General features: G+C 67.7%; 56 protein-coding genes, 2 tRNA genes and 1 riboswitch (1 of these 59 only partly in view). Of the genes, 36 read left to right on the plus strand and 22 right to left on the minus strand.

From position 1 onward, the window contains the following. Positions 1–319: 319 nt before the first annotated feature. The 3 genes from UAA55_RS18050 to purB all read left to right on the plus strand — a co-directional run bounded on the left by UAA55_RS18050 (position 320) and on the right by purB (position 2,493). Positions 320–742 carry a Fur family transcriptional regulator gene (locus tag UAA55_RS18050; RefSeq protein WP_004274465.1) on the plus strand — a complete coding sequence of 141 codons (423 nt, stop codon included), beginning with the start codon at positions 320–322 and terminating at the stop codon, positions 740–742. A 10-nt stretch (positions 743–752) separates the two neighbouring features. Continuing rightward, a complete protein-coding gene (locus UAA55_RS18055; protein ID WP_322954496.1) occupies positions 753–962 on the plus strand; it encodes a hypothetical protein in 210 nt (69 codons plus the stop codon). Positions 963–1,197: 235 nt separating this feature from the next. Further along, entirely contained in the window at positions 1,198–2,493 is a 1,296-nt protein-coding gene (purB, locus tag UAA55_RS18060; protein WP_322954497.1) for an adenylosuccinate lyase, read from the plus strand. Positions 2,494–2,692: 199 nt separating this feature from the next. On the opposite strand, the gene UAA55_RS18065 is transcribed toward purB, so the two are convergent. Beyond that, the gene (locus UAA55_RS18065; protein WP_322954498.1) at positions 2,693–3,013 is read right to left on the minus strand and encodes a DUF1476 domain-containing protein; all 321 of its coding nucleotides are present in this window, start codon (positions 3,011–3,013) and stop codon (positions 2,693–2,695) included. Positions 3,014–3,169: 156 nt separating this feature from the next. Here UAA55_RS18065 and UAA55_RS18070 point away from each other — a divergent pair, with 156 nt between their 5' ends. From UAA55_RS18070 to purS, 3 genes are all read left to right on the plus strand, one after another. Continuing rightward, positions 3,170–3,928 (plus strand): NRDE family protein, encoded by a 759-nt coding sequence (locus tag UAA55_RS18070; protein WP_322954500.1) that lies wholly within the window; start codon positions 3,170–3,172, stop codon positions 3,926–3,928. A gap of 169 nt (positions 3,929–4,097) precedes the next feature. Further along, the gene (gene purC / locus UAA55_RS18075) at positions 4,098–4,856 is read left to right on the plus strand and encodes a phosphoribosylaminoimidazolesuccinocarboxamide synthase (RefSeq protein WP_088872225.1); all 759 of its coding nucleotides are present in this window, start codon (positions 4,098–4,100) and stop codon (positions 4,854–4,856) included. 80 nt (positions 4,857–4,936) lie between these two features. Continuing rightward, on the plus strand, positions 4,937–5,176 hold the full coding sequence (gene purS, locus UAA55_RS18080) for a phosphoribosylformylglycinamidine synthase subunit PurS (protein WP_145611018.1): 240 nt from the start codon (positions 4,937–4,939) through the stop codon (positions 5,174–5,176). 39 nt (positions 5,177–5,215) lie between these two features. On the opposite strand, the gene UAA55_RS18085 is transcribed toward purS, so the two are convergent. Beyond that, positions 5,216–5,839 carry a TetR/AcrR family transcriptional regulator C-terminal domain-containing protein gene (locus UAA55_RS18085; RefSeq protein WP_322954502.1) on the minus strand — a complete coding sequence of 208 codons (624 nt, stop codon included), beginning with the start codon at positions 5,837–5,839 and terminating at the stop codon, positions 5,216–5,218. 85 nt (positions 5,840–5,924) lie between these two features. On the opposite strand from UAA55_RS18085, the gene UAA55_RS18090 reads away from it, so the two are divergent. Further along, entirely contained in the window at positions 5,925–7,139 is a 1,215-nt protein-coding gene (locus UAA55_RS18090; protein WP_322954503.1) for a TCR/Tet family MFS transporter, read from the plus strand. A gap of 21 nt (positions 7,140–7,160) precedes the next feature. Here UAA55_RS18090 and UAA55_RS18095 read toward each other — a convergent pair whose 3' ends face one another. Then, positions 7,161–7,304 (minus strand): hypothetical protein, encoded by a 144-nt coding sequence (locus UAA55_RS18095; RefSeq protein ID WP_322954504.1) that lies wholly within the window; start codon positions 7,302–7,304, stop codon positions 7,161–7,163. After that, positions 7,301–7,624: a MarR family winged helix-turn-helix transcriptional regulator gene (locus UAA55_RS18100; RefSeq protein ID WP_416235237.1), complete on the minus strand. Its 324-nt coding sequence runs from the start codon at positions 7,622–7,624 to the stop codon at positions 7,301–7,303. Before UAA55_RS18100 ends, UAA55_RS18095 begins: the two co-directional genes overlap by 4 nt. A gap of 217 nt (positions 7,625–7,841) precedes the next feature. On the opposite strand from UAA55_RS18100, the gene UAA55_RS18105 reads away from it, so the two are divergent. The 4 genes from UAA55_RS18105 (at position 7,842) to UAA55_RS18120 (ending at position 12,228) form a co-directional block, all read left to right on the plus strand. Next, a complete protein-coding gene (locus UAA55_RS18105) occupies positions 7,842–9,611 on the plus strand; it encodes a redoxin domain-containing protein (RefSeq protein WP_322954507.1) in 1,770 nt (589 codons plus the stop codon). Positions 9,612–10,040: 429 nt separating this feature from the next. Next, complete coding sequence (locus tag UAA55_RS18110) at positions 10,041–10,232, plus strand: hypothetical protein (protein ID WP_322954509.1); 192 nt, start codon at positions 10,041–10,043, stop codon at positions 10,230–10,232. A 2-nt stretch (positions 10,233–10,234) separates the two neighbouring features. Further along, positions 10,235–11,170, plus strand: a complete 936-nt coding sequence (locus UAA55_RS18115) for a DMT family transporter (RefSeq protein WP_322954511.1) — start codon at positions 10,235–10,237, stop codon at positions 11,168–11,170. Further along, positions 11,167–12,228 carry an alpha/beta hydrolase gene (locus UAA55_RS18120; protein WP_322954512.1) on the plus strand — a complete coding sequence of 354 codons (1,062 nt, stop codon included), beginning with the start codon at positions 11,167–11,169 and terminating at the stop codon, positions 12,226–12,228. Before UAA55_RS18115 ends, UAA55_RS18120 begins: the two co-directional genes overlap by 4 nt. Positions 12,229–12,271: 43 nt before the next feature. Here the strand turns inward: UAA55_RS18120 and radC are convergent, their stop codons facing one another. Further along, the gene (radC, locus tag UAA55_RS18125) at positions 12,272–13,015 is read right to left on the minus strand and encodes a RadC family protein (protein ID WP_322954513.1); all 744 of its coding nucleotides are present in this window, start codon (positions 13,013–13,015) and stop codon (positions 12,272–12,274) included. Positions 13,016–13,272: 257 nt separating this feature from the next. On the opposite strand from radC, the gene UAA55_RS18130 reads away from it, so the two are divergent. Next, positions 13,273–13,743, plus strand: coding sequence for a hypothetical protein (locus tag UAA55_RS18130; RefSeq protein WP_322954514.1), 471 nt, complete (start codon positions 13,273–13,275; stop codon positions 13,741–13,743). A gap of 73 nt (positions 13,744–13,816) precedes the next feature. Here the strand turns inward: UAA55_RS18130 and map are convergent, their stop codons facing one another. Continuing rightward, positions 13,817–14,662, minus strand: a complete 846-nt coding sequence (gene map / locus UAA55_RS18135) for a type I methionyl aminopeptidase (RefSeq protein WP_322954515.1) — start codon at positions 14,660–14,662, stop codon at positions 13,817–13,819. Positions 14,663–14,893: 231 nt separating this feature from the next. On the opposite strand from map, the gene UAA55_RS18140 reads away from it, so the two are divergent. Both UAA55_RS18140 and UAA55_RS18145 read left to right on the plus strand, forming a co-directional pair. Continuing rightward, complete coding sequence (locus UAA55_RS18140; RefSeq protein WP_322954516.1) at positions 14,894–15,652, plus strand: competence/damage-inducible protein A; 759 nt, start codon at positions 14,894–14,896, stop codon at positions 15,650–15,652. Positions 15,653–15,756: 104 nt separating this feature from the next. Next, positions 15,757–15,843 (plus strand) — tRNA-Leu (locus UAA55_RS18145). A 22-nt stretch (positions 15,844–15,865) separates the two neighbouring features. On the opposite strand, the gene UAA55_RS18150 is transcribed toward UAA55_RS18145, so the two are convergent. Next, on the minus strand, positions 15,866–16,126 hold the full coding sequence (locus tag UAA55_RS18150; RefSeq protein ID WP_145611027.1) for a hypothetical protein: 261 nt from the start codon (positions 16,124–16,126) through the stop codon (positions 15,866–15,868). A 170-nt stretch (positions 16,127–16,296) separates the two neighbouring features. Here UAA55_RS18150 and UAA55_RS18155 point away from each other — a divergent pair, with 170 nt between their 5' ends. After that, on the plus strand, positions 16,297–17,397 hold the full coding sequence (locus tag UAA55_RS18155) for a patatin-like phospholipase family protein (RefSeq protein WP_322954517.1): 1,101 nt from the start codon (positions 16,297–16,299) through the stop codon (positions 17,395–17,397). 162 nt (positions 17,398–17,559) lie between these two features. Here the strand turns inward: UAA55_RS18155 and UAA55_RS18160 are convergent, their stop codons facing one another. Further along, positions 17,560–17,982: a YccF domain-containing protein gene (locus UAA55_RS18160; RefSeq protein ID WP_322954518.1), complete on the minus strand. Its 423-nt coding sequence runs from the start codon at positions 17,980–17,982 to the stop codon at positions 17,560–17,562. Between the two features lie 233 nt (positions 17,983–18,215). Between UAA55_RS18160 and UAA55_RS18165 the strand changes: the two genes are divergently transcribed. Both UAA55_RS18165 and UAA55_RS18170 read left to right on the plus strand, forming a co-directional pair. Next, a complete protein-coding gene (locus UAA55_RS18165; RefSeq protein ID WP_322954519.1) occupies positions 18,216–19,493 on the plus strand; it encodes a PQQ-dependent sugar dehydrogenase in 1,278 nt (425 codons plus the stop codon). 146 nt (positions 19,494–19,639) lie between these two features. Beyond that, positions 19,640–19,927 carry a hypothetical protein gene (locus tag UAA55_RS18170; RefSeq protein WP_322954521.1) on the plus strand — a complete coding sequence of 96 codons (288 nt, stop codon included), beginning with the start codon at positions 19,640–19,642 and terminating at the stop codon, positions 19,925–19,927. A 213-nt stretch (positions 19,928–20,140) separates the two neighbouring features. Here the strand turns inward: UAA55_RS18170 and UAA55_RS18175 are convergent, their stop codons facing one another. Continuing rightward, entirely contained in the window at positions 20,141–20,740 is a 600-nt protein-coding gene (locus tag UAA55_RS18175) for a TetR/AcrR family transcriptional regulator (RefSeq protein ID WP_322954522.1), read from the minus strand. Positions 20,741–20,900: 160 nt separating this feature from the next. Between UAA55_RS18175 and UAA55_RS18180 the strand changes: the two genes are divergently transcribed. Then, on the plus strand, positions 20,901–21,299 hold the full coding sequence (locus UAA55_RS18180; RefSeq protein WP_322954523.1) for a RidA family protein: 399 nt from the start codon (positions 20,901–20,903) through the stop codon (positions 21,297–21,299). A gap of 316 nt (positions 21,300–21,615) precedes the next feature. Here UAA55_RS18180 and UAA55_RS18185 read toward each other — a convergent pair whose 3' ends face one another. After that, complete coding sequence (locus UAA55_RS18185) at positions 21,616–23,688, minus strand: methyl-accepting chemotaxis protein (RefSeq protein WP_322954525.1); 2,073 nt, start codon at positions 23,686–23,688, stop codon at positions 21,616–21,618. A gap of 814 nt (positions 23,689–24,502) precedes the next feature. On the opposite strand from UAA55_RS18185, the gene UAA55_RS18190 reads away from it, so the two are divergent. The 8 genes from UAA55_RS18190 to UAA55_RS18225 all read left to right on the plus strand — a co-directional run bounded on the left by UAA55_RS18190 (position 24,503) and on the right by UAA55_RS18225 (position 34,142). Continuing rightward, positions 24,503–27,217, plus strand: coding sequence for a M1 family metallopeptidase (locus UAA55_RS18190; RefSeq protein ID WP_322954526.1), 2,715 nt, complete (start codon positions 24,503–24,505; stop codon positions 27,215–27,217). Between the two features lie 108 nt (positions 27,218–27,325). Then, positions 27,326–27,649: a heavy metal-binding domain-containing protein gene (locus UAA55_RS18195; RefSeq protein WP_322954527.1), complete on the plus strand. Its 324-nt coding sequence runs from the start codon at positions 27,326–27,328 to the stop codon at positions 27,647–27,649. Between the two features lie 157 nt (positions 27,650–27,806). Further along, positions 27,807–28,172 carry a hypothetical protein gene (locus tag UAA55_RS18200; protein WP_322954528.1) on the plus strand — a complete coding sequence of 122 codons (366 nt, stop codon included), beginning with the start codon at positions 27,807–27,809 and terminating at the stop codon, positions 28,170–28,172. A 100-nt stretch (positions 28,173–28,272) separates the two neighbouring features. Then, positions 28,273–28,349, plus strand: a tRNA-Arg gene (locus UAA55_RS18205). 81 nt (positions 28,350–28,430) lie between these two features. Further along, positions 28,431–28,772, plus strand: coding sequence for a hypothetical protein (locus UAA55_RS18210; protein WP_322954529.1), 342 nt, complete (start codon positions 28,431–28,433; stop codon positions 28,770–28,772). Between the two features lie 6 nt (positions 28,773–28,778). Further along, entirely contained in the window at positions 28,779–30,551 is a 1,773-nt protein-coding gene (locus UAA55_RS18215) for a tetratricopeptide repeat protein (protein ID WP_322954530.1), read from the plus strand. A gap of 138 nt (positions 30,552–30,689) precedes the next feature. Further along, entirely contained in the window at positions 30,690–33,701 is a 3,012-nt protein-coding gene (gene polA, locus UAA55_RS18220; protein ID WP_322954531.1) for a DNA polymerase I, read from the plus strand. A gap of 99 nt (positions 33,702–33,800) precedes the next feature. Continuing rightward, entirely contained in the window at positions 33,801–34,142 is a 342-nt protein-coding gene (locus UAA55_RS18225) for a hypothetical protein (protein ID WP_322954532.1), read from the plus strand. Here the strand turns inward: UAA55_RS18225 and UAA55_RS18230 are convergent. The 4 genes from UAA55_RS18230 to thiO all read right to left on the minus strand — a co-directional run bounded on the left by UAA55_RS18230 (position 34,139) and on the right by thiO (position 36,888). Beyond that, on the minus strand, positions 34,139–34,726 hold the full coding sequence (locus UAA55_RS18230) for a thiamine phosphate synthase (RefSeq protein WP_322954533.1): 588 nt from the start codon (positions 34,724–34,726) through the stop codon (positions 34,139–34,141). The genes UAA55_RS18225 and UAA55_RS18230 overlap by 4 nt on opposite strands. Before the next feature lie 2 nt (positions 34,727–34,728). Next, the gene (thiG, locus tag UAA55_RS18235; protein WP_322954535.1) at positions 34,729–35,502 is read right to left on the minus strand and encodes a thiazole synthase; all 774 of its coding nucleotides are present in this window, start codon (positions 35,500–35,502) and stop codon (positions 34,729–34,731) included. Next, positions 35,495–35,698, minus strand: coding sequence for a sulfur carrier protein ThiS (thiS, locus tag UAA55_RS18240; RefSeq protein ID WP_322954536.1), 204 nt, complete (start codon positions 35,696–35,698; stop codon positions 35,495–35,497). Before thiS ends, thiG begins: the two co-directional genes overlap by 8 nt. Next, entirely contained in the window at positions 35,695–36,888 is a 1,194-nt protein-coding gene (gene thiO / locus UAA55_RS18245; protein WP_322954538.1) for a glycine oxidase ThiO, read from the minus strand. Before thiO ends, thiS begins: the two co-directional genes overlap by 4 nt. Next, positions 36,883–36,992: riboswitch (TPP riboswitch) on the minus strand. Its footprint overlaps the gene before it by 6 nt. A 187-nt stretch (positions 36,993–37,179) precedes the next feature. On the opposite strand from thiO, the gene motA reads away from it, so the two are divergent. Continuing rightward, positions 37,180–38,040: a flagellar motor stator protein MotA gene (motA, locus tag UAA55_RS18250; protein WP_322954540.1), complete on the plus strand. Its 861-nt coding sequence runs from the start codon at positions 37,180–37,182 to the stop codon at positions 38,038–38,040. Between the two features lie 484 nt (positions 38,041–38,524). Further along, positions 38,525–39,127, plus strand: coding sequence for a DJ-1/PfpI family protein (locus UAA55_RS18255; RefSeq protein ID WP_145611035.1), 603 nt, complete (start codon positions 38,525–38,527; stop codon positions 39,125–39,127). Positions 39,128–39,202: 75 nt separating this feature from the next. Here the strand turns inward: UAA55_RS18255 and UAA55_RS18260 are convergent, their stop codons facing one another. Further along, the gene (locus tag UAA55_RS18260) at positions 39,203–40,270 is read right to left on the minus strand and encodes a COX15/CtaA family protein (RefSeq protein WP_322954542.1); all 1,068 of its coding nucleotides are present in this window, start codon (positions 40,268–40,270) and stop codon (positions 39,203–39,205) included. Between the two features lie 109 nt (positions 40,271–40,379). Beyond that, positions 40,380–42,485, minus strand: a complete 2,106-nt coding sequence (locus UAA55_RS18265) for a S9 family peptidase (RefSeq protein ID WP_322954543.1) — start codon at positions 42,483–42,485, stop codon at positions 40,380–40,382. 259 nt (positions 42,486–42,744) lie between these two features. Here UAA55_RS18265 and UAA55_RS18270 point away from each other — a divergent pair, with 259 nt between their 5' ends. Then, complete coding sequence (locus tag UAA55_RS18270; protein WP_322954545.1) at positions 42,745–43,398, plus strand: HAD family hydrolase; 654 nt, start codon at positions 42,745–42,747, stop codon at positions 43,396–43,398. Between the two features lie 170 nt (positions 43,399–43,568). Then, positions 43,569–44,105 carry a transcription elongation factor GreB gene (gene greB / locus UAA55_RS18275; RefSeq protein WP_322954547.1) on the plus strand — a complete coding sequence of 179 codons (537 nt, stop codon included), beginning with the start codon at positions 43,569–43,571 and terminating at the stop codon, positions 44,103–44,105. Positions 44,106–44,139: 34 nt separating this feature from the next. Here greB and UAA55_RS18280 read toward each other — a convergent pair whose 3' ends face one another. Both UAA55_RS18280 and secA read right to left on the minus strand, forming a co-directional pair. After that, positions 44,140–44,400, minus strand: a complete 261-nt coding sequence (locus UAA55_RS18280) for a hypothetical protein (RefSeq protein ID WP_088872201.1) — start codon at positions 44,398–44,400, stop codon at positions 44,140–44,142. A gap of 49 nt (positions 44,401–44,449) precedes the next feature. Then, entirely contained in the window at positions 44,450–47,206 is a 2,757-nt protein-coding gene (secA, locus tag UAA55_RS18285; RefSeq protein ID WP_322954550.1) for a preprotein translocase subunit SecA, read from the minus strand. Between the two features lie 501 nt (positions 47,207–47,707). Here secA and UAA55_RS18290 point away from each other — a divergent pair. The 3 genes from UAA55_RS18290 to mutT all read left to right on the plus strand — a co-directional run bounded on the left by UAA55_RS18290 (position 47,708) and on the right by mutT (position 50,741). Next, complete coding sequence (locus UAA55_RS18290; protein WP_322954551.1) at positions 47,708–48,655, plus strand: peptidylprolyl isomerase; 948 nt, start codon at positions 47,708–47,710, stop codon at positions 48,653–48,655. 233 nt (positions 48,656–48,888) lie between these two features. Then, positions 48,889–50,121 (plus strand): bifunctional glutamate N-acetyltransferase/amino-acid acetyltransferase ArgJ, encoded by a 1,233-nt coding sequence (gene argJ, locus UAA55_RS18295; RefSeq protein ID WP_322954553.1) that lies wholly within the window; start codon positions 48,889–48,891, stop codon positions 50,119–50,121. A gap of 179 nt (positions 50,122–50,300) precedes the next feature. Then, complete coding sequence (gene mutT / locus UAA55_RS18300; protein ID WP_322954555.1) at positions 50,301–50,741, plus strand: 8-oxo-dGTP diphosphatase MutT; 441 nt, start codon at positions 50,301–50,303, stop codon at positions 50,739–50,741. Positions 50,742–50,805: 64 nt separating this feature from the next. Here mutT and UAA55_RS18305 read toward each other — a convergent pair whose 3' ends face one another. Continuing rightward, complete coding sequence (locus tag UAA55_RS18305; protein WP_322954556.1) at positions 50,806–51,723, minus strand: methyltransferase domain-containing protein; 918 nt, start codon at positions 51,721–51,723, stop codon at positions 50,806–50,808. Between the two features lie 101 nt (positions 51,724–51,824). Between UAA55_RS18305 and UAA55_RS18310 the strand changes: the two genes are divergently transcribed. The 3 genes from UAA55_RS18310 to UAA55_RS18320 all read left to right on the plus strand — a co-directional run bounded on the left by UAA55_RS18310 (position 51,825) and on the right by UAA55_RS18320 (position 53,811). Next, complete coding sequence (locus tag UAA55_RS18310) at positions 51,825–52,583, plus strand: ComF family protein (RefSeq protein WP_322954557.1); 759 nt, start codon at positions 51,825–51,827, stop codon at positions 52,581–52,583. A gap of 101 nt (positions 52,584–52,684) precedes the next feature. Continuing rightward, positions 52,685–52,966 carry a glutaredoxin 3 gene (gene grxC, locus UAA55_RS18315; protein ID WP_088872197.1) on the plus strand — a complete coding sequence of 94 codons (282 nt, stop codon included), beginning with the start codon at positions 52,685–52,687 and terminating at the stop codon, positions 52,964–52,966. A 2-nt stretch (positions 52,967–52,968) separates the two neighbouring features. Beyond that, positions 52,969–53,811, plus strand: a complete 843-nt coding sequence (locus tag UAA55_RS18320; protein WP_322954559.1) for a carbon-nitrogen hydrolase family protein — start codon at positions 52,969–52,971, stop codon at positions 53,809–53,811. 6 nt (positions 53,812–53,817) lie between these two features. On the opposite strand, the gene mazF is transcribed toward UAA55_RS18320, so the two are convergent. The 3 genes from mazF to hppD form a co-directional block, all read right to left on the minus strand. Next, on the minus strand, positions 53,818–54,150 hold the full coding sequence (gene mazF, locus UAA55_RS18325; protein WP_322954561.1) for an endoribonuclease MazF: 333 nt from the start codon (positions 54,148–54,150) through the stop codon (positions 53,818–53,820). Further along, positions 54,150–54,392 (minus strand): AbrB/MazE/SpoVT family DNA-binding domain-containing protein, encoded by a 243-nt coding sequence (locus UAA55_RS18330; protein WP_145619310.1) that lies wholly within the window; start codon positions 54,390–54,392, stop codon positions 54,150–54,152. The genes mazF and UAA55_RS18330 overlap by 1 nt, the downstream gene beginning before the upstream one ends. 152 nt (positions 54,393–54,544) lie before the next feature. Further along, positions 54,545–55,056, minus strand: partial view of a 4-hydroxyphenylpyruvate dioxygenase gene (gene hppD, locus UAA55_RS18335; protein WP_322954564.1) — the final stretch only. The gene runs 613 nt beyond the window's last position; the window shows 512 of its 1,125 coding nt (coding positions 614–1,125); the start codon falls outside the window, past its right edge; its stop codon occupies positions 54,545–54,547.

The following is a 55,056-nucleotide window of genomic DNA, read 5'->3' on the forward strand; positions in this document are numbered from 1 at the left end:
GGAGCGCCTGGCGCAGATGTCGGACCCCCGGGTGGTGGTGGACACCAGCGGCCTGCACCCCAAGGCCACCCTGGCCGCCAACCGCCTGTCCGAGCGTATCGGCAAGATGGATGAGGCGACGCTGGACCGGCTGCTGCAGCTGATCGGCCCCGCCTGACCGGATGCCCTCTTTGCGGCCGCGTCGTTTCATGCGACGAAGCGGCGGCAGGCTTGCGGACGATTCCGCTCGAACCGGGCGGGCCGCTCGGTTTAGAATGTTTATAGTTTCCCGTCCTTACCGGCGGCAGGTCCACCATTTCCGTCTTTTGGGAGCGTCCCCATGCCATCGCGTCTTGAACAGCTTTGCATCCAGAAGGGCCTCAAGATGACCGAGCAGCGGCGGGTGATCAGCCGTGTGCTGTCGGAAGCCATGGACCACCCGGATGTGGAGCAGGTGTACCGCCGCGCCGTGGAGATCGATCCCAACATCTCCATCGCCACGGTCTACCGCACCATGCGGCTGTTCGAGGAAGCCAACGTCATCGAGCGGCTGGACTTCGGCGACGGCCGCGCCCGGTACGAGGAAATCCGGGACGAGCATCACCACCACCTGATCGACCTGCAGTCGGGCGAGGTGATCGAGTTCCGCAATGAGGAGCTGGAGCGCCTGAAGGAAAAGGTGGCGGCGGAACTGGGCTATGAGCTGATCGGCCACCGCCTGGAACTGTACGGCGTGCCGCTGAACCGCGCCAAGCGTTCCTGAGGGGCCGACCATGGGCTGCCGCGGGGATGCCACGTCCGATTGCTGCCGACCCGCCGTCGTGCGGGCGTACCAGGAGATGCGTGGCAAGGGGCAGCCGGAGAAGTTCTGCCTGGAGGCGGCGATCACCGTCTACCGTTGGCACCACCCCAGCCCGGACGACCTGCCGCCCGAGGTCATGGCCATGGTGACCGGCTGGGTGCATGACGGCCCGCGGCACTGATTCCTGTGGCCTTTGATCGTGACCGGTCAAAGGCTCCCCTCGGCCGTCGGCCGTACCATGGACGACGCGACCGATGAATGGCGCCGCCGGGAGCACGCCGGCCAATGACGGCCGTCACCCTTGCAGCACCCTGCCCTTGCGCCCCTTGCACTGGTCTTTGGGCCCGGGCGCCCGTATGGTCCGGCGCCATCAGCCCCGGCTGAACCTGTCAGCCCTTGAGCAGAGGCGCCGCCCCATGATTCCGCGCTATAGCCGCCCCCAGATGGTCAAGATTTGGGAACCGGAGAACCGGTTCCGGATCTGGTTCGAGATCGAGGCCCACGCCTGCGACGCGCAGGCCGAGCTGGGCGTCATCCCCAAGGAGGCGGCGGCCGCCGTGTGGGAACGCGCCAAATGGGACGTGGCCCGCATCGACGAGATCGAGCGCGAGACCAAGCACGACGTCATCGCCTTCCTGACCAACCTGGCGGAGCATGTCGGCCCCGAGGCCCGCTTCGTCCACCAGGGCATGACCTCCAGCGACGTGCTGGACACTTGCCTGGCGGTCCAGCTGAAAGAGGCGACCGACCTGCTGCTGGCGGACATGGACGCCCTGCTGGCCGCCCTGGCGCGCCGGGCGCAGGAGCACAAGTACACCCCCAGCATCGGCCGCAGCCACGGCATCCATGCCGAGCCGGTGACCTTCGGCTTGAAGCTGGCCGGCCACTACGCCGCCTTCCAGCGCGGCCGCGACCGTCTGGCCGCCGCCCGGGATGAGATCGCCACCTGCGCCATCTCCGGCGCCGTCGGCACCTTCGCCAACATCGACCCCCGGGTCGAGGAGCATGTGGCCGCCAAGCTGGGCCTGACGGTGGAGCCGATGTCCACCCAGGTGATCCCGCGCGACCGTCACGCCATGTACTTCGCCGTCCTGGCGGTCATCGCCGCCAGCATCGACAACCTGGCCACGGAAGTCCGCCACCTGCAGCGCAGTGAAGTGCGTGAGGCTGAGGAATATTTCAGCCCGGGCCAGAAAGGCTCGTCGGCCATGCCGCACAAGCGCAACCCGGTGCTGTCGGAAAACCTGTCGGGCCTGTCCCGCCTGATCCGCAGCCACGTGGTGCCGGCGCTGGAGAACGTGACCCTGTGGCATGAGCGCGACATCAGCCACTCCTCGGTGGAGCGCGTCATCGCCCCCGACGCCACCATCGCCCTGGACTTCGCCCTGTCCCGCCTGACCGGCATGATCGACAAGCTGGTGGTCTATCCGGAAAACATGCAGCGCAACCTGGACATGCTGGGCGGCCTGCACAACAGCCAGCGCGTCCTGCTGGCCCTGACCCAGGCCGGCATGAGCCGCGAGGACGCCTACCGCGCCGTGCAGCGCAACGCCATGCCGGTGTGGCTGGAGGGCAAGGACTTCCGCACCCTGCTGAAGGCCGACGCCGACGTGGCCCGGCACCTGACGGCCGCGCAGATCGACGGCGCCTTCGACCTGGACTACCACACCAAGCACGTCGACACGGTGTTCAAGCGCGTGTTTGGGGAGTAGTTTTTGTTCCCTCAGGCGGCGGGCGCGGGCATCCGCCCGCTTGCCTTGTCCTCGTTTTCCAGTCCGCTGATGCTCCCCCGGAAAACTCCGGCGGACGCAGTCGCGTCCTACAGCGACATGGAATGCCGCTGGTCAAACACAAACAAAAAAGGGGCGCTCCCGTATGGGCCCGCCCCTTTTTTGATGATCTTTTTACGGATCAGTCGGCCATCACTTGCTGGCGGGCCACTTCCAGCGTGTGCTCCATCTCCTTCTCCACGCGGTGGGAGGAGATGTCGATGCCCTTGGCGGTGAAGTCGGCCATGATGCGGGCCAGCACGTCCTGGTGGCCGGGCTCGCGCAGGTCTTCCGAGACCATTTCCTTGGCGTAGGCGGCGGCCTCGTCGCCCGTCAGGCCCAGGTGCTGGGCGGCCCACTCGCCCATCAGGCGGGCGCGGCGGACGTAGATGCGGAACAGCAGTTCCTCGTCATGCTTGAACTTGGCCTCGAAAGCCTGTTCGCGTTCGTCAAAGGTCGTCATCGCTATTCCTCGAAGCACAGCTCTGGGTGGTTTCGATTTCCCCCGGCAGCCTTATATATCGGGTGGTCGCTTGCGGTCTACAGCCCCCGGGGCAATACGCCGCCCCCGGGGCCTTTCCCGAAGCGGCGCCAATACTCTGTCAGGTGCCTTCATCCCATGTGCAGCGTCATCCTCCTCCGCCGTCCCGGCCACGCCTGGCCCCTGATCGTGGCCGCCAACCGGGACGAGATGAACAACCGTCCCTGGCTGCCCCCCGGCCGCCACTGGCCCGACCGGCCGGAGGTGGTGGCCGGCAAGGATGAGCTGGCGGACGGCAGCTGGTGCGGCCTGAACGACACCGGCGTCCTGGCCGCCGTGCTGAATCGCGAGGGCACGCTGGGCCCGGCGGCCGGCAAGCGGTCGCGCGGGGAGCTGGTGCTGGAGGCGCTGGACCATGCCGACGCCCCGGTGGAGGCGCTGTCGGATTTGGACACCCGCGCCTACCGTCCCTTCAATCTGCTGCTGGCCGACAACCGCGACGCCTGGCTGCTGGAACATACAGGGGAGGCGGGGCGCACACGGGTGCGGGTGACGCCCATCCCCGAGGGGGTGTCCATGATCACCGCCCGCGGCTTGAACGCCGCAGACTGCCCGCGCACCCGGCGCTACCGCCCCCTGTTCGCCGCCGCACCGGCGCCGGACCCGGAAACCAACCATTGGGCGGAATGGGAGATGCTGTTGGCCAGTCGTGTCAGCGGCGCCGGGGATGATCCGCGCGAGGCCCTATGCATTGTGACACCTCAGGGCTTCGAGACCACCAGCAGTTCCATCATCGCCCTGCCGGCCATGGACCGCGCCGGGGTGCTTCCCCGCTGGCGCTTCGCCGCCGGCCGGCCGGACCAGGCACCCTTCCTTGATATGGAATTGGGCCGGTAAGTCCGACCGTATAGGCGCCCGGCGTGGGGCGAGGGGTGCCCGACATTGTACAGGACCCCATTGCTTGCTATATCCTCGCCATCAGGGCCGGCCCTCGGGCGCGGGCGTTCCGCTATGCGCACGTCCGCCCGATGCCGCCCGCATCCGTTCGTTCGAAAGAAGTGATCCCATGTCTCGACGCCGGCGGATCTACGAAGGCAAGGCCAAAGACCTGTTTGAAGGGCCTGAGCCCGGCACGCTGGTTCAGTACTTCAAGGATGATACGTCCCATGAGCAGAAGAAGGGCGTCATCACCGGCAAGGGCGTGCTGAACAACCGCATCTCCGAATACCTGATGACCCGCCTGGGCGAGATGGGGGTGCCCACCCATTTCGTCCGCCGCCTGAACATGCGTGAGCAGCTGGTGCGCGAGGTGGAGATCATCCCGGTCGAGGTGGTGGTGCGCAATGTCGCCGCCGGCTCGCTCAGCAAGCGCTTCGGCATTCCCGAAGGCACGCAGCTGCCCCGCTCCATCATCGAGTTCTATTACAAGTCCGACGAGCTGGGCTGCCCCATGGTGTCGGAGGAGCACATCACCGCCTTCGGCTGGGCGGGGCCCCAGGACCTGGACGACATGCTGTCGCTCAGCCTGCGCATCAACGACTACCTGTCCGGCCTGTTCCTGGGCACGGGCCTGAAGCTGGTGGACTTCAAGGTGGAGTTTGGCCGGCTGTGGGACAATGACGAGATGCGCATCGTCCTGGCCGATGAGATCAGCCCGGACAATTGCCGCCTGTGGGACATCAAGACCAACGAGAAGCTGGACAAGGACCGCTTCCGCCAGGACCTGGGCAAGGTCGAGGAAGCCTACCAGGAAGTGGCCCGCCGCCTGGGCATCCTGCCTGAGGGCGGCCCCGGCGACGTCAAGGCGCCCAAGCTGATGCAGTGAGTTCCGGTCCCGGGGGCGATTTCGCCCCGGGCCTTTTCATATCCCTCGTTTTGCGTAGAACCAACCAGGAAGCATCGATCATGAAGGCCAAGGTTACCGTCACGCTGAAGCACGGCGTCCTCGATCCCCAGGGCAAGGCCATCGGCCACGCCCTGCAGACCCTGGGCTTCGACGGCGTGGGCGAAGTCCGTCAGGGCAAGCTGATCGAGCTGGACCTGGAAGAGACCGACCCCGCCAAGGCCAAGGCGGCGGTGGAGTCGATGTGCCAGCGCCTGCTGGCCAACACGGTCATCGAGAACTACGCCATCGAGCTGGTCTGAGTCCCGGTCCGGGGCGGCGCCCGGCCGCCCCGGTGCCCCTTATTCCGCCGGTTTCAGACCGGCGATGAAATAGCCCAGCGCCCGGTCGAACGCGGCGTCCGGGCTGTCCCCCAGGATGCCGGCCATCGCCGCCGCCATCAGTGGCGCCTCGGGCCCCACCTCCGGCAGGGTCTGGCCGGCGCGGTCGGCCGCGTCCGTGGCCCGCGCCTGCTCCTCCAGCACCCATCCCACGACGAAGCGCGACAGCGCGATCATGATGCACAGCGCGTCCGCCGGGGCGAAGCCGTGCCGGCACAGCAGGCCCACCTGCGCCTCCGCCAGCGGCATCTGTTCCGCCAGCGGGCCGGTGCCGGCGTGCACGCGGGCGCCGTCGCGATAGGCCAGCAGGGCGTGGCGGAAGCTGCGGACGTTCAGCGTCAGCCACGCCCGCCAGTCTGCCTCCCCCTCCGGTGGCCACACATGCTTGTGCTGCGCCAGCATGGCCACGGCCATGGCGTCCAACAGCGCGCGCTTATTACGGAAATGCCAGTACAGGGTGGGCGACTGCACGCCCAGGCGCGCCGCCAGCAGGCGGGTGCTGAGCCCGTCCATCCCCACCTCGTTCAGCAGATCCAAGGCCGCGCGCACCACCGTGTCGCGGGTCAGTTTGCCCTCTGGCCGCATGCCGTCCTCCATTCGCGCTTGACTCTCTATCATCGATAGGGAAAATGCAACTCTATCAGTGATAGGGATTTGAAGGCGTGGCGTCATGAACAGGGCGTTGTATGTGGTTTTCCTGGCTATGGCGCTGGATGCGGTGGGCATCGGCATCATCATGCCCATCCTGCCGGGACTGTTGCGCGAAGTGACCGGCACGGACGACGTGGCGCCGCTCTATGGCCTGCTGCTGGCGATCTTCGCCCTGATGCAGTTCTTTTGCGCCCCGGTGCTGGGTGCGCTCAGCGACCGCTACGGGCGGCGCCCCATCCTGCTGCTGTCGCTGATCGGCGGGGCGCTGGATTATCTGGCCCTGGCCTGGTCCCCCAACATCTGGGTGGTGGCGGGCGGCCGCATCCTGGCCGGCGTCACCTCCGCCAACATGGCGGTCATCACCGCCTACATCACCGACACGACGGAAGAGGCGGGGCGGGCCAAGCAGTTCGGACGCATGAGTGCCGCCTTCGGCGTCGGCTTCATCGCCGGCCCAGCCCTGGGTGGCCTGCTGGGCATGGTTTCGCTGCGGGCACCCTTCCTGCTGGCGGCTGGCTTGAACGGCCTCAACTTCCTGCTGGCGCTGCTGGTGCTGCCGGAGTCGCGGCCGGCGACAACGGAGCGCACGCCCATCAAGCTCGGCGCCCTGAACGCCTTCGGCTCCCTGCGCTGGGCCGTCGGCGTGCCGGTGCTGGCGCGGCTGCTGGTGGTTTATGTCCTGGCGGAAGGGGCGGGCCAGTTGGCGGCCTCGCTCTGGGTGCTGAATGGCCAGGACCGTTTCGCCTGGGACGCGTCGGTGGTGGGCTGGTCGCTGGCGGCCTTTGGTTTTCTGCACGCCATCGCCCAGACCTTCGTGACGGAACCGGTGACCCGGCGACTGGGTGAACGGGGCGCCTTCATCCTGGCGGCGGTGGCGGACGGCGTGGCCTACGCCGTCATGGCCTTCGCCACCCATGGACTGGCCGTCTTCCTCATCATGCCGCTGCTGTCCCTGGGCGGCATCGTCGGGCCGGCCCTGCAGGCGCTGATGTCCTTCCGCGTCGGCCAGGACCGGCAGGGGGAACTGCAGGGCACGCTGGCGGCGCTGGGCAGCCTGGTGGGCATTGGCGGCCCGCTGCTCTTCACCGCCGTCTATGGCGCCACCCAGACCACCATGCCGGGTGCCGTCTGGCTGCTGGGCGTGGCGGCCTACGCCATCGCCGTTCCGTTGCTGCCCAGCCGCCGCGCCCTGGCGCCCACTGGGACAACCGCTGGCGCGCCGGCGGGGGAATGAGGCGCGCGCTTCGCCCGCGCGTCAGTCGGCTTTCGCTCCCGCCCTCTCCGCCTCATCCCGGTTCGCCTGGCTGGCACCGGCGTGGACCAGCAGGTTGTCGCGCAGGCGGCTGACCGTCTTCTGGATCACCTTGAACTCCTCCGGCGTCAGGCCGCTGGCCTTCACCAGATTGCGCTGCCCCCCTTTTCCCGCAGCTGGCGGCCGGCCGGGGTCAGGCTGACCCGCACCTGGCGCTCATCCGCCGGGTCGCGGCGGCGCTGCAGATAGCCCAGCGACTCCAGCTTCTTCAGGATGGGGGTCAGGGTATTCAATTCCAGGAACAGCTTCTCACCCAGGCCGCTGACCGTCTGGTCGTCCTGCTCCCACAGGGCGACGATCGCGATCCACTGGGTATAAGTCACGCCCAGTTCATCCAAGATCGCCTTGTAGGCGCGGCCGTACGCTAGGTTCGCGGAATAGACGGCGAAGCACAGGAAATCCGCCAGCTTCGGCTGGGGGGCGGGGGGGCGGCGCTGTCTGGCACCGGGGCGTCAGGGGATGTCATCGGCGTTCCTTCCGATAAGGGCATCGAGGGGGCCTTCCGGCCTGTCGCACCCTATATAACACGCATGCGATTAAATCGGGAATTGACTCTGCATCGGAATAGATGCATTAACAACGCATCCGATCTAAACGGACACGATTAAAATAGGAACCACCATCATGGCCTCGATCCTCCTGGCGTATCTGGCGGGTGTGTTGACCGTCGCCGCCCCCTGCATCCTGCCGCTGCTGCCCATCGTCCTGGCCCCGGCCCTGGCGGACGGTGGCGGCTTCCGCCGGCGGGGGCTGCCCCTGCTGGTTGGGCTGGCAACGGCCTTCGCCGTGACGGCCAGCCTGGCGGCGGCGGGCGGCTGGGCGGTGGCGGCCAACCAGTACGGCCGCGCGATGGGCCTGGCCTTCGTGGCCCTGTTTGGCCTGGCCATGATGTGGCCGGCGCTGGCCACCCGGCTGACGGCGCCCCTGGTGGTGGCGGGGTCGCGTCTGGCTGAACGGTTCAACCCTGGTGCGACCTCCAGGGCCGACAGGACCGTCGCCTCATCGCTGGCGCTGGGCCTGGCCACCGGGCTGATGTGGGCGCCCTGCGCCGGGCCCATCCTGGGTCTGATCCTCAGCGCCGCCGCCCTGCATGGGCCCGGCCCCGATACCACGGTGGCGCTGTTCTTCTACGCCCTGGGCGCCGCCACGCCGCTGGCTGTCGTCATGATTGGGGGCGGCTGGCTAGTCCGCGCCCTGCCGCAAGGGCCCCTACGCTGGGTCGAGGGCATGCGCCGGGTGGCGGGCGGTGCCGTGGTCGCCACGGCGGTCATCAGCGCCGCCGGCCTGGACACCCGCCTGTTCCTGGGGGTGCCGGCCCTGCCCACCGACCGGGTGGAACGCGCGCTGGTCAAGGTGTTGGGCGCCCATGACTCCGGTGTGGCCCATGCCGCCACCCTGCCGGCGACCAACCCATCCCCACAGCCGCCGCTGACCGGCCCCCTGACCGATGTGCTGAAGGCCAAGGCCTGGGTCAACACCTCCGGCCTGGCGTCCGGTGACCTGCGCAGCCATGTGGTGCTGGTGAACTTCTGGACCTATTCCTGCATCAACTGCCTGCGCACCTTGCCCCATGTCCGCCAGTGGGCGGCGCAGTACAAGGACCAGGGCTTGGTGGTGGTGGGCGTTCACACCCCGGAATTCGCGTTCGAGCGGGATGTCGACAACATCACCAAGGCTGCCGCCACGCTGGACGTGACCTACCCGGTGGCGGTGGACAACGACTATCGCATCTGGCGCGCCTTCGACAACCAGGCCTGGCCCGCCCTGTACCTGATGGGCGCCGATGGCCGCGTGATCTACCAGGCCTTTGGCGAGGGCGATTACGACAAGACGGAACGCGTCATCCGCAAGGCGCTGGCGGACGCCCAGGCCACGCCCGCTGCCCAAAGTCCCGCTGCCCAGGTGAAGGTCGAGGGCACCCAGGCCGCCGCCGACCTCAACGACCTGGGCTCACCCGAGACCTATGTCGGCTATGGCGAGGGCCAGCGCTATTCCGGTGGCGACGACATCGTGGCCGACGCCCCCGCCCGCTACCGCCCGGCCGGCAGCCTGCGCCTGAACCGCTGGACCCTGGGCGGCGACTGGACGGTGGGCCGGGAATTCGCCACGGCCGGCCAGGCCGGGGCCCGTATCGCCTACCGCTTCCACGCCCGCGACCTGCACCTGGTGCTGGCGCCGGGCGCCGATGGTCAGCCCGTCCGCTTCCGGGTGCGCATCGACGGCGCCGCCCCCGGCGCCGACCACGGCACCGACGTGGACGCCGACGGCGTGGGCACGGTGCGCGCCGCCAAGCTGTATCAGCTGGTCCGCCAAGCCGGCCCGGTGGCCGACCACACCTTCGAGATCGAGTTCCTGGACCCCGGCGCCCGCGCCTATGCCTTCACCTTCGGCTGATCCGCAGCCCGGCTTCGTTGCGGCAGGCGGCGCTCGCGGGTTTCGGCTTGGCGCCCTCGAGCACGAGGCGGTGCGCCCCCACCTCGCTACTGGGCGGCTCGTCCGCGTATTGCAGAGCTACGAAACGCTCGCGCGTCCCATTCACCTGTTCTTTCACCCGGTCGGCGATAAACGTCCAAGCTGAAGAGTTCTATCGAAATGGTGGTGGAACAATTGGGAACGAAGATGGCTCGACCGCATTGATAGTGCCGGTCGTGCTCCGCCGTCGAACCGTTCTCCACTCCAAGTGGCGGGATCGTTTACAGGCGACGCATAGGGTGCCAACGCTGACGATGGAGGACGGGGTGGCGATGTCGATCAGTCCGACGTCATCCCTGAATTCATAGGCCGGCAGTCACACCACTCAAATCTCTAGCTCGGGGACCTGACATGAGCCGCTGGTCGGCGAGTTTCTGCGTCATGGCAATGGCCTCGGCGATCGGTGGCAGGGTCGCCGGAGCCAACCCGCACCAGCAGACGCACGAAATTATTCGTGTTCATCGTCGACGCCATCTCGAACACGCCGATCGAGTGGTGGCCAAAATCACCGGCTTATTTGATGAACTGAGGACCGGAGTGTGACCGTGACGGCGGAAACCGTCAGCATGCACAGAGGGCTGGTCGTCCTCGCGGTCGGTTATCAATGGTTCTATAACGGCGCCAACTTCTTGGCGTTCAAGGTCGCCGGGAGCTTCCTGCATCCGCTGATGGTGGCGGCGCTTCGCTTTTCACTGGCTGCACTCATCCTGCTACCCTTCGCGGTCACCCGTTGGCGGCGCTCGCCACCGTCTGGCCGCGAATTGGCCTGTGCGGCACTGGTCGGCGTCATGATGCTGGTGGCAAGTCAGGCGGTCGCGATTTGGGGCACCCACTTCCTGCCGGTGGGCGTCGCCGCTGTGTTCGGCTCGTCCGCGCCGCTCTTTCTGGCCCTGTTCGCATGGGCGGTGTTGCATCAGCCGCTGACGGGCCGTCAGGTCGCCGGGGTCATTATCGGCTTTGTCGGCCTTGTGCTGATGGGCTGGACGTCCGCGACGGGCGGTGACTTCCGGCCAATCGGCGCGGTGCTCGCGCTTTCGGCGGCGGCCGCCTGGGCAGCCGGCTCACTGCTTGCGCCACGACTGGCGCTGCCGCGCGACCCCGTGATCGGGCTTACCGTGCAGCTGGCCGTGTCAGGCATGGCGCTCGGTGCGATTGTCACCGTTTCAGGGATCGCCGCTATGACCCATTTCGCGCACGTTCCCCTCTCGGCATGGGCGGCGGTGGCCTTTCTCATCGTGGCGAGCACGCTCATTGGTTACGCCGTGTTCCTAATGCTCAACCGAGCCTCACCGACCCTAGCCAACACCTTCAATTATGCCGCGCCGGTCGTCGCCCTACTGCTCTCCGCGCTTCTACTGCACGAGCCTCTGACCGTCATGAAGCTCGGGTCGGGCGCGATCGCACTGGCGGGCGTCGCCCTGATGATCGATCGCAAATCGCTCGATCAACAGCGGCGGGCCGACCGGAGTTCTCGATCATGACCACCGCGTTTCAATCCAATCTGGTTTCGCGCACCTTCTGTACGCCCCGTCATACGACGCATTATCTCGAAAGCGGGCCGGCAACCGGCCCACTGATGATGTTTCTCCACGGTTGGCCGGAGCTCAGCCTGATCTGGCGTGCCCAGATCGAGGTGTTCGGCGCCGAAGGCTGGCACTGCGTCGCACCCGACATGCGCGGCTATGGCGGCTCCTCGATCCCTGCCGCCAGCGATGCCTATGCCAACGAACATGTGGTGGCTGACATGACGGAACTCCACGACCATCTCGGCGGTGAGCCGGCGATCTGGATCGGTCATGACTGGGGCAGTGTCGTGGCGGGCTCGTTGACCGCGCATGAGCCCGGCCGCAGCCGCGGCGCCGTGCTCGTCTCCGTGCCTTATTTCCCCGACGCCAACGCGCTGGCCACGCTCATCCCGCTGGTCGATCGGTCGATCTACCCGGCCGACCAGTATCCGGACGGCCAGTGGGACTACTACCGCTATTATACGACGCATTTCAACTCAGCGGTTGCGGACCTCGATGCGGACAAGGCCTCGTCGCTGGCGTCGATTTTCCGGGCGGGGAACGCCGCCAGCGTAGGGAAGCCTGCCCCGAATGCGATGGTCACACGTCAGGGAGGGCGCTTCGGCGCCGCCCACCGCGCACCTCCGACAAAACCCGACCCGGCGCTCTGGCCGCCGGCCGACTTCGACGTGCTGGTGCGATCTTTCGAGGCGCATGGCTTCCGCAGCCCCTGCGCGTGGTATCTCAACGATGAGGCAAACATCGCCTACGCCCGCAAGGCACCAAACGGCGGCCGCATTTCGCAGCCGGTGCTGTTCGTCAACGGCGCGTTCGATCAGATGAATACCATCACCGGCAATCACCTGGGCGACCCAATGCGGGCAGCCTGCACCGACCTGACCGTCATAAACCTGGCCGGCGCGCACTGGTTGCCGGTGGAATGCAAGCTGGAACTCACCCAGGCGATCAGGGCGTGGGTGCGGCTGCGATGGACTGACGCCGCGCTTTCCAAAAGATCGGACGATGGCGAATAGCTCATGGCCCGGAAAGGCTGAGGCAGGCCATCCACCGGGCCGGCTACATCAGGCCGGCGGAACGGAAGCTGAAGTGCCGGCCCTGGCCGATGATCAGATGGTCGTGGACCGCCACCTCCAGGGCCTTGGCGGCGTCGGCGATGGCCTTGGTCATCTGGATGTCCGCCCGGCTGGGGCTGGGATCGCCGCTCGGGTGGTTGTGCACCAGGATGATGCCGCTGGCGCCCAATTCCAGCGCGCGCTTCAGCACCTCGCGCGGGTAGGCCGCCGTCTGGTTGACCGTGCCGCGCTGCTGCACCTCGTCACGCAGCAGCGCGTGCCGGCCGTCCAGGAACAGCACGCGGAACTGTTCCACCGGCTCATGCGCCAGGGCGCCCTGGCAGTAATCCAGCAGCTTCTGCCAGGACGACAGCACCGGCCGGTCCAGCAGCTCCCGCCGCGCCATGCGCAGGGCGGCGGCGGCCACCACCTTGATGGCGCCGATGGCGGCGTCGCTCAGCTTGAACTCGTCACGCAAGGTGGCCACTGGCGCCGACACCAGCCCCCAGAAGGAACCGAATTGGTCCAGCAGCTGCTTGGCCAGGGGCTTCACGTCGCGCCGGGGGATGGCCTGGAACAGCAGCAGCTCCACCAGCTCATAGTCCTGCAGGGCTTCCGGTCCCTGGCTCAGGAAACGCTCGCGCAGGCGGTCGCGGTGGCCGTGATAGTGGGGCGGCGGTTCCTTCCCGGCCGCCGGGGCCGGAAGGTCCAGTTCCAGTATGGCGTTCTTGTCGTGCTCGCGGCCCATGCCCATCCCCTGCTACCCGCGCAGGCAGTATAGGGGGCTGGCGGTGCACCTGCCAGGGGTGGCGGGAAACGGGGGATCGGTCAGGAATTCCCGGCAAAAGCTGCCTTGCCCGCCATTGGTTGACGGGCGCCGCCGGGTCGCCGCTTTGGGGCGCCCGGCCGCGACTCGCTGGATTCCCTCGCGGCATCAGCCCAGCCACTGTCTGGCATATCTATTGCTTTGGGGTTACTTCGCCTGACCAGAGGAGTCCAGCCGCGATGTCCCACCTCATCCCCCTGTCCGCCGCCAAGACGTCCCGTACCGACAAGTCCTTGAACGCGGGTGAGGACCGGGGCTTGGAACCCTTGCCCGGCATTCCCCTGGTGGAGGAGGAGCGCCTGCGCCGCTACGCCCTGTCGCTGGGCGATCGCGCGCTGTCCGAGATTTTGACCCTTTACGCCGAGTGCCTGGTGGATGCCGGCGGCGCCCTCGACCTGGCGCTGCAGCGCGGCGCCGTGGACGGCGTGCGCCATTACGCCTATCTGCTGACCGGCACGGCGGCGGAGATGGGAACGCCGCGCCTGGCCCACATCAGCCGCTTCCTGGCGCGCCGCGCGGGGCAGGGGGTGGCGGAGACCGGCGCCCTGGCCTCCCTGCGCCAGGTCCTGACCCACACCCAGGCGGCGGTGGGCGATTTGCTGGAACACCATCATCAGGTGGCGCAAGGACCGCAGGTCGCCCGCGCCTGATCCCGCGCCATAAAACGAAAAACCCCGCCCGGGGCGACCAGGGCGGGGTTTTTCCTTTACCGGCGGCTCCGGATCAGGCCTTGGCCGCGTAGGGCGGGTGGTGGAGGCCGGCCGGCGACAGGGTGAAAATCTCAAACCCGTCCTTGGTCACGCCCACCGTGTGCTCGAACTGGGCCGACAGGCTCTTGTCCTTGGTCACGGCGGTCCAGCCGTCGGACAGGATCTTCACGTCATAGCGGCCGATGTTGATCATGGGCTCGATGGTGAAGATCATGCCTTCCTTCAGCTCCGTGCCCTGGCCCGGCTTGCCGAAATGCAGGACGGACGGGGCGGTGTGGAACACCTTGCCCACGCCGTGGCCGCAGAAGTCGCGCACGACGGAGAAGCGGTTGCCCTCGGCGAAGGTCTGGATGGCGTGGCCGATGTCGCCCAGGGTGGCGCCGGGGCGCACCGCCTGGATGCCGCGCATCATGGCCTCATACGTCACGTCCACCAGCTTGCGCGCCTTCAAGGGGATGTCGTCACCCACGAAGAACATGCGGCTGGTGTCGCCGTACCAGCCGTCGACGATGACGGTGACGTCGATATTGGCGATGTCGCCCTTCTGCAGGCGCTTGTCGCTGGGGATGCCGTGGCAGACCACATGGTTGACGGAGATGCAGCAGGACTTGGGGTAGCCGCGATAGCCCAGGGTGGCGGACTTGGCGCCGTGGGCCTGCGTCCATTCCTCGCACAGCCGGTCGATCTCCTCCGTCGCCACGCCGGGCACGACGAAGGGGGTCAGGTAGTCCAGCAACGCGGCGGCCGTCTGGCCGGCCTTGCGCATGGCGGCGAAGCCTTCTTCGCCATGGATGACGATGCCGCGGTCTTCCAGTTCGTACTCTTCGTCCGCGGCGGCGGCCGCTTCGCCTCTGTTCATGCTCTCAAATCCGTTCGTTGGGGGGCCGACCGGCCCAGCCCAGCCATACAACCGCGCCCGGCGCCATCGCGACCGGGACACACGTCCCGAAACTTAGGCGCGCCACGACGCCACGGCAAGGCAATCCGGGGCAGGGCAGGCCTCCGAATTGGTTCCATCGGCGGTTGGCGGGCGGCCATTTCCCCCTATAATCGCGCCGCCTGTCCTGTCCCGTGACGAAAGCCCGCTTCGATGACCGCCCCCACCGCGTGCCTCATCATCATTGGCAATGAGATCCTGTCCGGCCGCACCCAGGACGTGAACCTGAACCATCTGGCCCGCGTGCTGGGCGGCATGGGCGTACGCCTGAGGGAGGCGCGGGTGGTGGCGGATGACGAGGCGGCCATCATCGAGGCGGTGAACCAGACCCGCGCCCGGCACACCTACGTCTTCACCACCGGCGGCATCGGCCCAACGCATGACGACATCACCGCCGCCTGTGTCGCCAAGGCCTTCGGCGTGCCGCTGCTGCGCCATCCCGAGGCCGTGCGCCGGCTGGAGGCGCACTACGCCGGCACGGGGCGGGAGCTGAACGAGGCGCGGCTGCGCATGGCCAACGTGCCTGAGGGCGGCATCCTGATCGACAACCCGGTGTCGGCCGCCCCCGGCTTCCAGATCGGCAACGTCTTCGTCATGGCGGGCGTGCCGGCGATCATGCAGGCCATGCTGGCCGGCCTGACCAACCGCCTGGTGGGTGGGCCCGTGGTGCTGGCCCGCACCGTGCGCTGCCTGGTGGGGGAGGGGGAGTTGGCCGGCGGCCTCAGCGCCATCCAGGACCGCTATCCGGACGTGGACATCGGCAGCTACCCCACCTACCGCGAGGGCCGCTTCGCCACCAGCCTGGTGCTGCGCAGCCCGGACGTGGAGCGCCTGGGGGCCGCCACGGACGAGGTGGCGGCCCTGGTGCGCGGCATGGGGGCGGAGCCCGAGGTGGTGGAGGGCGCGGCCTGATCGGGGCGGGCCCCGCGTTCGACACACGCCGCCCGTCCCGCGCGTCACCGGCCTTGCCCTGCCGGCCCCACCTTCGCTAGTGTCCAGCGGCCTCGACCCTGGATGCCCGCTTGGCGGAATTGGTAGACGCAAGGGACTTAAAATCCCTCGCCCTCACGGGCGTGCCGGTTCGATCCCGGCAGCGGGCACCAGGGTGGGGCCTTCTTTCCTAAATCACTGCTCCCGCTCTTCCGCCATGTCCTCGGCCAGTTCGCTGGCCAGGTCGACGAACAGGCCGGGATCGACGGTCAGGCCCTGGGCCTCGTTGATGCGCACGAAGATGCGCCAGGCGTGCAGGATGGCCACGTCCAGGATGGTGTCGTCGGCCTCTTCCGAATGCTTGTCGGTGATGCCCCGCTCCTCCAGGGCCGCCTTGATATCCAGGTCGGCGGCTTCCAGCACAGCTTCCATGGCGCGCTTGTGGGGGGTGGACATGATGGCAACTCCTTGAATAACAATCAGATGCTTGGGACATGACATCCGCCGCCGGCGCCGTGCCGGCGGGGTGTTGGGAAACCATCATAGCGGATGGCGCGGACGCGAAGCCATGCGCGGGTTTGAGCGGTGTTTCAAGCCGAAACTTGAGCGGTTTTAGGGGGAAGGACGTGGCGCCTGCCTTGCGTTTCCTGGCTGGGCCCGAGGCCATGGCCCGCCTGCGCCGCGACGGCGTGTCGGATGAGCTGTTCGGCACGGTGGCGGGGGCCTCCGGCGGGCCGAAATGGCTGGCGCTGACCCGCCTGGACCGGGCCATCCTGTCGCGTTGGTTCCAGGGCCGCACCCGGCCCCTGGCCATGGTGGGCAGCTCCATCGGCAGCTGGCGTTTCGCCGCCATGGCGCGGCGGGACCCGGCGGCGGTGATGCGCCGGTTCGAGGAAGCCTACCTGGCCTACGTCCCCTCCGACGCCACCATGCCGACCCTGACGCGGGAGAGCCGCGCCTTCCTGGACATCATCCTGGGCTCGCCTTCCGGCGCCAATGAAGGCGACCGCAAGGGTGCCCGGGAAATCCTGGCCCATCCCGCCATGCGCCTGTCCGTGCTGGCGGTGCGGGGGCGGGGGATGCTCGGCGCCCGGCATCCCGCCTGGCTGGCCGCCGGCATCGGGGCGGCGGGCCTGGCCAACCTGGTCAGCCGCCGCAGTCTGCCCCTGTTTTTCCAGCGCACCCTGTTCGCCGACCCGCGCGCGGCCGATCCCTTCGACCTGGGCGCCGGCTTTCCCACGCGGCGCCTGCCGCTGACCCCGGCCAACATGGGCGACGCCCTGATGGCCTCCGGCGCCATCCCTTTCCTGCTGGAATTGGTGCGCGACATCGGCGGGGCCGGCCCCGGTGCCTACATGGATGGCGGCATCATGGATTATCACCTGGACATCCCCTTCGTGGCGGAGACGCCGGGCAGCGAGCTGGTGCTGTTCCCGCATTTCGGGCCCAAGGTGGTGCCGGGCTGGTTCGACAAGGGCTTGGGCTGGCGCCGCCCGGCGGCGGCCTCGCTGGCCCGCACCCTGCTGCTATGCCCGTCGGAAGAGTTTCTCGCGTCCCTGCCGCACGGCAAGATCCCTGACCGCCGCGACTTCAAGGCGCTGCCGCCCGCCGAGCGCCAGCGCTACTGGCGCCAGGCCGTGGCCGAGACCGACCGCCTGGCCGATGAATTCCTGGACGCCGTCGACCGCGACCGCATTCCCGACCTGCTGGAGCCGCTGCGGGGCTGAACGGCCGCCGCCCGTTTTCCCAAGGCGACCGTGGTCGCTTGAGGAACTGAATAGGCCGCGACCGCGGCCGCCGGAGCGAGCACCGCAGGGCGTAGCGAGGACAAGCCAAGGGGCGGATGCCCCGCCGGCGCTTGAGGCACAAAAACTCCGGCGTTTGAGGACCTAATAACGCGGCATCCCCATGGTTTCCACCGGCACGATGGCCTTGCCGATGGGGGCCAGCGCCAGCACGGCGAACTTGAAGTGCTGGATGCCGAAAGGGATGCCGATGATGGTCACGAACCAGAACACGCCGGCGAAGACGTGGTAGAGGGCCAGCCACCAGCCGGCGAACAGGAACCAGACGACATTGCCCAGGAAGCCCAGGGGGCTGGTGCCCAGGTCCTCGCGGCCGGTCAGCACGCGGCGGTCCACCGCCATCTGCCCGAAGGGCCACAGCACGAACAGGCCCATGTTGAAGGCCGCCCGGGCCCAGGGGATGCCGACGACGCTGATCACCATCAGGATCGCGGCCATGAACCAGGCCAGCGCGCCGGTGAACCCGAACAGCACCACCCACAGGATGTTCATCAGCAGACTGATCATGACGCGCAGGCCCCGCTTGTTGCTTCCCAGGACCCGATCATTCCCCAACGGGGCCGTGCCGTCCAGGACCACACCGGCTTAAGCGGGGGGAACCACCTCATCAAGGCGGGGCTGTGACGGCGATGACTTGCGGGGCGCGGCATTCCGGCCTATCCCAAGTTGCGACCTTGCGAACGTGGTTAAAGTCACCGACAGTGACAACGTTATCATCCCTCCGCATATCCGAGCGACCCATGCGCCGCAGCAGCCTTGCCGTCCTGTCCGTCCTCAGCCTCAGCCTGGGGGCCCTTGCCCCCGCCTGGTCTTCCGCCGGGGCCGCGACCCCCGCCGGCGATCCTGAGCAGAAGGTGGGGCAGCGCATCCAGATCCGCGCCGCCGACCTGCCGGCCCCCTACGCCACCGAGGGCGTGGGCAATTCGTCGGAAGAGGTGGCGCGTCCGGATGGCGCCCACCTGAACGTGCCCAAGGGCTTCACCGTTTCCGTCTTCGCCACCGGGCTCAGCCGCGCCCGCAACCTGGCGGTGGCGCCCAATGGCGACGTCTTCCTGGCCCGCCAGGCCACGCCGGGTGAGATCACCCTGCTGCGCGACAGCAAGGGCACGGGCACGGCCGACCAGGTCATCACCTTCGCCGCCGGCTTCGACCGCCCCTACGGCATCGAGTTCCATGACGGCTACCTCTGGGTGGGCGACATCAAGGCGGTGTGGAAGATCCCGTACAGGGACGGCGACACCAAGCCGGCGGGCGACCGCGTCCAGGTGACGCCGGACGGCGCGCTGGGCCAGCCCAAGGGCCACCCCACCCGCACCCTGGAGTTCGCCCCAGACGGCAAGAGCTTCTTCGTCGGCATCGGCTCCGTGAGCAACATCGCCGAGGATCCCAAGCCCCACGCCACCGTGACCGAATTCAACATGGACGGCACGGTGAAGCGCGTTTACGCCTCCGGCACGCGTAACCCGGTGGGTCTGCAGTTCTACCCCGGCACCGACGACCTCTACGCCGTGGTGAACGAGCGGGACGGCCTGGGCGACGGCCTGGTGCCCGACTACTTCACCCGCCTGCAGCCGGAAGGCTTCTACGGCTGGCCCTATTCCTACATCGGCAACCATCCCCAGCCGGACTTCGCCGACAAGCGGCCGGACCTGGTGGCCAAGGCCATCGTGCCCGACCTGCTGTTCGACCCCCACTCCGCTCCGCTGGGACTGCTGTTCTACACCGGCCACCAGTTTCCGGCCGACTACCAGGGCGGCGCCTTCGTCACCCTGCACGGCTCGTGGAACAAGGCGAAGCCCACGGGCTACAAGATCGTCTACGTGCCCTTCACCCATGGCCGCCCCGCCGGCCACTACGTGAACTTCGCCACCGGCTTCTGGCTGCCCGGCACCAATCCGGCCCAGGTCTGGGGCCGCCCGGTGGGTCTGGCCATGGCGCACGACGGCAGCCTGCTGGTGGCGGATGACGTCGGCGGCACGGTGTGGCGCATCAGCTATCACGCGAAGGGCCAGTCGTAAGCCGTTCTATTGGCAAGACTTGGAGGCCGCTTAGAGTCCAGTGGCAATGAAAGGGGCGGTGGCGGTGGGCAATTTCTGCCGCCGCCGCCCTTGTCCAATTTGCAAAATGAGCATATATGTTGGGGTGGCTAGAGGAGGCCAGTCCCATGTCGATCGGCGGCATCAACTTCTACAGCTCTGGTTACGGCGCGACGTTTCTGACGTCCGGTGTCGGTTCGACCACCGATGCCTCCAACACGCAGGTGCAATCCATTTCCCCGGTCAAGACCCAGGGGACCTCGGACCAGGGCACCGACCAGGCCAACACCGACAACACCGCGTCCAACAGCAGCAGCGGCGGCTTCACGCAGAACTTCAGCCCGACGCAGGACCAGGTGAAGGCGGCCTCGGATACCGGCCGCACCCGTGGCGCGTTCGTGAACCTGACAGTCTGAGCCCACCGATTGCCGGGCGCCTCGGGCGTCCGCACCCAAGGGTCGACAGCATCCGCTGCCGGCCCTTTTTGTTATACGTCCCTTTTGTCGTCCGTCGAAACCAACGGCATCAGAGGCTCATGCCACTATAGGGCGCGGCCGCTGGAGATTTCCGGGAACGCAGTGGACTGGAAAGGGGGATAAGCCAGGCCATGGCATCCCGAAAAATGGGCATCATCCCGGCTGCGCAAGAAGGCCACTGGCCAGATGTTGGAAGGCCTCAACGGCTTTCGGGAAAACCTCCTTCGGCTCTTCGCTGGCCGCAATCCAGAGCGCCGCGTTGAGTGCCGCGCCGTTCACAAGCCGGGCCGCGGCCTCGGTGTCCACGGGTTTCAGAATGTTTTGCCCGACAAGCCGTTCCACGGTTTCTTTCGTCGCCTGCAAGCAATTGTTCTGGCTGGGCCACCGCGAGGGATCTCCAAGGACCGCCGGTCCATCGAGCAGAACAATCCGCTGAACTTCGGGATCGAGCGCCATTTCGATATAGGCGGCCCCTTCGGCCAGCAGGCCCTCCCAATCGTCTCCCGCGCGGGCGCCAATCTCCCGCGCCCGTGCCGCCATCTCAGCATCGATCTGATGAACAACCGCAGCCAGAAGGCCGCGCTTGTCCCCGAAGTTATGGTAAAGCGCCCCACGCGTCAGACCGACTTCGGCGGTCAACTCATCCATGGAGGCGGCGGCGTATCCCTTTTCGGCGAAGGCCCTCCGCGCCGCCGCGATCAGCCTCGCGCGGTTCTCCTTCATTTTCTCAACGCGTACCTTCGCCATCGTCATCGTCCCGCTAAATTCATATACGTTCCGTATGTGGATTGACATACGGAACGTATATGATTATCTCACATACATCGCGTATATCAAAACAGAAGGTGATGTGCGGGCCGGACGGCCGCCTGCCTCCCTGCGCGACCGGCGATAATGAAAAGGAGACCATGAGATGACGCGGCGCGAAGCGATTTTCCCTGCCAACAGGCATGCCCTTTACGAGGCGCACGGTTATTCGGCCGCGATCCGCTCCGCCGACCTTCTCTTTGTCTCAGGACAGGTCGGCAGCCGTTCCGATGGCACCCCCGAACCTGATTTCGGACGCCAGGTTCGGTTGGCATTCGACAACCTGCGGGCCACCCTGGAAGCGGCCGGCGGCTCATTCGCCGACATTGTCGATGTGACCACATTCCACACCGATCCGGAGAACCAATTCGAGACCGTCATGGAAGTCAAGAACCAGATCTTCAGCACCGCGCCCTATCCCAACTGGACGGCGGTCGGGGTAAGCTGGCTTGCAGGTTTTGATTTCGAAATCAAGGTGATCGCGCGCCTCCCCGACAAGGCCTAGCCTCGCCGAGGCTTCTGTGAGCGGCTTTATCCCGGCGGTCTTCCCGGGAGTTGGCGCCGGTACCTCGATCGCCGGCACGGGCGGGCGAGGGACCTTGCCGTTGACGGGCTCGCGGGCCTTGTGGGGAGTTCCGGTCTCCCGCCTGCCATCGCTTCCGATGATCCGCTGGATGCGGCGGCACGAGATGTTGACTCGTGCCGTTGTAGCCCGCGACTGCGGGCGCCGGAGATTTCCGGGGAGCCGAAGGCGGACTGGAAATCGAGGATAAGCCAAGGGGTGGATGCCCGCCGACGCCTGAGATAAACCAGAAACGTCCTTACATTTCCCGCAGGGCCTTCATGAAGCCCTCCACCGCCTGGTTCAGGCGGCCGGCCTCGCGGGTCAGGCTGCCGGCGGTGTCCAGCACCTCGCCCGCCGTGCTACCGGCCACACCGGTGGCGTCGGTCAGGGAAGACAGGGTGCGGCTGACGTGGTCGGTGCCGTCGGCGGCCTCGGCCACGTTGCGGGCGATCTCGCGGGTGGCTGCCCCCTGCTCCTCCACCGCGGCGGCGATGGCGGCGGCCACCTCGTTCACCTCGTGAATGGTGGCGCCGATACGCTCCATGGCGGCGACGCTGAGGCCGGTGCGCTGGCCGATGTCCTGGACGTAGCGGGTGATCTCCTCCGTGGCCTTGGCTGTCTGGCCGGCCAGGGTCTTGACCTCGGAGGCGACGACGGCGAAGCCCTTGCCGGCCTCACCCGCCCGCGCCGCCTCGATGGTGGCGTTCAGGGCCAGCAGGTTGGTCTGGCCGGCGATGTCGCTGATCATCTGCACCACGGCGCCGATGCGGTCCGACGCCTCGGCCAGGCCGCCGATGGTCTCACCCGTGCTGGTCGCCTCGGCCACCGCCCGGGCGGCGATGGCCTTGGACCGTTCGACTTGCCGCCCGACCTCGTCCACCGAGGCCGCCAGTTCCTGGGCGGCGGCGGCCACGGTCTGCACATTGCTGGAGGTTTGGCTGGCGGCGGCCTGCACGTCCTGGGCTTGCGCGCAGGCGGTGCCGGTGTTGTCGGTCAGGGTGCGGGCGTCGCCTTCCAGGGTGTGGGCCGCGCTGGTGACGGCGGCGGCCACCCCATGCACGTCCGTCTCGAACGCGGCGGCCAGGCGGGCCTGCCGCGTCACCACCGACCAGGTCATCATGGGGCCGACATAGCGGCCGTCGGTGTCGCGCACGGCGGCCACACGCAGCTCCAACTCCTCATCCTCGCCTCCCGGCGCATTCCCGCCGACGTTCTTCAGGGTCAGGCGGCCCTGCCAGGGCAGGCGGGCGGGGTTCTTCACCACATCCAAAAGCGGGGCGGGGTCGGCATGGAACAGGCCGATGCCGGCGCCCACAGGCGAGCCGCCGGCCAACGGGCGCGGCAGGGGGGCGCCCAGGGTCTTCAGCGCGCCCAGGCTGGCGGTGTTGGCGTAGGTGATGCGGAAGTCCTGGTCGGCGTCGGCCAACAGGACGTTCAGCGGCATGTCGTCCACCATCTGCTTCAGGCGGAAGACGTCGGCCACCACGCCGCGCAGGGCGCCCGCGGCGCGCAGCATGCGTCCGATCTCGTCCCGGCGCTGGGTCGGGCGGATTTCAACCGTGGTGTCGTTGGCGGCCAGGCGTTCCAGCAGGCGGGCCACCAGCAGGGCGGGACCACCCACCCAGCGGCTGGCCAGCCACCAGGCGATAAGGCCCAGCAGCACGGCCAGGGTGACGCTGGCCACCAGGATGCTGGTCTTCAGACGCTCCACCGCCTCGGCGAAGATGCGCTTCTGGATGCCGGTGTAGAGCACGCCCACGGTGCGGCCGCCGGCGTCCTTGATGGGGTCGTAGGCGGTGTAGAAGGGCACGCCCAGGATGTCGGCCTCGCCGCGATAGGCTTCGCCCCGGCCGACGACGGCGTCGTAGACGGCGTTGCGGGCCAGCGCGGTGCCCACGGCGCGGCTGCCGTCGGGCTTCATGACGTTGGTGGCGATGCGCACCATCTCGCCATCCTTGGCGGCGAAGATGGTGGCGGTGCCCCCCACCAGGCGTTTCACCGTGTCGACGGCGGCGACGTTGTTCTCCAGCGCCGTGTCGCCGGCGTAGAGGCGCCCATCCTTCAGGCTGTAGCCCCGGCCGTAGCCTTCCAGCACATGCCAGGCCACCCGCATGTTGGCGTCCTGCCGGTCCTTGGCCAGTTCCATGGTGAAGCCCGCCAGCAGCACGTGGCTGATGGCCAGGCTGACCACCGTCAGCAGGGTCACGGCCCCGACGATCAGCAGGGCGATGCGCGCCGCCACCGAGACGTCGAAACGCTTGCGAACCTTGGCGGAAATGGAGGGGGCGCCGGCGGCCGAGGGGGCCGTCGAGGACTGGGCTTGGAACATGGCAACACTTCCCAAATGCGACGCCCACGAGGGCGCCGGAGGGCGCGCACGGGCGATAACGACAGCGAAATTTGAAATGCCGGCTAGGGCGGTCCCCGATCGGCCCGCGAACCGCGGAGCTGTCTTTCGGAAGGCGACGTTCAATATAGACCACTGAGGATTTAGTCCAGGGACAAGCCCATGCGAATTTTGAAGACTAGACCATCAGGTGGAATGGCATGCCGATCCGTCAGCTTTTGAAATTTCTTTTAAGCGCTTCTCGCCTTCATCACCACCCGCCAATCTCCTTGCGATTTTGCTATTCATTCACCGGCATAATCCGGCATCGGCGGTTAAGTAATATTTGGATAATCAGCAGAAAATCGATTATCCGACCCAACTAATCGGATACCGAAGTCGACGTTCAGGGAAGATGAGGTTGACACATCATCCAACGGTCGCCGCTAAAATCTGTGCGAAGAGCATCGGGCCGACGCCAAGAGGCCGCATCAGCCGACGACGGGTTCCAGCCAGGCCTGCGTTCTTCTGTCGCATCCCCGCGTGAATTGTCGGCCCGATGCTGCGATTTCAACGTGGGGACAGCGCTTACCTTGAACACAGCCGGATATAGTATCCAGAAGGCTTCCGCCCCGCTGCCTTTGGCAAGGGCGCACATATTGGTCGGGAAGTCCGTAATTGAACTGCGGGGTGGACATGGGCACACTCCGCGCCAAAGCGTAAAGCGCCCCGAAGCGGCGCCGCGCAATACAAGTGTAGGAGCGGCTGTATGCCCCTGGCCTCGACTAATTTCAAAGGCGTGATCAAAACTGTTCTGGTGACGACTGCGGTCATTTGTCTCAGCCCCACGATTGGTCTGGCGGCCAACGGCCGGTTGCCGAGCAACATTTCACCCCTGCACTATGACCTGACGGTCATTCCCAATATCGAGGCCTCGACCTTCGCCGGTGAGGTGCACATCGACATCGATGTGGCGACGGCCACTCCCGCCGTGGTGCTGAACGCGGAAAGCCTGACCCTGGACCGGGTGACCATCGACGGCAACCCGGCCACCGGCGTCACCTTGGACAAGGACAGCCAGACGGCCACCCTGACGGCGGCATCGGCCCTGCAGCCCGGCCACCACACTGTGGACATCGCCTATCGCGGCCGGATCGAGAAGTCGGCGCGCGGGCTGTTCCAGCTGGACTACACCGCCGTGGACGCGCCAGGAGACGGCAAGGGAGGGGCCGGCACGCCGGCCCACATGCTGTCCACCCAGTTCGAGGCCGGTGACGCCCGCCGCTTCCTGCCCTGCTGGGACGAGCCCTCGGCCAAGGCCACCTTCACCCTGTCCATCATGGCGCCCCAGGGCCAAATGGCCGTGTCCAACATGCCGGTGAAGGCGGATGAGGCCATGGCCGACGGCCGCCACCTGGTGCATTTCCAGCCCACGCCGCGCATGTCCAGCTATCTGCTGTTCGTGGCCGTGGGCGACCTGGAGCGCGCCACCGCCAAGGCCGGCGATGTGGAGATCGGCGTCGTCGTGCGGCGCGGATCGGTGGACAAGGCGCGCTTCGCCCTGGAGACGGCCGCCGCCATCCTGGCCCGCTACAACGACTATTTCGGCACGCCCTATCCCCTGCCCAAGCTGGACTTCATCGCCACGCCCGGCGCCGGCGGCTTCGGCGCCATGGAGAACTGGGGCGCCATCATGTCGTTCGAGAAGGACATGCTGCTGGACCCGGCGCTGGCCACCGAGGCGGCGCGCCAGAGGGTGTTCCAGGTGGTGGCGCACGAGATGGCGCACCAGTGGTTCGGCGACCTGGTCACCATGGCCTGGTGGGATGACCTGTGGCTGAACGAGGGCTTCGCCTCGTGGATGGAGGCCAAGGCCATGGACGCCCTGCATCCCGACTGGTCGCCCTGGCTGGTGGCCATGCCGGCGATGGAGCGGGCCAAGCGCCTGGACGCCCGCGCCGCCACCCATCCGGTGGTGCAGCCCATCAATTCCGTGGCCGAGGCGGACGAGGCCTTCGACGACATCACCTATGACAAGGGCCAGGCCGTCATCCGCATGATGGAGGCGACGGTGGGCGAGACGGTGTTCCGCGACGGCGTGCGCCGCTACATGAAGCGCCACGCCTACGGCAACGCCACCACCCGCGACCTGTTCAAGGCGGTGGAGGAGGCGGGCGCCAAGGACGCGCTGCGCATCGCCACCGATTTCATCACCAAGCCCGGCATCCCCCTGGTGTCGGTCAGCGCCACCTGCGGCGCCGGCGACGGCCCCAAGCCGCATAAGGGCAAGAAGGGCCCCAGGGAGACGGCACCGGCCATGGCCGGCGGCGGCACGCAGGTCAGCCTGCGCCAGGCGCGCTTCGCCACCGAGCCGGTGACCATCCCCGACCAGTACCATCTGAGCGACCGGCTGTGGGCCATCCCCGTTCCCCTGGCCACGGTGGGCACCATTGGGGGCGGGGCCGGCGGTTCCCCATCGCACGCCCTGTTGACGGCCCTGACGGGCAAGGCCGCCGCGCCCGGCTGTGGCCCCCTGCTGGCCAATGCCGGCCAGACCGGCTATTTCCGCACCGCTTACACCGAGCCGGCGTTCAAGGCCCTGGTCGATCATGTCGACCGGCTGGCGCCCATCGACCAGCTGGGCCTGATGTACGACAGCGCCGCCCTGGGCGAGGCCGGGCAGATGGCGATGAGCGACAGCCTGTCCCTGATCCGCGCCCTGCGCCCGGACGCCGACCCATCGGTATGGGAACAGGCGGCCGATTACCTGCGCGACGTGGACGGCTATTACGCCGGCAAGCCGGGCCAGGCGGCTTTCCGCGCCTTCGCCCGCGGCGTGCTGGCGCCCGTGCTGTCCGGCATCGGCTGGGACCCGCAGCCGGGGCAGGGGGACAAGGTCGGCCTGACCCGCGCCGCCCTGATCCGCGCGCTCAGCGAGTTCGACGCCCCCGACACGCTGACGGAGGCGGAGCGGCGCCTGGCGGCCGAGGACACCGATCCCACGGCGCTGCCCCCCGGCATCCGGCTGGCGGTCATCACCGCCGTGGCCCAGCACGCCGACGCCGCCACCTTCGACCGCCTGCACGCGCTGGCCTCCGGCACCACCGACGCGCTGGCCCGCCGCCAGCTGTACGGGGCCCTGGGGGCGGTGCGCGACCCCGCCCTGGCGCAAAGGGTGCTGGACCTCAGCCTGACGCCGGAGGTGGGCACCACCATCGCGCCGCAGCTGATCCTGGCCGTGGCCGACGCCAACCCGGACCTGGCCTGGCGTTTCATCACCGCCCATGTCGACGCGGTGGAGGCCACGCTGGACCAGATGCAGCGCTATGAATTCTTCGCCGGCGTGGCGCGCCGCTCCTCCGACCCGGCCCGCATCGGCGAGCTGAACGCCTATGCCGAGGCGCATGTGCCGGCCACCGCCCGCCAGGGCGTCGCCAAGGCGGCGGGGGAGATCGCCTACCGCGCCAAGGTGGTGCGGGAACGGCTGCCCCAGGTGGACGGCTGGCTGGCCGCCCTGCCGGCGACCCACTGACCGGAGATGGTCCCCGTCCCGCGGGACGGAGGCCACCCTGACCGAACGCGCTCATGGCGTGGGGTCGCGGCCAGGCGTAAGCTTCCCCTGACAGGACGGGAGCGCCGCATGCTGGTGGTGACGACGGAAACCGTGCCCGGCCACCGTGTCGTGGCCGTGAAGGGCCAGGTGTTCGGCGTGGTCGTGCGCAGCCGGGGTCTGGCCGGCAACTTCATCGCCGGCCTGCGCACCCTGGTGGGCGGCGAGATCCACGAGTACACCCAGATGCTGGAGGAGGGCCGCCGGCAGGCCATCGACCGCATGGTGGCCAACGCCGGCGCCATGGAGGCCAACGCCGTGGTCATGATGCGCTTCGACAGCTCGGAGATCGGCGAGACCATGAGCGAGATCGTCGCCTACGGCACCGCCGTGGTGCTGCAGCCCGCCGTTTGAGTTCAGGGAAAGGAAAGCCTGCTTCAAGGAAAGCCTGACACGACCATCAAGCAGAGGGGCTCGACGCCCTGGACGCCCGCCACGGACCGCCGGCTCCGCCGCCGATCCGGGCACGCCCGACGCCAGGGCCCCCGAACAGGGGAAGGAGACGTCCATCATGTCCGTGCTGCATGTCCATTTCGGTTCCGGGCCCACCCGGCGTGCCCATTCCAACCTTCTGCGCCAACCCGCCTGCACCTGGCTGCTGATCGGCAGCGCCCTGGCCTTCGCCGCCATCCTGGCCGCCTGGTTCATGGACATGGTGACGGTCTTCCCCATCGGCCTGCTGGTGGGCACCGGCGTCCTGTGCCTGGCCGCCTGTGTCGAGCGGGTGACCTACAAGCCGCTGACCGGCCTGCCCGGGCCCGGCTGGCAGGACACGGGCGAGCGCTTCACCGACCCCGGCACCGGCGCCCCCGTCGCCGTCTACTACAACGCCGCCCGCATGGAGCGCCGCTACGTCCGCCTGGACAGGGGGCCCTGAGCGGCGCGCCAGCCGGCACGCACCATAGCGTTTGCATTGCCCGGAACTTGCCTGTATGGTGCGCGCCGCGCCGCCGGAAACCCGGCGTGCCGCCCGGCATGGACCCGTAGCTCAGCTGGATAGAGCGCTGCCCTCCGAAGGCAGAGGTCGTACGTTCGAATCGTATCGGGTCCGCCACCGCTTTCCCTGACACACCTTTAAAACAGGCTTGTTCCGGCCTCGGCTTCTCGCCATCCTGGCAGGCGGAGGTGGTGCGGAATGGATCTTTCACAACTTCAGAAGCTGGGCAAGGTGGCGGGGGTGCCGGGCATCGCGCTGGGCGTCATCGCCCTTGCCCTCTACGCCATCGCGGGCCATGTCGACGCGGTGCCGGAAACATGGCGTGGCCCGATCCTTGCTATCGGTATCATCATTACCACCGTGGCCGGCTTGGCCATTGTTCTGGCCGCTTGGGTGAAAGGCGCCCAGGCCAGCACCCAGGTGGCGCGGGCGGAGGGTGACCATTCGCCCGCCACCAACATCGACCGCACCAAATCCGGCGGCAGCCAGGATGCCCATTCCACCGGCGCCAAATCCCCCGCCAGCAACGTGCGGGAGTAGCCCAGCGTGTTGCGGTGGTTTCTAGGAGGGAGCCGTCAGAGCGGAACGGCCACCGGCGGCCAAAGCCCGGTAACGAACATCGTTGGCCACCACGCCACGGTGATCAATCAGATTGGTGAAACGTCTGAGGTCGCCGAACGCCGCCATCACGAACAGATGGCGGCTCTGGAGCACCTACGGCAGGAAATGGCACGGGAAAAAGGGTTGGACCCGGTCGTTCTCAAGCCCATTTTCGACCATTTGGACCAAGGCGATCTGTCGCTGGACGAGATCCGGGAGAAGGCTGAAGAGGCCGTCCAAGCCATCCTGGAGCGCGCACGCCAGCCGCCGCCCACCTCCAACGACGGCGCCGACATCGACGCCACTATTGGCGCCGCCCGCGCCAAGCTGGCCACCCTGGACACCGCCGGCGCCCGGGGGCTGCTGGCGGACAAGATCGCGGAGGAGGAGACGGCGCGGCGGCACCGGCTGATCCCCCTGCTGCAAGAACAGGCCGCCATCGAGCGCCTGACCTACGACCACGCCGCCGCCCAAACGACCCTGAGGCGTCTGGCAGAGTTGTCCCCCGACAATACATGGGTTTGGATCGACCTGGGTGATATCCTAGCGACGACGGACACAGTGCAAAACGCCGCCGTGGCTTACGTCCGAGCCCGAACCGTCGCGGAACGCTTGACACAGGCTGATCCCGAAAACACTCAGTGGCAGCGTGATCTCTCTGCCTCTCATAGCAAGGTTGGCGATATCCAACAGACGCAAGGCGACTTAACCACAGCACTGGTCAGCCACCGCACCGCTCTTCACCTTAGCCAACGTTTGGCCAAGGCTAATCCGGAAAACATCCAGTGGCAGCGCGATCTCTCCGTCTCCTATAACAAAATTGGAGATATCCAACAGGCGCAAGGCGACCTGACCGCAGCATTAGATAACCATCACGCGGCCCTTTGCATCAGCCAACGCCTGGCACTAACTAATCCCGGAAATACACAATGGCAGCGCGATCTCTCCGTCTCCTACAATAAAATTGGAGACATTAAACAAGCGCAAGGCGACCTCGCGGCGGCCCTGAATGACTACCGCGCCCATCTCGAAATTAGCCAGCACCTAGTTCTAACTAATCCCGAAAATACTGAATGGCAACGCGACCTCTCTGTCTCCCACGATAGGATCGGGAACATCCAGCAGGAGCAAGGAGATTTGGCGTCAGCGCTAATAAGTTATGATGCTGCTCTCAAAATCCGCCAAAGACTGGCCCGAGCGGATTCCGGAAATACCCAATGGCAGCGCGACCTTTCCGTTTCTTATGAAAGGATCGGAGATATACAGCAAGCGCAAGGAGATCTAACAGCAGCGCTGAATAGCTACCGCGCAGCTCTTGACATTAGCCAACGCCTGGCGCTTGCCGACTCCAAGAATGTTGAATGGCAGCGCGACCTATCCGTTTCTTATAATAGAATTGGGGGGATCCTACAGGCTCAGGGTGACTTAATGACGGCACTAGATAGCCTCTGCTCAGCCCTCGACATTCGCCAACGCCTTGTATGGGCCGATCCGGGGAACGCTCAATGGCAGCGCGACCTGGCAATTAGTCTCGGACGTGTCGGAAGGTGCCAAGCAGTGCTGAGCCGAACTGAAGAGGCACTGACAGCATTGAACCGAGGGCGGGATATCGTCCTCTCACTCCAGCGGCAGTCACCCGGATGGGCGGTGTTGGCGGATGACCTCGCTCTCTTTGACAAGATCATCGCCTCACTCGACGCGGACGCGCCCCCAAACTAACCAGGGACGCCCCGGCCGTCGCTTCGCGGAGAGAGGGCCCCTCGACAGCCCCGCCCCAAATCGGCCATGGTGCGGGCCCGGGACGCCCGCGCTTGACGCGCCCGCCCCATCCCGACCGTTACGCTGAAGATGCCCGCCATGGCCGACACTCCCAATGCGCCCTCTGCCGCGACCACCCCCATCCCCGTTGCACCGGACGCGCCCACGCCCGTGACCGGCATCCCGGCCGTGCCGGGCACGGTGCAGGAGACGCTGTACCTGGTGGACGGGTCGGGCTTCATCTTCCGCGCCTATCACGCCCTGCCGCCGCTGAACCGGCCGGACGGCACGCCGGTGAACGCGGTGCTGGGCTTCACCAACATGCTGATGAAGCTGCTGGCCGACGTGAAGGTGCATTCCGTCGCCGTCATCTTCGACAGCAAGCGGGAGAATTTCCGCAACGCCATCTATCCGGACTACAAGGCCCACCGGCCGCCGCCGCCGGAGGATCTGATCCCGCAGTTCGACCTGATCCGCCAGGCGGTGGACGCCTTCAACCTGCCCTGCCTGCATCTGGAGGGGTACGAGGCCGACGACCTGATCGCCACCTACGCCCGCCTGGCGCGGGAGGCCGGGCGCGACTGCGTCATCGTCTCGTCCGACAAGGACCTGATGCAGCTGATCACCGACGGTGTCGGCCTGCTGGACCCGATGAAGAACAAGAGCATCGGCCGGGACGAGGTGCTGGAGAAGTTCGGCGTGGCGCCGGAACTGGTGGTGGATGTGCAGTCCCTGGCCGGCGACAGCGTGGACAACGTGCCGGGCGTGCCCGGCATCGGCATCAAGACCGCCGCCCAGCTGATCACCGAGTACGGCGGGCTGGACGCCCTGCTGGATCGCGCGCACGAGATCAAGCAGCCCAAGCGGCGCGAGGCCCTGACCGTGCATGCGGAGATGGCCCGCATCTCCCGCCAGCTGGTGACGCTGGAGGCCCATGTGCCGGTGCCGGAGCCGCTGGAGAACCTGACGGCGCGCAAGCCCGACCCCGAGCGCCTGATCGGCTGGCTGCGGGAGCAGGGCTTCCGCTCCGCCATCCAGAAGGTCGAGAACGACATCCTGAAGGCCAACGGCGGCAATGCGGGGGCCGCCGGCGCCGGCACCGGCGCCCCGGCCCTGACGCTGGAGGCCACGGCCGGTGGCGGGGCGGAACAGCGCACCGACGCCGTGCGTGCCGCCTATAACAGCCGCTTCTACAGTACCGAGGCCGCCCCCATCGGGGAACCCAGGATCCCCGCCCCCACCGAGGTCGCGTACGAGCTGGTGCAGGACGCCGCCGTGCTGAAGCGCTGGATCGATGAGGCGACGCTGGCCGGCACGGTGGCCATCGATACCGAGACCGACGGCCTGTACCCCGACCGGGCCAAGCTCGTCGGCTTCTCCCTATCCCACACGCCGGGCCGCGCCTGCTACGTGCCCCTTACGCACATTAACCCCGACGCTCCTAAGGAGCAGGCCGGCGGCTTCGATTTCGGCGAGGCCCCGCCCCCGCCGCCGCAGATCCCCCTGGACGAGGCCCGCGCCCTGCTGGCGCCGCTGCTGGCCGACCCGTCGGTGCTGAAGGTGGGCCATAACCTGAAGTTCGACATCCGGGTGCTGGCCCGCCACGGCTTCGCCCCCGGCCCGGCCGCCGTCGCCCCCGTGGACGACACCATGCTGCTGTCCTACGCCCTGGGCGCCGGCGCCCACGGCCACGGCATGGATGAGCTGGCGCAGCGCCACCTGGGCCACACCTGCATCACCTTCGACGAGGTGACGGGTACCGGCAAGAACCGCATCACCTTCGACCGCGTGCCCCTGGACCGCGCCTGCGCCTACGCGGCGGAGGACGCGGACATCACCCTGCGCCTGCACCAGGTGCTGAAGGCCGACGTGCTGCGCCGCCACCTGGTGACGGTGTACGAGACGCTGGACCGCCCCCTGACGCCCGTGGTGGCGACCATGGAGGAGGCCGGCATCCTGGTGGACCGGGCCATGCTGGCCGAGCTGTCGCGCGACTTCGCTGGCCGCCTGGCGGCGCTGGAACAGGAAATCCATACCCTGGTGGGCCACCCCTTCAACGTCGCCAGCCCCAAACAGCTGGGCGAGGTGCTGTTCGACGAGATGGGTCTGCCCGGCGGCAAGAAGGGCAAGACCGGCGCCTATTCCACCGACAGCAGCGTGCTCGAACCCCTGGCCGAACAGGGCGTGGAGGTGGCGCAGAAGGTGCTGGACCACCGCCAGCTGGCCAAGCTGAAATCCACCTACACCGACGCCCTGCAGGAGGAGATCAACGCCGGCACGGGCCGCGTCCACACCTGCTTCGCCCTGGCCGCCACCGCCACCGGGCGCCTCAGCTCCACCGACCCCAACCTGCAGAACATCCCCATCCGCACGGAAGAAGGGCGCAAGATCCGCCGGGCCTTCGTGGCGCCGGAGGGTCATGTGCTGCTGTCCGTGGACTACAGCCAGATCGAGCTGCGCCTGGTGGCGGAAATCGCCGGCGTGCCGGCCCTGAAGCAGGCCTTCACCGAGGGCATCGACATTCACGCCATGACGGCGTCCCAGGTGTTCGGCGTGCCCCTGGACCAGATGACCAGTGAGATCCGGCGCAAGGCCAAAGCCATCAACTTCGGCATCATCTACGGCATCTCCGGCTTCGGCCTGGGCCGCCAGCTGGGCATCGGCGCTGGTGAGGCCGGGGCCTTCATCAAGCAGTATTTCGAGCGCTTCCCCGAGCTGGCCGGCTATTTCGAGAAAACCAAGGCCGAGGCCAAGGAGAAAGGCTACGTCACCACCCTGTTCGGCCGTCAGTGCTGGATCCAGGGCATCAAGGAAAACAACGCCGCCCGCCGCGCCTTCGCCGAGCGTCAGGCCATCAACGCCCCCATCCAGGGCACCGCCGCCGACATCATCCGCCGCGCCATGGCCCGCGTGCCCGCGGCCATGGCGAACGCCGGCCTGACCGGCCGCATGCTGCTGCAGGTGCACGACGAGCTGCTGTTCGAGGTGCCGGTGGCCGAGGTGGACGCCACCATCCCCGTGGTGCGTCAGGTGATGGAAGGGGCGGCCAGCTTGAGCGTGCCCCTGGTGGCCGAGGCCGGCACGGGTCGCAGCTGGGGCGAGGCGCATTAAGATAAAGTGGTCTTGCCTTCAGCTTCTACAACTGATGGAATAACTTGCGGTCAGCGGCGTCGGGGGACGCCGGCAAGCGATTTCAGGAATGGGGAAAGCATGAAGGGACTGAAATGGGCCGGCCCCGTGCTGGCGATGGGGATCTGCGCGATCCAGCCCGCCGGAGCGGAACCGACGAGTGGCGCGGTCCACATCACCAGCGTCCGTGTCTACGCGAACGGCATAAATTCAGCAGCCTTCGTCGCCGTAGACTCGACGGCCTTCTGCTCAACGGACACTTTTGCAATCAACTTGGGCGATACATATTCCGGCCCGTCCTTGCTGAGCGCCGCCCTGTCGGCTCAGGCCCAAGGCAAGCCCGTAATGCTTGAGGCCGCCAATGGAACCGGCTGTGCCGGCTGGGGCACCAAGCTGCAATCCATCACGATAGTGACCAGCTAATCGCCCCACGCCGCCAGCAGGTCCCGTACCACGGCGCCGGGGTCGCTTGCGCGCATGACGGTGCCCATGACGGCCAGGCCGGCGGCACCGGCCGCGCGAACCTCGGCGGCATTGGCCGGGGTGATGCCGCCCAGGGCCAGGGCGCCGGGCAGGCGGGACAGCGCCCGGGGGCCCAGGGCGGGGCCGTAGCCGGGCTTGGACGCGGTCTCGAAAATGGGGCTGAGGGTGGCGTAGTCGGCACCGCCCAGGCCCTCGCCGGGATGGTGGCGGGAGAGGCCAACCAGGGCTTGGGCTCCCAAGCGGGCGCGGGCCGCCGCCACGTCACCGCCCGCCCCCAGATGCACGCCGTCGCACAGTGCCGCCGCCGCCACGTCGCCGTGCACCGTCAGCAGGGCGCCGTGATGGCGGGCGATGGGGACCAGCCGGCGCACCAGATCCAGCCGATCCTGGGGGGCCAAATCCTTTTCCCGCACGCTGGCCCAACGGCAGCCGGCGGCGAACACCCGATCCAGCAACCGGGGCAGCGGCAGGAACGCCTGGCGCCGGTCGGTGATGATCAACAGGGGCGGGACGGGCAATCCCACATCTACCCCCCGATCAGCCCCAGCTCAGGGCTGGAGGCTTCGGCGCGGGTGCGCCTCGGGATGCGGCCGGCCAGGCGGGCAAGGCGACCTGCGATGACGGCGTGGCCCATGGCGGCCGCCATGCGCACCGGGTCCGTGCTCTTGGACACGGCGGTGTTCAGCAGCACGGCGTCGCAGCCCAGTTCCATGGCCAGGGCGGCGTCGGAGGCCGTGCCCACGCCGGCGTCCAGGATGACCGGCACGGCGCTGCGCACGCAGATCATTTCGATATTGTAAGGATTTAGGATGCCCAGGCCTGTACCGATGGGCGCCCCCAGGGGCATGACGGCGGCGCAGCCGACGTCGGCCAGCCGGCGGCAGACGATGGGGTCGTCGGTGCAATAGGGCAGGACGGTGAAACCGTCATCCACCAACTGGGCGGCGGCGGTCACCAACTGCTCCACATCCGGGTACAGCGTCTCGCGGTCGCCGATCAGTTCCAGCTTGATCCAGTTGGTGTCCAGCGCCTCGCGCGCCAGCTGGGCGGTCAGCACGGCGTCCTTCACCGTGGCGCAGCCGGCGGTGTTGGGCAGCAGCCAGGCCCTGTCGCGCACGAGGTCCAAGATGCCCTCGGCCCCGCCCTCCATATCCACCCGGCGGATGGAGACGGTGACCACTTCAGCGCCCGACGCCGCCAAGCTGTCCAGGAACACCTGCTGGTTGGGATAGCCCGCCGTGCCCAAGAACAGGCGGGAGGTGAACGCCTTGCCGGCGATGTGGAACAGGTCTTCAGCCACCTTGCAGCACCTTCACGATTTCGATGGCGTCGCCATCGGCGACGGCACGCTCCGCCCAGCGGGCACGCGGCACCACGGTGCCGTTGATGGCCACGGCGATGCCGCGGGAATCCGGCCCCAGCCCCGCCTCACCCAACAGGGCCGGCAGGTCCAGGCCGTCCGCATGGTCGCGGGCCTTGCCGTTCACGGTGATCATGCACGCCTCACGTCAAGCTCAGTTCGCTGGCCAAATCGCCCGATGCCGAAGGGCGCCAGCAGCGGGTCCACCCGGCCGGTCAGGATGTGGTCGGCGACCAGGTCTGCCGTGCCGGGCGTCAACAGGATGCCGTTGCGGTGGTGGCCGGTGGCCATGACCAGGCCGGCGACATTGGGTACGGGCCCCAGGATGGGGGCGTCGTCGCGGCTGCCGGGGCGGTGACCCACCCACATCTCCTCGATGGGCAGTTCCTCCACCCCAGGCAGGGCCCGCCACGCGGCCTCCAGCAGGGCCAGCACGCCGCCAGCCGTCAGATGGTCGTCCCAGCCCTTGTCTTCGGTCGTGGCGCCCACGATCAGGCGGCCATCCAACCGGGGCACCAGATAGCATTTGGGCGGCCACACCACGTGGCGCAACAGCGGCTGGGCCGGGTCCATGCGCAGGGCCAGCATCTGGCCCTTCACCGGCCGCACCGGCGGCACCGCGCCTTCCGGCAGGCCTGGCAACTGGCGCGACCAGGCGCCGGCCGCCAGCGCCACCACGTCGGCGGGCTTCAGCGCGCCATCCACCACCACGCCATCGGTGCGGCCCGCCGTCACCGACAGCGCCTCCACGGCCGCGCCCTCGTGCAGGCGGGCGCCCGCCTTCAATGCCGCGGCCTTCAGCGCCACGGCCAGCTTGCGGTTGTCCACCTGGCCGTCATCGGCGCCCAGCACGCCAGCGGCGGCGCGGGGGTTCAGCCACGGCTCACGCTCCTTCACCTGCGCGCCATTCAGCCAGGCGACATTGAGACCCAAGGACCGCTGGAACTCGAAGCCGCTGCGCAGCACCTCGACATCGTCGCGGGTCAGGGCCACCTGCACCGTGCCGTCCGTGCGCAGATCGACGGGCAGGCCGCTGTAAGCCTCCAGCTCGGCGGCGAAGGCGGGCCAGCGGCGCTGGCTGTCCAGGGTCAGGGGCAGCAGCGCCTGCTCCCCCGGTTCCGTCTCCACGGCGGCCGCCAGCATGCCGGCGGCGGCATGGGTGGCACCCCGACCGGCGGTCCCCCGGTCATAGATGTCGACCGCGCAGCCGGCGGCGGCCAGGCGCCAGGCGATTGACAGGCCGATGCAGCCGGCACCGATGACGACCACCCGGGGGGCGACGGACGGCTTGGCAAATGAATGGCCCGAAGGCGGATGATAGGTCACGGTCTCGCGATCTCCCTTCGCCGGCATGATCCGGAGCAGGTTCCATGGGTCTGATCTCAGCCGCGGGCCCGGTGGTCAGGCGGGCGGCACCCCAGTCGATGGCGGGAACGATGGCGGACGGGGCGTCCGAATTCAAGGGTCTTGCCGTCATGGCTGGGTGACAGGGCGGCGTTCGACATCCCCCGTCCGGGCGCGCCGATGCGCCGTCGGCCTACCCCATCAGGGATTTGACAAGTAGGCCGATTGTCTGGACTCTGCGAACCTTAGGGGTCCAGCTACCAAGGTCTGCTCATGTTTGCCGCCATCGGCCTGCTCGGCGTGTTCATCTGCGTGTTCGGGTCGTTCATGATCTTCGGCGGCAAGATCGGCATCATCCTTGAGGCCCTGCCCGGGGAGTTCATGACCATCGGCGGCGCCGCCATCTGCGGCTTCATGGTGGCGAACAGCACCCACACCATCAAGCAGGCGCTGGGCGCGGTGAAACGCATCTTCCCCGGCGCCAAGTTCCATAAAAAGGAATACATGGAGCTGCTGTCGCTGCTCTATCAGATCCTGAAGACGATGAAGACCAAGGGCGTGCTGGCCATCGAGCAGCACATCGAAAAGCCCTTGGAAAGCAATATCTTCAACGCCTACCCCTCGATCATGAAGGACCCGTTCACGGTCAAGTTCATCGCGGACTACCTGCGCATGTTCTCCATCGGCGTGGACAATCCGCATGAGCTGGAGGCGCTGATGGAGCAGGAGATCGAGAAGGCCAAGCACGAGGACCTGCACTCCAGCCACGCCTTCCAGACCATGGCCGACGCCATGCCGGCACTGGGCATCGTCGCCGCGGTGCTGGGCGTCATCAAGACCATGGCGTCCATCACCGAGCCGCCCGAGGTGCTGGGCAAGCTGATCGGTGGCGCCCTGGTCGGCACCTTCATGGGTATTTTCCTGTCCTACTGCATCATCGCCCCCATCGCCTCGCGGCTGAAGGGCGTGGCGGAGGAGGAGAACCAGTTCTACCACGTCATCCGGGCGGCCATCACATCCCACCTGGCGGGATACGCCCCCCAGGTCTCCATCGAGGCGGCACGAAAAAAGGTGCCGACGGAGTACATGCCCGATTTCAATGAGCTGGAAGAGGCGCTGTCGGCCATTAGTTAGTCGGCCCTCGGTTGGTTCGCCCTCAGGCGCCGGGCGGCCACATCCGTGGCCTTGGCTTGTCCTCGCTTTCCAGTCCACTCCGTTCCCCGGAAATCTCCGGCGGCCCCGGTCGGGGCCTATGGGGGCGGGGGCGCATCCTCTCAAAACCAATCCTAAAGTTTAGGATGGAGCGGCCGCACCCGTGCCAGCCGCCGGCGGCGCACCCGCAACCCAGCCATGCCGCACCGCAACCCCGATTTGGTCTTAATGCGATTGACCTGGGGCGCCGGAGAGGCCAACTACGGTGTCATGCGAATAGAGCGTCATCCCATCGGCCCGGCATGCATCACGACAGCCGCCCGCGCCTGACGCTTTGCCATGGCCGCCTGTTCCTGGGCGGCCATTTTCACGAGGCAGCATCCATCGCGCCTTGCCAACGGCGCCGTCCCCTGGGGAACGGCGACGGGCGGGTGTCGGGCCGCCGAAACAACATAGGAGACGTAATTTGACCGATCAGCCGCTCGCTGGAAAAGCCGTTGCCATCCTTATCGCCAACGGCTTCGAAGAAGTGGAAATGACGGAAGCGCAGCGCGCCCTGCTACGCGCCGGCGCCGCGCCCAAGATCATCTCGCCCGAGCAGGGTCTGGTGAACGGCTGGCACGGCACCTCGTGGGGTCACTATTTCCCCACGGACAAGCAGATTGGCGAGGTGCTGGCCGCCGACTTCGACCTGCTGGTCCTGCCGGGCGGTGAGCGCAGCGTGACCAAGCTGGCCGCCAACCCGCACACCCGACGCATCATCGGCAGCTTCATGGACGCCGGCAAGGGCGTGGCCGCCATCAACCACGGCGTCCAGCTGCTGGCCGTGGCCCAGCGCCTGAAGGGCCGCACCGTGACCGGCAACGAGGCGATCCGCGAGACCGTCGAGGCCGCCGGCGCCACCTGGGTGGCCGAGGAAGGCCAGAACATGAACATCGACCGCCAGCTGCTGACCGCCCGCGGTCCGGAAGAGGTGGTGCCGGAGTTCATCGACACCATGCTGCGCGTCTTCGCCGACGCCATCGAGTACCGCCGCCAGCTGCTGGCCGAGAAGGCCGCAGCCGCCTAAACCAGGCCGGCATCCGGAACGCAGAAGGGCGCGAGGCATGGGCTTCGCGCCCTTTTTGTTTGTTCGCCGGCCCTCTTATGCCCGCCGGTATTCCATCACCGTCCAGGTGAACAAGCCCAGCAGGACCAGCGCACCCGCCTGGTGGGTGGCGGCGACGTGCACGGGCACGAACATCAGCAGCGTGCTGATGCCCAGGCTGATCTGCACCAGCACCATCGCGGCCACGGCGATGGCCAACGTCCGCACCCGGCCCTGGACATCAGCCCGCAGGGCACGGAAGGCGTAGGACCACACCACCAGGCCGGTCAGGATGGCCAGCCAGCGGTGGGTGAACTGCACCGCCGCCGTGTTCTCCAGGATGTTCAGCCAGGCGGGGCTGAGGTTCCACATCTCCTCCGGCGCCAGCGTGCCGTTCATCAACGGCCAAGTGTTGTACGCCTGGCCGGCATCCAGGCCGGCGGTGAAGGCGCCCCACACCATGGTGGTGGCGACCAGGGCCATGGCGAGGCCGGCGTGGCGGCGCAAACTAACGCGCGCCCGGTGCACGGCACCACTGGCGGCGGGGAACAGCAACGGCAGGGCCGTGGCCAGCATGGCGACATAGATCAGCACCGCCAGCGACAGGTGGGCCGCCAGGCGGTAGTGGCTGACATCCGGCCGGTTCACCAGACCACTCTTGACCATGTACCAGCCCAAGGCGCCCTGCAGCCCGCCCAGAACGAACAGGCCGGCCAGGCGCGGCACCAGGCTGCGCGGCACGCGGCGGGTGGCGAGAAAGACCAGGAAGGGCAACAGGAAGACGAGGCCGATCAGGCGCCCCACCAGGCGGTGGAACCACTCCCAAAAGAAGATGCCCTTGAACTGCGCCAGGTCCATGCCGCTGTGCTTCAGCGCGAATTCCGGCGTGGCCTGGTACTTGGCGAACTCCTCCGCCCAGGCGGCGTCCGACAGGGGCGGCAGGGCGCCCGTCACCGGCTTCCATTCCGTGATCGACAGGCCGCTTTCCGTCAGGCGGGTGATGGCGCCGATGACGGCCATGGCGAAGACCAGGCCGGCACAGACCAGCAGCCAGATGCCGATGGCGCGATAGGGCGCGCGGGTGGCGGCACGGGCGCGGGCGGTGGGGAAAGGCGTGACGGTCACGGGATGGGGCCTTTGAAAAGTAAAGGGCTGGTGAAAAGTAAAGGGCTGGAGCGGACTATAAGCCCGCCCCAGCCCCCCTTACAAATGCCCGGCATCGGACGAATTGCCCTTACAGCCCCTTGCCGAAGGCCCGCAGCAGGAAGGCCTGGGTCAGGGCCACCTCCTTCAGCTTGTCGAAGCGGCCGGCGGCACCGGCATGGCCGGCCCCCATCTCGGTGCGCGACAGCAGAACATGGTCGTCGGTCTTGAGCGTGCGCAGCTTGGCCGCCCACTTGGCCGGTTCCCAGTAGGTGACGCGTGGGTCGCTCAGGCCCGCGGTGATCAGCAGGTGGGGGTAGGCCTTGGCGATCACGTTGTCATAGGGGCTATAGGACTTCAGCCGCTGATAGACCTCGGGATCGTTGGGGTTGCCCCACTCGTCGTATTCGATGACCGTCAGGGGCAGGCTGTCGTCCAGCATGGTGTTGACCACGTCGACGAAGGGCACCTGGGCCACGATGGCCCGGAACAGGCCCTCGGGCGCCATGTTGGCCACGGCGCCCATCAGCAGGCCGCCGGCGCTGCCCCCCTCGGCCGAGATGTTGCCGGCCTTGGCGTAGCCTCGGGATCCCAGGAACAAGGCGGCGTCGATGAAGTCGGTGAAGCTGTTGATCTTCTTCTCCAGCTTGCCGTCCTCGTACCAGCCGCGGCCCAGCTCATCGCCGCCGCGGATGTGGGCGATGGCGAAGGCGAAGCCCCGATCCAGCAGGCCCAGGCGGTTGGCGGAGAAATAGGGATCGATGCCGTTGCCGTAGGCGCCATACGCGTAGAGGTGCAGGGCGCCCGAACCGTCCTTGGGAAAGTCGCGGCGGTGGACGATGGAGACGGGGATCAGCGTGCCGTCGCGCGCGGGGGCCAGCAGGCGGGCGCTGACATACTGGTCGGCGTCATAGCCGCTGGGGATTTCCTGGACCTTGCGAATGGCCAGGGTGCGGTCGTTCAGATCGTAGTCGTAGACAGTGGGCGGCGTCACCAGCGACTGGTAGCGCAAGCGCAGCAGGCCGCCGTCATAGTCGAAGTTGGCGCCGGGGCCGACCTCGAACGCCGCGTCGGGGAAGGCGATGTCGTGGGCACCGCCTTTCTTATCCAGCACCCGCACCACCTGGGCGCCGTCCACCCGGGCGTAAACCACCAGCCAGTCGCGGAAGGCCATGTGACCGGTGAGGTAGGTGCGGTCGGCCGGGGCGATGACCTCCACCCAGTTGGCTTCGGCGGTATCGGCCAGGGGGACCTTGACCAGGCGGAAGTTGCGGTGGATGTCGTTGGTGAGGATCCAGGCGACATCCCCCTGGTCTTCAACATTGTACTCGTGCCCCTGGCGGCGGGGCAGGACCAGGCGGGGCTCGCCCTCCGGATGGGCGGCGTCCAGCAGCCGCACCTCGGTCGACACGTTGTTGTGGGCGACGATCCGGAGGAAGCGGCCGGACAGGGTCAGGTCCAGGCTGACCATCCAGGCGGGGTCGGCCTCCTCATAGACCAGCACATCCTCGGTCAGAGCCGTGCCCAGGCGGTGGCGCCACACGGTCTTGGGGCGCTGGAACTCATCCTGGCGGACATAGAACAGGTACCGGCCGTCGGCCGCCCAGGCGACGCCCGGGGTGGCGTCGGCCGCGCCCTCCAGCACGGTGGCGCCAGTGGATAGGTCCTTCACCCGCACGCCATAGCGCTCGGAACCGTCGGTGTCGGCGGTGTAGGCCAGGTAGCGGCCGTCGCGCGTCGTCTCGAAATCCGCGACGCGCATGAAGTCATGCTCGGTGGCCAGGACGTTCACGTCCAGCACCACCTCTTCCCCTGAACTGTCAGTGGGCGACGTGCCGGCGGCCCAGCGCACGAACACGGGGTAGTTCTGCCCGGCGGCGAAGCGCGACTGGTAGAAATGGCCGTCGCGGCGATAGGGGACGCCGGTGTCGTCCTCCTTGATGCGGGCGCGCAGCTCGGCCGTCAGCGCCGGGCGCAGGTCACCCTCCCCGCCCAGCACCTGCTCGATGTAGCCGTTCTCGGCTTCCAGGTGGGACAGGATGTCGGGATCCTTGACCTCGGGGAAGGCCGGGTCGCGCAACCAATCGTAGGGGTCGATACGGACCTCGCCGTGCGCCGTCTTTTCAACCGGCCAGACCCGGGCGGCGGGCGGTTTGGCGAAGGCGGACTGGCGGAAAGGCACGTCGGAGGCGGGCATGGGGCGGATACACCAATGGTTGCGCCGCCGGGGTCGCAGCGGCGGGCGACGAAAATGGATCGCAACGATATGGCTGGGGCCGTGTAACCGGCAAGCGGGGGCAAACGGGGGGGAGCCATGTGCCCGGCATGGCCGCCGCCGGGGAACCGGCCCCGTTCCGGACCGGAACCAGCCATGCCGCCCCGGCACTGGCGGCGGCGAACGGCCCAAGGTATTCCGGGGGGCATCACCACGCCCGCCGCAGCATGAAGGCACGGACATGCCGTTTCCCCACGCCATCCAGGCCGCGATCTTCGACATGGATGGCCTGTTGATCGACAGCGAACGCCCCTTGCGCGGCGCCATGATGGCCGCCGCCGTGACGCTGGACCGCCCCCTGACCGAGCTGTTCTACGGCACGTTGATCGGCCGGCCCTATCCGGCGGTGCGCCAGATGCTGGTGGACCATTTCGGCGGCGAGGCCGTGTTCGAACGCTTCACCGAGCTGTACCGCGGCGCCATCCAGGCCCATTTCGACGCCGGCATCGCCCTGATGGCCGGGGTGGTGGAATTGCTGAACCATCTGGACGCGGCCGGCATCCCCATGGCGGTGGCCACCAGCACCCAGCGGGAGCGCGCGCTGCACCATCTGGCCCAGGCGGGCATCGCCCACCGCTTCCGCGCCATCATCGGCGGCGACGACGTCAGTCAGGGCAAGCCGCATCCGGAGCCCTATCTGAAAGCCGCCGCCGCCCTGGGCGTCGATCCCCGACACTGCATCGCGCTGGAGGATAGCCACAACGGCATCCGCGCCGCGCACGCCGCCGGCATGATGGCGGTGATGGTGCCCGATCTGCTGGCCCCCACGGCCGAGATCGAAGCCCTGTGCCGCGTGGCCGCCGACCTGCACGAGGTCCGCCGCTGGGTGGCCTGATCTTCCAAGGCCCCTGATCGTGACCGATCAAGGCCCCTCGCGTTCCAACGCGCCACCGCTTCCCGGAAAGCTTCGGCGACCGCAATTTTCATGCAAACAGGGGCGCGGCCTTGTCGCTGCGCTCCGGGTGCGATAGAGCGGATGGCTCTTGTTTTTGAGCCTGTGATCCCATGAACACGACCCCCGATCTCGATGACGACGATGATGACGACCTGCCGCCCCTGCCGGCGGGCGCCAAGAACTACATGACGCCGGAAGGCTTCAACCGCATGCGGGACGAACGCCACCAGCTGCTGCGGGTGGAACGGCCCAAGGTGGTGGAGGTGGTGTCCTGGGCCGCCGGCAACGGCGACAGGTCGGAAAACGGTGACTACCTCTACGGCAAGAAGCGCCTGCGTGAGATCGACCGGCGCATCCGCTTCCTGACCAAGCGCATCGAAAGCGCCGAGGTGGTCGACCCGCAGCTGCAGAAGAACCGGTCCCAGGTCTTCTTCGGCGCCACCGTCACCTATGCCGATGAGGACGATGGCCGCATGACCGTCACCATCGTGGGCCGGGACGAGGTGGACATGGACCGCCACCGCATCAGCTGGGTGTCGCCGGTGGCGCGCGCGCTGATGAAGGCGCGCGTGGGCGACGTCGTCACCGTGCGCACGCCCAAGGGGCCGGAAGAGGTGGAGATCCTGGACATCCGCTACCCCGACTGAGCTGGGGCTCAGCGCTGTTTCCGCGCCGCTGGTCTCACAGCTCCGGCCGCATGGCGGCCAGGGACCGCCGGGCGATGTCCTTCAGGGCGGCGCGCAGGCGTTCAATCTCCTGGGCCGCGGCCTCGTAATCCTCGATCAGGCCGCCAACCAGGGTGCCGGGGTCCCCGGCATGGTCGGGATAGCGGTCGCGGGCCCGTTCGGCGCGGCGGCGCAGCCGCTCCACGATGTCCTCGTTGACGGGCGGCGCCGGGCGGTGGCTGTCATCCTCCGGCGTCATGTCCTCGGCATCCGGCATGGCCTCAGCCTTTCTTCCTCAACGTAAAAGCGGGTTGTCAGGTCCCCCCTTACGGGGCGCGGCCATGGCAATGCTTGTACTTCAGGCCGCTGCCGCAGGGGCAGGGGGAATTCCGGGGAGTGTTCATCCACGTGTCCGGATCCTGGCCGCCCACCTGTGTGGACTGCGGCATGTTCACGGCGCCGTAGCCTAGACCGGCGCTGGCGCGCGCCATGCCCGGGGGCAAGGGCTCGTCGGCTGGCGGCAGGCCAGCGGGTGGGAAAGCCGGGTCGACGCGGGTCTCCTGCATTTCCTGCGGGGGGAAATCGTTCGGATCCAGCGGCGGCTGGGCCACCTGCAGCTGCACCCGCATGAGTACCTGGGTCACCTGCTCGCGCAGGCTGTCCAGCAGTTCCTCGAACAGGTTGAAGGCTTCGCGCTTGTATTCGTTCAGCGGGTCGCGCTGGCCGTAGGCGCGCAGGTTGATGCCCTGGCGCAGATGATCCAGCGACAGCAGGTGGTCCTTCCACGCCTGGTCCAGCAGTTGCAGCAGCAGGCTGCGCTCGATGGAGCGCATGATCTCCGGCCCATAGGCCGCTTCCTTGGCGGCATAGGCTTCCTCGGCGGCCTTGGTCAGGCGCTGCTCGATCTCAAGCTCGGCGATGCCTTCTTCCTTGCCCCATTCCTGCACCGGCACGTCCAGTGCCAGGACGCGCACCACGTCCTCGTGCAGCTGGTCCATGTTCCATTGCTCGGCGTAGGAATTGGCCGGAATGGCCTTGGCCACCAGGGTGTTGATGGTGTCCTGGCGCATGTCCTCGACGGTTTCCTTGATGTCGTCGACGGCCATGATCTCACGACGCTGCTCATAGACGACCTTGCGCTGGTCGTTCATGACGTTGTCGTACTTCAGCAGGTTCTTGCGGATTTCGAAGTTGTGGGCCTCAACCCGGCTCTGGGCTTTTTCCAGCGCCTTGTTGATCCAGCTGTGGATGATGGCCTCGCCTTCCTGCAGGCCCAGGCGCTGCAGCATGGTGTCCATGCGCTGGGACCCGAAGATGCGCATCAGGTCGTCTTCCAGCGACAGGAAGAACTTCGAGGCGCCGGGGTCGCCCTGGCGGCCCGAGCGGCCGCGCAACTGGTTGTCAATGCGCCGGCTCTCATGCCGCTCCGTGCCCACGACATAGAGGCCGCCGGCGGCCAACGCCACGTCCTTGGCGGCCACCACCTCCTCCTCGATCTGCTGGATGCGCCGCGCGCGCTCGGCCGGGTCGGTCACCTCCCCCAGCTCGTACTCGATGCGCATCTCGACGTTGCCGCCCAGTTTGATGTCGGTGCCGCGGCCCGCCATGTTGGTGGCGATGGTGACGGCGCCCGGGCGGCCGGCCTGGGAGACGATGTAGGCTTCCTGCTCGTGATAGCGGGCGTTCAGCACGTTGTGCGGGATGTCCTGCTTCTTCAGCAGGTCGGACAGCAGTTCCGACTTCTCGATGGAGATGGTGCCGACCAGGATGGGCTGCTGGCGCTCCTGGCACTCCTTCACCAGCTTGACGATGGCGTCGTACTTCTCGCGCGCCGTGCGGTAGACCTCGTCATCGTAGTCGATGCGCTGGACGGGCAGGTTGGTCGGCATGTCGACCACGTCCAGGTTATAGATCTCCGCGAATTCCGCCGCCTCGGTCATGGCCGTGCCGGTCATACCGGCCAGCTTGGGGTACAGGCGGAAATAGTTCTGGAAGGTGATGGACGCCAGCGTCTGGTTCTCGCGCTGGATGGTCACATGCTCCTTCGCCTCCAGGGCCTGGTGCAGTCCTTCGGAATAGCGGCGGCCGTCCATCATGCGGCCCGTGAACTCGTCGATGATGACGACCTTGTCATCCTTGACGATGTAGTCCACGTCGCGGGTGAACAGCTTGTGGGCGCGCAGCGCCTGGTTCACATGGTGGACCAGGGTGATGTTGTGGATGTCGTACAGGTCGCCCTGTTTCAGCAGGTCCATCTCGGTCAGGATCTGGGCGACCTTCTCCGTGCCCTCTTCCGTCAGGTTGACGGACTTGGCCTTCTCATCCTTTTCATAGTCCGTGTCGGCTAGGCGCAGGATGACCGTGTCCACGGCGGCGTACAGCTCGGACCCGTCGGTGGACGGGCCGGAAATGATCAGCGGCGTGCGCGCCTCGTCGATCAGCACGCTGTCCACCTCGTCGACCACGGCGAAGTTGAAGGGCCGCTGGACCATGTCGTCCAGGCGGAACTTCATGTTGTCGCGCAGATAGTCGAAGCCGAACTCGTTGTTGGTGCCATAGGTGATGTCGGCGGCGTAGGCGCGGCGGCGCTCGTCATCATCCAGGCCGTGGACGATGCAGTCGGTGGTCAGGCCCAGGAAGCCATAGATGCGGCTCATCCAGCCGCTGTCGCGCTTGGCCAGGTAGTCGTTCACGGTCACGACGTGCACGCCCTTGCCTTCCAGGGCGTTCAGGTACACCGCCAGGGTCGCCACCAGGGTCTTGCCTTCGCCGGTGCGCATCTCGGCGATGCGGCCGCGGTGCAGGACGATACCGCCCATCAGCTGCACGTCGAAATGGCGCTGGCCGATGGCGCGCTTGGCCGCCTCACGCACGGTGGCGAAGGCGTCGGGCAGGATGTCGTCCAGCGTCTCGCCCTTGGCCAGCCGGTCGCGCAGCCAGTCGGTGCGCATGCGCAGCTCGTCGTCGGACAGCGATACCAGCTTCGGCTCCAGCGCGTTGATGGCGTCGACGTCCTTCCGCAAGCTTTTGACAACGCGCTCGTTGGCGCTGCCGAACAGTTTGCGGGCGATGGAACCGAACATGAAAACCTCGAAAAGAGACGAACACGGGAAGCCGGCCGGATGATCCAGCCCGGCCGCGCGGGACCATGGGGGCCTCTTGGGATGAAGGCCCCCCATGCGCCTTGTGAGATAAGGTGGCAGGGCCCGGCGGTCAATGAAGCCCCGCCGTTTCCGGTACCGCGATACCGGTCCCACCTGCCGCGTCAAATCCCCCACACACGCGGGGCTGGACCATAGCATGATCCGCCTGCTTTCCAACCGCTTTGATGCCCAAGGGAACGCGGTATCCCGGAACCGTCGACGGGCAAGGCGCCCGGCCTGTGTTTCGGGGGGCGGGGTGCGGCATCAGGACACGTTCAGGGTGGGTATCCGGCGCTGTCCCACCTTGCGATGGGGGCGCCCCCCGTGTTTTATGGCGCGACAGCCGAAGAAGGGCCCGGCAGTGCTACGGCGTGGCCGTCCCTGGTCCCTAGCGTCGCGCCGTTTTTTGATGCAGCCCCAGTCCTCGAGGAATTCAGCTCCATGTATGTGAAGATGTTGCGTGCCGCGCTGCTGACCGCGGCTTTCGGGTCCCTGGCCGGCACCGCCCTGGCCGCTGACACCCCGGCCAAGGCTGCCGCCCCCGCCGCCGCGCCGGCCGCCGGTTCCCCGGCCGCCGCCACGGACGACCCGGTGGTGGCCCGCGTCAACGGCAAGGAAATCCACCGGTCGGAAGTGCTGGCCGAATACAGCCAGCTGCCGGCCCAGACCCAGCAGCAAATTCACCTGAACGAAGCCTACCCGCGCGTTCTGGAGAACCTGGTGACCGCCCGCCTGCTGGCGGACGCCGGTTACAAGGACAAGCTGCAGGACAGCAAGGAGGTGAAGACCGAGCTGAAGCACGCCGAAGAGCGTTTCGTGCAGCAGGCCTACATCCGCAAGCAGGTCGACGCCCGCATGAACGAGGCGCTGCTGAAGAAGAAGTACGATGAGATGGTGAAGGCCATGCCGGCCGAGGACGAGGTCCGCGCCCGGCACATCCTGGTGAAGACCAAGGAAGAGGCCGACGCGCTGATCAAGCAGATCCAGGGCGGCGCCGACTTCGCCAAGCTGGCGTCGGAGCAGCAGATCGACAAGAACTCCGCCGCTTCGGCCGGTGACCTGGGCTACTTCACGAAGGGCGACATGGTCGCCCCCTTCGCCGACGCCGCCTTCGCCATGAAGCCGGGCGAGGTCAGCAAGACCCCGGTGAAGACCGACTTCGGTTGGCACGTGATCAAGGTCGAGGACCGCCGCAAGCGCCAGGCCCCGCCGTTCGAGCAGGTGAAGGGCCAGGTCGCCCAGGCCGAAGCCCAGGATCTGGCCGCCCAGGTGGTGGAAGATCTGCGCAAGGGCGCCAAGGTCGAGGCCTTCGACATCACCGGCAAGCAGGCCATCTCCCTGACCCCGCCGCCGGCCGCCGCCAAGCCGGCCGCCCCCGCCAAGCAGTAAGGCGGGCGGGAAGGCGTGGGATGATCAGCCTTCCCACGCCGCCAAGCTAGCGAAGGGCGCAAGCATCGCCGATGGCGGGCTTGCGCCCTTTTGCTGTTCGCGTTCCGCTCAAGCGCGGGAAGTCCGTTTTCGATTTTATTCGTCACGGATTTCGGCCTATTTTCTGCGCCGTTTGCCTGGGCTTCTCCCGGGCCTCCCCATCCGAACCGTCCGCCTTCAACGGAGCGATCCCCATGGCCCTCAAGGTCTCCCCCCTGGCGCCCGACGCTTTCCCCACCCTGTCCCCCGTGGCCGGCGTCCGCCTGGCGGCGTACAACTGCGGCATCCGCTACAAGGGCCGGGATGACCTGATGGTGGCCGAGCTGGCCCCCGGCACCACCGTGGCCGGCGTACTGACCCGCTCGCTGACCGCCAGCGCGCCCGTGCACTGGTGCCGTCGTGGCCTGGCCGGGGGTAGCGCCCGCGCCCTGGTGGTGAACTCCGGCAATTCCAACGCCTTCACCGGTGCCGCCGGCGAGTCGCTGGTGTCCCAGACGGTGGCCACGGCGGCCCAATTGGTGGGCTGCAAGCCGGAGGAGGTCTTCGTCGCCTCCACCGGCGTCATCGGCCAGCCCCTGCCGGCCGACAAGATCGCCCAGCACCTGGGCGCCGCCTGGGCCCAGATGGACGCCGGCAACTGGGACGTGGCCGCCCGCGCCATCATGACCACCGACACCTTCCCCAAGGGGGCGGTGACCACCTGCGTCATCGATGGCAAGACGGTGACCCTCAACGGCTTCGCCAAGGGTAGCGGCATGATCGCCCCCGACATGGCGACCATGCTGGGCTTCCTGTTCACCGATGCCGCCATCACCGCCCCGGTGCTGCAGAAGCTGCTGTCGCGCGCCACCGACCGCAGCTTCAACTGCGTGACGGTGGACGGCGACACCTCCACCAGCGACACGGTGATCCTGGTGGCCACCGGCCAGGCCGGTAACGCCCCCATCACCGACGCGACCGATCCGCGCCTGCGGCCTTTCGCCAAGGCGCTGGACGCTGTCTGCCTGGACCTGGCCCAGCAGATCGTGCGCGATGGAGAGGGGGCTACCAAGTTCGTGACCTTGACCGTGACCGGTGCGGCCAGCAACCAAGCGGCCAAGCGCATCGCCCTGACCGTCGCCAACTCCCCCCTGGTGAAGACGGCCGTGGCGGGTGAGGACGCCAATTGGGGCCGCATCGTCGCCGCCGTGGGCCGCGCCGGTGAGAAGGCCGACCGCGACAAGCTGGTGATCAGCATCGGCGGCGTGCAGATCTGCGCCAACGGGATGGAGGTCCCGGGTTATGACGAGGCGCCGGTGGCCGCCCACATGAAGGGGCAGGAGATCGACATCCAAGTCGACCTGGGCCTGGGCCGGGGCAAGGCCACGGTGTGGACCTGCGACCTGACCCACGGCTACATCGACATTAATGGGAGCTACCGCAGCTAAGCTGCGGGAGTTTTTACTGTTCCCTCAGGCGGCGGGCGCGGGCATCCGCCCGCTTGCCTTGTCCTCAGTTTTCAGTCCACTGCGTTCCCCGAAAATCTCCGGCGGACGCGGTCGCGTCCTACAGCGGCATGAAGAGTTCATGCCGCTGGCTTAAGCAGAGAGAGCCTATGGCGGATGAGATGACCCCTTGCTGGGACGGCCAACCCGAGCCGACGGAGCCGGTCCGTACCGTCCTGGTCGCCGCCGTGGCCCTGATCGACGCCGACGGGCGGGTGCTGCTGGCGCAGCGTCCGCCCGGCAAATCCCTGGCCGGCCTTTGGGAATTCCCCGGCGGCAAGGTCGACCCCGGCGAGACGCCGGAGGTGGCGCTGGTGCGGGAATTGCGGGAGGAGCTGGGCATAGACACGCGCACCGGCTGCCTGGCGCCCTTCACCTTCGCCAGCCACCGCTATGAAACCTTCCACCTGTTGATGCCGCTGTACGTCTGCCGCGTCTGGCAGGGCACGCCCCAACCGCTGGAGGGCCAGTCCCTGGCCTGGGCGCGGGTGGACCAGCTGAACGACTACCCCATGCCCCCGGCCGACGTGCCGCTGGTGGCCATGCTGCGGGATTTGCTCTAAACCCCCCCTTCACGGCGGCCGGGACGCGACCCGGCCTGCACGACAACGGGCCGGCGCCGGGGGGCTAATTTTTAAGCGGATTGATCTCTTCCGCACCCAGCGCGTCGGCCAGGCGCAGCTTGGCGCTGCCCCGGCGCAGGGGCTTCTGCTGGCTCTCGTCGGGGGCCCAGCCGGCCAGGTACAGCACCTGGAAGCTGGCCTCGATGCCGCCTTCGCCATCGGGATACAGTTCCTGGTAGCGCTCCGCGGCCTGGGTGAACAGGTCGCTGGGGCTCACGGCCTTGCGGCTGTCCAGCACGGCGTTGGTCTCGCCCATGCCCCGCAGATCCTGGATCAGGCGGAAGGCGTGGGGGTAGCTGACGGTCAGCATGTCGCTGTCCACCACCGGCAGGGCGAAGCCGGCACGTTGCAGCAGGCCGCCAGCGTCGCGGACCTCGGCCATGGGGCTGATGCGGGGTGACAGGCCACCCATCAGGCCCATCTCCGCCTCCATCAGGCTGCGGCGCAGCTCGAACAACGTCTCGCCGCCCAGGATGGCGCCCAGGAACAGCCCGTCGGGCTTCAAGGCCCGGCGGATTTGGATCAGCGCGCCGGGCAGGTCGTTGACCCAATGCAGGCTCAGCGCGCTGACCACCAGGTCGAAACTGCCCTCGGCGAAGGGCAGGAACTCCTCGTCCGCCGCCACCGTGGGCAGGCCGGGCATGCGCCTGGCCGCCTCGGCCGCGAACCGGGGGGACAGGTCGGTCGCCACCACCTGGGCGATGCTGGGCACGGCCGCCAGGGCCTGCGCCACCTCCCCGCCGTGGCAGCCCAGGTCCAGGGCCACGCGGAAATCGCGCTTGATGTCGGCCAGGCGTTCCACCAGGCGGCCGACCACCTCGGCCTTCAGGAAATCGAAGCCGTCCCATCCAGCGGCGGCCCGGTCGCGGTGGGCCCGCACGCGGCGGCGGTTGAAGACGGTCATGCTGTCGGCGTCGCTCATGGGGCCGGTATAGGCCCTTCATTGGCCGGAGCAACAGGAATTTGCGGGGCAGGGGCGCTTATGCGCTATCATGGCGCGAACGCCTCGGGGGATATGCGCGCATGGGCCATTGGGGACAGGGGGTGGAGGCCAGGGTGCGCGCCGCCGGCGTGCGCCTGCTCGACCTGGTCTTGCCGCCGCGCTGCCTGGGCTGTGGCGAGGCGGTGGCCGCCGCCGGCACGCTGTGCGGCGCCTGCTGGCGGGGTGTCGGCTTCATCACCGCGCCACAATGCGCCGCCTGCGGCCGGCCCTTTCCCCACGACATGGGCGCCGACGCCCTGTGCGCCATCTGTGTCGCCGCCCCGCTGCCCTTCGGCCGGCTGCGCGCCGCCGTGCTCTATGACGATGCCAGCCGCCCGTTGATCCTGGGCTTCAAGCATGGCGATCGGACGGAAGCCGCCCCCCTGCTGGCCGGCTGGATGGCGCGGGCTGGCGCGGAGCTGCTGGCGGAGGCCGACCTGATCGCGCCCGTGCCCCTGCACCGCTGGCGCCTGTTCGCCCGGCGCTACAACCAGGCGGCTCTGTTGGCCGCCCGCTTGGGGCGGCTGAGTGGGGTGAGGGCGGTGCCCGACCTGCTGGCGCGCCGCCGCCGCACGCCCAGCCAGGGCAGCCTGTCGCGCGAGGGGCGGGCGCGCAACGTGGCTGGCGCCTTCGCCCTGCGCGCCGGCCGGCCGGTGAAGGGGCTGCGCGTCGTGCTGGTGGACGACGTCTACACCACCGGTGCCACGGTGGCGGAATGCGCCCGCGTGCTGCTGCGGGCGGGGGCGGCGCGGGTGGAGGTGCTGGCCCTGGCCCGGGTGCTGAAGGCGGAGGAAGTTTAGAAACACTCCAAACTCAGGGCAGGGTTGCGCACCCACCCTTGGCGCTGCGCCGCCGATGCGCCAATATTTCAGGTAAATCATTTCCTCAGGAGTTTGGGCCCATGCCCCGCGTCGAGATCTACACCAGCCCCTACTGCCCCTATTGCCACCGCGCCAAGCGCCTGCTGGACAGCAAGGGCGTGCAGTATGAGGAGATCGACGTCATCGCCAACCCGTCGCGCAAGCCGGAGATGATCCAGCGCGCCGACGGCCGCACCACCGTGCCGCAGATTTTCGTGGATGGTGAGGGCCTGGGCGGCAGCGACGACATCCACGCCCTGGATCGCGCCGGCAAGCTGAACGCCAAGCTGGGCCTGGACCAGCTGGCCTCCGGCACCGCCTGAGCATGACGGCCGCCCCCTTCTCGGGTGTCTTGCGCGCGGCGGTCCTGCAGATGACCGCCGGGCCGGAGATCGCGGCCAACATGGACGCGGCCGCCGAGCTGCTGCACCAGGCCAGGGACCAGGGGGCGGCGTTCGCCACCCTGCCGGAAAACGTGGCCCGCATGGTCCAGGGCCGCGAGCGGGTGCTGGCCGGCGCTTATGAGGAAGAGGCGCATCCGGCGCTGGCGCGCTTCCGCGAGCTGGCGGCGGAGACCGGGCTGTGGCTCATGACCGGCACCCTGGCCTGCCTGACGGGGGATGGCCGCGCCGCCAACCGCTGCTTCGTCATCGACCCGGCGGGCCAGGTGCTGGCCCGCTACGACAAGCTGCACATGTTCGATGTGGAACTGGCGAATGGGGAGCGCTACCGCGAAAGCGCCACCTTCCGTCCCGGTGACAGCGCCCGCGTGGTCGACACCCCCTGGGGTGGGCTGGGCCTGACCGTCTGCTACGACGTGCGTTTCCCCCAGCTGTTCCGCGCCCTGGCCAAGGCCGGCGCCCGCCTCATCACCGTGCCGTCCGCCTTCACCGTGCCCACCGGCCGCGCCCACTGGCATGTGCTGCTGCGGGCCCGCGCCATCGAGACCGGCTGCTGGGTCCTGGCCCCCGCCCAGGTGGGCACTCACGACGGCGGCCGCGCCACCTATGGCCACGCCCTGATCGTCAGCCCCTGGGGCGAAGTCGTGGCCGACGCCGGCGGCGAGGTTCCCGGTGTGCTGGTGGCCGATTTGGACCTGTCCAAGGTGGATGAGGCGCGGTCCATGGTGCCCAGCCTGCTGCACGACCGGGCGTTCGAGGGGCCGTGAGGCAATTCACGGCTTGCCGATGAGGGCCGAGGCCTTGCGGCGAACCTCTGATAGCTCCGCTTCGTCGATCTTGCCTTTGAACTCAACCTGCCGGGCTTGCCAGTCCAGGCTTTTCACCTGGTCGGCCAAAACCGCCTGCTTCTTGTCTGGACCGATCAGCACTTCGAAGGGATAACCCTTGATCTGTGTCGTCATCGGACAACACAGCATCAAGCCGGCGCGTCGATTATAGGCCGCCGGGCTTAAGACCACGGCTGGCCGGTGTCCGGCCTGCTCATGCCCCGCTTGCGGGTTGAATTGCAGCCACACGACATCCCCGGCATCCGGGATGTAGCCCATTACGGGATTTCCTTGCCGACCGACGGTCCGTAGTCGACTTCGACATGGCGATTTTCCGGGGTTATGCCGGCAATCAAATCCGCCAGGTCGTAGTCGTCCTTGCGCACCGGCTCGATCACGATGCGGTTGCCCTCTTCCCGAATATCGACTGTGGCATCGACCTCTAGCCCGACCGCTTCCATGATCGCCACGGGAATGCGGACTGAGGCGCTGTTTCCCCATTTCCTTACGGTCACGCGCATGCCCGGCCCTTTCGCGACGTCGAGACAATGTCGATACGTTAGCGTAGGCGGGGGCGTTGTCAACGTCACCGGAGCTGACGCGGGGATAGGGCCCAACGAAAAAGGCGGCACCCTCGCGGATGCCGCCCGTCGTTTTGTTACCGGAACAGACCTTACTCAGCGACCTTCAGCACGCCGCGGCGGATCTGGTCGCGTTCCATGCTGACGAACAAGGCGCGGAAGTTGCCTTCGCCGAAGCCCTCGTCGCCCTTGCGTTGGATGATCTCGAAGAAGATCGGGCCGATGGCCGTTTCGGTGAAGATCTGCAGCAGGTAGCGGTTGTCCTTGCCGTCCAGCAGGATGCCGCGCTTCTTCAATTCCTCCACCGGCTGGCCGTGGCCGGGCAGGCGCTCTTCCAGCATCTCGTAGTAGGTGTCGGGCGGCGGCGTCATGAACTTCACGCCGGCGGCCTTTAGCTTGTCCCAGGTGGCGATGATGTCATCGGTCAGCAGGGCGATGTGCTGGATGCCCTCGCCCTTGTAGGCCTCGATGAACTCCTGGATCTGGTCCAGCTTGTCGGCACCCTGCTCGGATTTCAACTCGTTGATCGGAATGCGGATCTTGCCGCAGGGGGCGGTCAGCGCCCGGCTGGTCAGGCCCGTGTACTCACCCGTGATGTCGAAGT

The sequence above is a fragment of the Nitrospirillum guanabarense genome (assembly GCF_034653355.1).
Lineage (GTDB): Bacteria > Pseudomonadota > Alphaproteobacteria > Azospirillales > Azospirillaceae > Nitrospirillum.

Coding starts and splice junctions, on each gene's coding strand:
- UAA55_RS18150 (WP_145611027.1), bottom strand. CDS start 16,126: ATGTCCACCCCCCACAAGCGCGCCATGGAAGCTGTGCTGGAAGCCGCC.
- map (WP_322954515.1), bottom strand. CDS start 14,662: ATGAACAGAGGCGAAGCGGCCGCCGCCGCGGACGAAGAGTACGAACTG.
- UAA55_RS18320 (WP_322954559.1), top strand. CDS start 52,969: ATGACGGCCGCCCCCTTCTCGGGTGTCTTGCGCGCGGCGGTCCTGCAG.
- UAA55_RS18160 (WP_322954518.1), bottom strand. CDS start 17,982: ATGATCAGTCTGCTGATGAACATCCTGTGGGTGGTGCTGTTCGGGTTC.
- UAA55_RS18120 (WP_322954512.1), top strand. CDS start 11,167: ATGACCACCGCGTTTCAATCCAATCTGGTTTCGCGCACCTTCTGTACG.
- UAA55_RS18105 (WP_322954507.1), top strand. CDS start 7,842: ATGGCCTCGATCCTCCTGGCGTATCTGGCGGGTGTGTTGACCGTCGCC.
- UAA55_RS18180 (WP_322954523.1), top strand. CDS start 20,901: ATGACGCGGCGCGAAGCGATTTTCCCTGCCAACAGGCATGCCCTTTAC.
- UAA55_RS18055 (WP_322954496.1), top strand. CDS start 753: ATGGGCTGCCGCGGGGATGCCACGTCCGATTGCTGCCGACCCGCCGTC.
- UAA55_RS18165 (WP_322954519.1), top strand. CDS start 18,216: ATGCGCCGCAGCAGCCTTGCCGTCCTGTCCGTCCTCAGCCTCAGCCTG.
- grxC (WP_088872197.1), top strand. CDS start 52,685: ATGCCCCGCGTCGAGATCTACACCAGCCCCTACTGCCCCTATTGCCAC.
- UAA55_RS18290 (WP_322954551.1), top strand. CDS start 47,708: ATGTATGTGAAGATGTTGCGTGCCGCGCTGCTGACCGCGGCTTTCGGG.
- mutT (WP_322954555.1), top strand. CDS start 50,301: ATGACCCCTTGCTGGGACGGCCAACCCGAGCCGACGGAGCCGGTCCGT.
- radC (WP_322954513.1), bottom strand. CDS start 13,015: ATGGGCCGCGAGCACGACAAGAACGCCATACTGGAACTGGACCTTCCG.
- mazF (WP_322954561.1), bottom strand. CDS start 54,150: ATGGGCTACATCCCGGATGCCGGGGATGTCGTGTGGCTGCAATTCAAC.
- UAA55_RS18305 (WP_322954556.1), bottom strand. CDS start 51,723: ATGAGCGACGCCGACAGCATGACCGTCTTCAACCGCCGCCGCGTGCGG.
- UAA55_RS18050 (WP_004274465.1), top strand. CDS start 320: ATGCCATCGCGTCTTGAACAGCTTTGCATCCAGAAGGGCCTCAAGATG.
- UAA55_RS18195 (WP_322954527.1), top strand. CDS start 27,326: ATGCTGGTGGTGACGACGGAAACCGTGCCCGGCCACCGTGTCGTGGCC.
- polA (WP_322954531.1), top strand. CDS start 30,690: ATGGCCGACACTCCCAATGCGCCCTCTGCCGCGACCACCCCCATCCCC.
- purC (WP_088872225.1), top strand. CDS start 4,098: ATGTCTCGACGCCGGCGGATCTACGAAGGCAAGGCCAAAGACCTGTTT.
- purB (WP_322954497.1), top strand. CDS start 1,198: ATGATTCCGCGCTATAGCCGCCCCCAGATGGTCAAGATTTGGGAACCG.
- UAA55_RS18110 (WP_322954509.1), top strand. CDS start 10,041: ATGAGCCGCTGGTCGGCGAGTTTCTGCGTCATGGCAATGGCCTCGGCG.
- UAA55_RS18185 (WP_322954525.1), bottom strand. CDS start 23,688: ATGTTCCAAGCCCAGTCCTCGACGGCCCCCTCGGCCGCCGGCGCCCCC.
- UAA55_RS18330 (WP_145619310.1), bottom strand. CDS start 54,392: ATGCGCGTGACCGTAAGGAAATGGGGAAACAGCGCCTCAGTCCGCATT.
- UAA55_RS18090 (WP_322954503.1), top strand. CDS start 5,925: ATGAACAGGGCGTTGTATGTGGTTTTCCTGGCTATGGCGCTGGATGCG.
- argJ (WP_322954553.1), top strand. CDS start 48,889: ATGGCCCTCAAGGTCTCCCCCCTGGCGCCCGACGCTTTCCCCACCCTG.
- secA (WP_322954550.1), bottom strand. CDS start 47,206: ATGTTCGGTTCCATCGCCCGCAAACTGTTCGGCAGCGCCAACGAGCGC.
- motA (WP_322954540.1), top strand. CDS start 37,180: ATGTTTGCCGCCATCGGCCTGCTCGGCGTGTTCATCTGCGTGTTCGGG.
- purS (WP_145611018.1), top strand. CDS start 4,937: ATGAAGGCCAAGGTTACCGTCACGCTGAAGCACGGCGTCCTCGATCCC.
- UAA55_RS18175 (WP_322954522.1), bottom strand. CDS start 20,740: ATGACGATGGCGAAGGTACGCGTTGAGAAAATGAAGGAGAACCGCGCG.
- UAA55_RS18265 (WP_322954543.1), bottom strand. CDS start 42,485: ATGCCCGCCTCCGACGTGCCTTTCCGCCAGTCCGCCTTCGCCAAACCG.
- UAA55_RS18130 (WP_322954514.1), top strand. CDS start 13,273: ATGTCCCACCTCATCCCCCTGTCCGCCGCCAAGACGTCCCGTACCGAC.
- UAA55_RS18200 (WP_322954528.1), top strand. CDS start 27,807: ATGTCCGTGCTGCATGTCCATTTCGGTTCCGGGCCCACCCGGCGTGCC.
- UAA55_RS18140 (WP_322954516.1), top strand. CDS start 14,894: ATGACCGCCCCCACCGCGTGCCTCATCATCATTGGCAATGAGATCCTG.
- UAA55_RS18170 (WP_322954521.1), top strand. CDS start 19,640: ATGTCGATCGGCGGCATCAACTTCTACAGCTCTGGTTACGGCGCGACG.
- UAA55_RS18065 (WP_322954498.1), bottom strand. CDS start 3,013: ATGACGACCTTTGACGAACGCGAACAGGCTTTCGAGGCCAAGTTCAAG.
- UAA55_RS18070 (WP_322954500.1), top strand. CDS start 3,170: ATGTGCAGCGTCATCCTCCTCCGCCGTCCCGGCCACGCCTGGCCCCTG.
- UAA55_RS18280 (WP_088872201.1), bottom strand. CDS start 44,400: ATGCCGGATGCCGAGGACATGACGCCGGAGGATGACAGCCACCGCCCG.
- UAA55_RS18085 (WP_322954502.1), bottom strand. CDS start 5,839: ATGCGGCCAGAGGGCAAACTGACCCGCGACACGGTGGTGCGCGCGGCC.
- UAA55_RS18270 (WP_322954545.1), top strand. CDS start 42,745: ATGCCGTTTCCCCACGCCATCCAGGCCGCGATCTTCGACATGGATGGC.
- greB (WP_322954547.1), top strand. CDS start 43,569: ATGAACACGACCCCCGATCTCGATGACGACGATGATGACGACCTGCCG.
- UAA55_RS18310 (WP_322954557.1), top strand. CDS start 51,825: ATGGGCCATTGGGGACAGGGGGTGGAGGCCAGGGTGCGCGCCGCCGGC.
- thiS (WP_322954536.1), bottom strand. CDS start 35,698: ATGATCACCGTGAACGGCAAGGCCCGCGACCATGCGGACGGCCTGGAC.
- UAA55_RS18225 (WP_322954532.1), top strand. CDS start 33,801: ATGAAGGGACTGAAATGGGCCGGCCCCGTGCTGGCGATGGGGATCTGC.
- UAA55_RS18210 (WP_322954529.1), top strand. CDS start 28,431: ATGGATCTTTCACAACTTCAGAAGCTGGGCAAGGTGGCGGGGGTGCCG.